Here is a 57,671-nt window from a genome sequence, read left to right on the forward strand (position 1 = left end):
CCGGGGCGCCAGATGCAGGCGGCGCTCGGCCAGACGACGCTCGCGCCGTCGGCCGTGCCGCTCGCGCTCGGTGCGCTGTCGAAGCAGTTCCCGGTGCCGAAGGAGATGACGCCGGCCGATATCGCCGACGTGCAGCAGCGCTTCGTGCGCGCCGCGCAACTCGCGGAGCAGAGCGGCTTCACCGGCGTGGAGATTCACGCGGCGCACGGCTATCTGCTGAGCCAGTTCCTGTCGCCGCTGACGAACCGCCGGCAGGACCCGTGGGGCGGCAGCATCGAGAATCGCGCACGCCTGCTGCTCGACATCGTGCGGGACGTGCGCGCGACGGTGTCGCCGCAATTCGCGGTCGCGGTCAAGCTGAACTCGGCGGATTTCCAGCGCGGCGGCTTCAGCGCGGACGACGCGAAGCGCGTGGTCGAACTGCTGAATCCGCTCGGCGTCGATCTCGTCGAACTGTCGGGCGGCAGCTATGAAGTGCCGGCGATGCAGGGTGAGGCACGCGACGGGCGCACGCTGGCCCGCGAAGCGTATTTCCTCGAGTTCGCGCGCGACATCACGGCGGTTGCGCGGATGCCGCTGATGGTGACGGGCGGCATCCGGCGCCGCGTGGTGGCCGAGCAGGTGGTCGACAGCGGCGTGGCGATGGTCGGCATCGCGACCGCGCTGTCGATCGAGCCGAACCTGCCGCGCGACTGGCGGGCCGGCAAGGACAGCGCGCCGGTGCTGGAACCGATCCGCTGGAAGAACAAGGCGCTGGGCGCGCTGGCCAACATGGCCGTCGTCAAGTTCCAGCTCACGCGGCTGAGCGTTGGCCGGCGCACGCACCCGCAGGTGTCGCCGCTGCGCGCGCTGGTCGGGCAGCAACTGGCCGCGCAGTGCCAGACGCGGCGCTACCGGAAGTGGATGGCGGGGCGCGCGGCGGGCACGCGTGCGTAACGTGCAGTCATGCGGCCCGGCGAGGGGTTCGTCGGGCCGCCGCTGCGCGCCGATCCAGGGCGTTCATGCGGTTGCGTGAGTGGCCGCGCCTTCGCGGTGAGGTCGCGATGCATGCCCCCGCCGCAGGGCATGCACACCGGCGGCGGGTGTGGCGCACCGCATCGCGCCGCATCAGAACCGGTAGCTCGCCACCACTTCGAGCCGCCGGTCGTTGCCGAGCAGGTACTGCGTCTCGTTGTAGTACGCGGACTGCACGAAGCGCCGGTTGAATACGTTGTACGCGCGCGCGGTGATCGTCGTGTCCTTGCGCGGCTTCCACGCGAGGCCGAGGTCGACGGTGGTGTACGACGGCATCACGAGCTGGTTCGCGGTGTCGGCGAAACGCTTGCCGACGTACTTGACGCCCGCGATGCCCGTCCAGTCCGGCGCGAAGCGCCAGCTCACCCACAGGTTCGCGAGCCGCTGCGGCACCGACACCGGCACGTTGCCCGCGCGCGACACCGTCGTGCCGCCGGACGTCTGCTGGAAGTCGTCGTATTTCGCGCGCAGGATCGACACGTTCGCGTCGACGCGCCAGTCCTTCGCGATCTCCGCGCCGACCGTCGCCTCGAGCCCGCGCGACGACTGCTGGCCGATCTGGATCGACTGGTTCGGGTTCAGCGGATCGGCCGTCAGCAGATTGCTCTTGACGATCCGGTACGCGGCCAGCGTCCATTCCGCCTTGCCGCCGAGGAACGACTGCTTCACGCCGATCTCGATCTGCCGGCCGGTCGCGAGCGTGAAGTTCGCCTTCGACGCATTCAGCGACAGCAGCGAGCTGATCGGATCGGCCGCGACCGAGTACTGGCCGTACACGGCGAGGCCGGGCTGCACGTCGTACACGGTGCCGATGCGCCAGCCCGTGTTCGCGAACACCTTCGTGAATGCGCCGCCGTTCACGAGATCGTCGCGGTTCACGCTCGCATGGTCGTAGCGCAGCCCGCCGATCACCGACCAGCGCGGCGTGATCTCCAGCCGGTTCTCGGCGAACAGCGCGTACTGGTTCGCCTGGCTGCGGTACTTCGGATAGGTGCCGGCCGTGTTGATGAAGCTGCCCGGATCGAAGTTGAACGGATCGACCGTCGACGTGCCCGAATACGGCGAGTTGTTGTCGTGCTGGAACGTCGTGTGATTGAACTCGAAGCCCGTCGAGAACGTGTTGCGCATCCCGAGCAGCGCGGTGGTGACGGTGGCCGCCGTCACGTTGCCGTACTGCTCCTGGTCGTGGAAGATTTCCGTGAAGCTGCTGCGCCGCACTTGCGCGGTCGACGGCAGGTACGTGTAGTACTCGGCGTCCTTCCAGTGACGGTTGCTCTTCATCCGGTAGAGCGTGCTGGTCACGTTCAGGCTGTCGCTCGGCTGCCAGTTCGCCGCTACCGTCGCCCAGCTGTCGCGGAACGCGATGTCGCTGTCGCCGACGTTGTAGTTCTTCTTGTCGAGCGCGCGATCGCGCGCGCCGTTCACGAGCGGCACGCCGAAATACTGCATCGGATGCTGGAAGCCTTGCGCATACGACGCCGTCACGTACAGGTCGGCGCTCACGTCGTAGCGCAGCGCGCCGGAGATCGACAGGTTGCGCGAATTGCCGCGGTCGACCCAGTTCGACGAACGGTTGCCGCTGATGTCGAAGCGATACGACAGCTTGTCGTTGATCGCGCCGCCGCTGCCGAACGCGACCCGCGCCGTGCCCTCGGTGCCGCCGCCGACCTGCAGCTCGTTCCGGATCGCGCCGCGCGTCGGCTTCTTCGGCACGATGTTGACGACCCCGCCGATCGCGCCTTCGCCGTAGATCACCGACGCCGGGCCGCGCAGCACGTCGATATGGTCGACCGACCACGTGTCGAACGGAAACGTGATGCCGATCGCGCCGTACGGGCGCACGCCGTCATAGAGCTGCGTGACCGACGACGCGCCGACGAAGCCGCGCGCGCCGAGCTCCGAGCCGCCGTTGCCGGGATGCGGCGATGCGCTGATGCCGGCGGCGCGGCTCACCGCGTCGACGATCGCGCTGTCGCCGCGCGTGTCGAGCGTCTTGCGATCGATCTGCTCGACGCTCGCGGGCGTTTCGAGCGAAGTCAGGCCGAGACGGCTGCCGGTGTCAAGCGGCTGCGTGAGCGGTGTCGCCTTCTGGGCGCTGACGCGAATCGGTGCGAGCGTGGCGCCGGCGCTCGCGGCATCGCTCTCCTGGGCTTGCCCGGCGGGCGAGAAGGCCGCGAGCAAGGCGGCGGGCAGCATCAATCTGAACTTCATGTTTCGAGATCCTTTGAATCTGTTCAATGCGGTGTTTCTTGTCAGGCCGGGCATCAGAACGCGTACCGCATGCCGGCGAACACGCTGCGACCTTCGCCCGGATAGAAGATCGCGGTGTTCGCGGTGCGCGCATCGGCGACCGTGCTGATGTCGCTCACATAGCGCTTGTTGGTCAGGTTGCGCGCGTCGACGAACAGCGAGAGGCCGTTGCGGAAGTCGTATCCGGCCTGCAGCCCGAGCAGCGTGTAGCTCGGCACGCGCAACGTGTTCGCATCGTCGGCCCACGCGCCCGACGGCACCCAGTCGAGCGTCGCCGCGATATGGAAGCCGCTCGGCCGCGCGTAGCCCAGCGTCGCGCGCAGCACGTTCAGCGGCACGCCGGCGATCCGGTTGTTGCCGTACTGCGGGTCGTTCTTGAAGCGGAAGTCGTTCAGGTTCCAGATGCCCGACAGCGTGACCTTGTCGCCCGCGCCGCGCCCGGTGACGTTGCGCAGCAGCTCGACCGACGCGCCGGCCTCGATCCCTTGCAGCACCGTCTTGTTCGCATTGAACGTCGACGCCGGCACATCCGGGTTCGTCGTGTACTGCAGCAGCTGGTCGCGCACGAGCGAGCGATAGGCGGTCACGTCCCAGCTCACGCGCTCGCGCGAGCCGCGCGTGCCGAACTCGATCGTCCACGCGTGCTGCGCCGCGAGCGGCGTGAAGCGCGTCGTGTTCGAGAAGGTCTGCGTGAGGTCGGTGAAGTCGGGCACGTCCTGGCTGCGCGTGATGTCGACGTAGGCCTGGGTGTGCGCATCCGGCTGCCACAGCAGCCCGAGCTTCGGATTGACACCGCTGTAGCTCGCGTTCGTCGACTTGTAGTTCGGGGCGCGCGGCAGCCCGCCGTTGTCGATGTACTCGCGCACCGAGTGCAGCACCTTCACGCCCGTCATCAGCGCGACGGTCGGCACGAAGAACAGCCGGTTCTCGACGTACGCCTCGTAGTTGAAGGCCGTCTGCGTCGAATCGAGCGTTTGCGCGCCCTTGTTGCCGTTGACGTTCACGTACTGGTTCGCCTGCGTGCGGCCGCCGAAGAAGCGCGCGCCGACGATCAGGTCGTTGCGCATCCCGCCGAGCGTCAGGTGGCCCGTGTAGCGCGGCGCGAAGCCGTAGGTCCAGCCGTCCTGGTCGAGCGCCTGGAAGATCGGGTGATAGAGGCTCTTGTGGATCGCCCACGTGTCGAACTGCAGCTCGCCCGAATCGAGCTTCACCGTCGTGCGGTTCGCGATCCGCTCGGTGCGCGTGTTGCGCGCCTGGTCGCCCGATATCGCGTTCGGCGCGGCCCTGGTCGGATTGTTCAGCGCGTCGGACAGCGACAGCGTGCCCGGCAGCAACTGGTCGACGACGTACACGCCGACGTAGAAGCGCGTCTCGACCGTCGGGCTGAACCGGTAGCCGACGTTCGCGTTGAACTGCTCGTATTGCCCCTTCGAATGATCGCGATAGCCGTCCGCGTGATTGACGCTGAAGTTCGCGAGGAAGTCGAGCGGGCCGAGCACGCGCGAGACCTGCGCGCTGGTGCGCACCGTGCCGTAGCTGCCGCCTTCCACGCGCAGGATGTTCGGCGCGTCGGCGGTATGGGCGGTCGGCGTGATGAAATCGATCGCGCCGCCGAGTGTCGACGCACCATACGCGAGGCCGTTGCCGCCCTTGTAGACCTGCACCGCCTGCAGCGCGAGCGGATCGATCTGGTAGTAGTCGCCGCTGCCGTCGGCGAGGTTGGTCGGGATGCCGTCCTGCAGGATCTCGAGGCCGCGCGTGTGGTACGAGCGGGCGATCCCCGAGCCGCGAATCGACAGCCGCAGCTCCTGGCCGTAGCGGTTCTCGACGAACACGCCGGGCACGTCCTTCAGCACGTCGCGCAGCGTGAACGCGTAGGTGTTCCGGTAGCTGTCGGCATCGACGAAGCCCACCGAGCCGACCGTCTGCTCGAGCGTGCGCTTCAGCTTGCCGGTCGATTGCGATGTCAGCGAGTCCATCTCGCGGGTTGCGTTGACGTTGATCGCGGGCAGCGTCGACGCGGCCGGTGCATCGGTGGGCGCGTCGGCGCCTTGCGCGCAGGCGGCCGACGCGAAGAGCACGGAGATCGCGCCGGACAGCGCGACGGCGATACGGGTCGAGGTAAACATGTCGTTGTACGTATGGTTAGGGTGACGATGATGAGTCGGACACGATGCGCGCCATGCACGGCGCCGGCCGCCGCGCGTGGTCATGCGCGCGGGTTCGGCATCGGACGCCGGCAGGGCGGGCAGGCGAAGCGGACGGCGCCGCGCGGTGTGCGGCGGCGCGGTCGCGAGGTGCGTCAGGCGCGGGCGGAAGGCGGCCCGCGCGCGGCGAGCGCGTAGCGCTTCGGCGGGTGGCAGGCAGAGGGGATCAGCGGCGCGGGCGGCGCATGCCGCACGGCCGGGGAGGCGGAGAGAAACACCGCGGACTGCAGCGGCGGATGGCCGGCGAGCAGGCCGCAATAGCCGCAGCGGTCGAAATGCCTGTCCGATGGAGAATCGGACGACGAATCGGGCGACGCCTGCGATTGCGCGTGCGCCACGAGCGTGTTGCCGGTTGCCGAGCAGATCGGCGCGGCCGGCAGGCCGTCATCGGGTGCGGCAGCGCGCAGTTGCGAGATCAGCGGCGCGACGAGCGCGAGCACGAGCGCGAACAGCCCGAGCCACGCGGTGGCCCGGGCGTGTCGCGTCGGCGCGCCGCGTATGCCGGCGCGCGATGAATCAGGCCGCTGCGCGTGCCGCACGGCCGAACAGCAGACGGTCGATCAACCAGACCGCGACGATCGTCGCGCCCATCAGCGGGAAGACGATGCCGAGCAGCACGAGCCCCGCGATCCAGCCGCGCATCGGCGGCGCGCCGCGTTCGCGCGACGGCGCCCCCAACTTGCGAGCCGGGCGGCGCTTCCACCACATCACGGTGCCCGTGACGGCCATCGCGGCCAGCCCGAGCGACAGCACCGCGCAGACGATCTGGTTCGCGAGCCCGAAGTAGCGGCCCATGTGCAGCGACGTGCCGTACGACACGGCGCGCGACACCGCGCCGTAGTCGTCATAGCCGATGTCTTTCAGCACGGCCCCGCTGTACTGGTCGAGGTAGATCGTCCGCTCGGCTTTCGGGTCGTCCGGGAAGTACGACGCGGTGAACACGCCGTCCGCGCCGGAGGGCAGCGCGAGCGTATAGCCGCTCGTCACGCCGAGGCCCGCGACGATCGCGATTGCGCGGGCCAGCGGCAGCGGGGCCGGCATCGGCGCCGACGGCGAATGCGGGACGGGCACGTTGCCGACCGCCCACGGCGTTTGCGGCAACGGCAGGTCGTCCATCACCATCCCCGGCATCGACTCGCCGGATTCGTGGTGATGGCCGGACGGTACATCTGCGTGGGCAGGTGCGGGCGCCGCGGCGGCACCCGGGCGCGTCGAGCGTACCGCTCCGCCGCCCCATGCGCCTTCCGGCGCGCCGAGGTTCACGGTCGCGGCCAGCGCCTTGAAGTTCTTGCCCCACGAGCCCGACCACGGCAGCCCCGTCAGGATGAATGCGACTGTGCCGGCCGCGAGCCAGATGCCGGCCGTCGCGTGAATGTTCTTCCACAGCGGCCGGCCGCGCAGCGACAGGTCGGGGCGCAGTGCCTGCCCGACACGCGCCGCGCCGCGCGGCCACCACAGCGCGATGCCGGTGCCGATCATCACGAAGGTCCAGCACGCGGCGAGCTCCATCAGCAACTCGCCCGTCTTGCCGAGCAGCAGCTTGCGATGCAGCATCCGGTCGATCTGCATGAAGCGGTTCTCGACGCTCAGCGTGCCGAGCACGCTGCCGTCGTACGGGTTCACGTACACGCTCTCGCGGCTGCCGTCGCGCAGCCGGAACACGTATTCGGCGCTGCGGTCCGGCGCGGTCGAGACCTGCACGGACACCGGCGTCGCGCCGGCCGGCATCGCGGTGCGCGCGCTCGCGAGCAACGTGTCGGCATCGAGCCGCGGCGTGGCGCGCGGCTCGACGACGAGCCGGTGCGGATACAGCAGCGGCTCGATCTGCGGCTGGAAGCAATAGAGCGTGCCGGTGATCGCGAGGACCACCAGGAACGGCATGACGAACAGGCCGGCATAGAAGTGCCAGCGCCAGAGCGTCCGGTAGCCGGCGTGGGTGGATTGGGCGGGCGAGATCGCCCGTTCGACGGTGGTCGACATGGTGTCAGCTCCTCGGGTTCGTTGAGCGGCCGCGCCGGCACGGGCCGGCGGACGTCAACGCGCGTTGCGCCCGCCTGCCGGCATCGACGGAACGGGCGGCGCGGCGCCATGCGCGGAAGCGGCGCAGGACGGCGTCGCCCGCGCGAGGCGGGCAGGCGAGTGAACGGTTGAATCAGGTCGTGTGAGACGAACGGCATGCAGGCGCGCGCACGTCGACGTGCACGAGCCGCGGGGCGGAACCGTCAGCAGGACAGCGGAGGGGCGCGGGAGGGTGGGCGATCGTCGAAGATCGATCGCACGATGGGAATACGGTCGACGTGAATCCGGAAGCGCCGTGGCGCGGCGGCGGGAAACAGCAGCACCAGCAGCACGAATGACGCCAGCGCGGTGAACAGCGCGGCGCCGAATGCGCACAGGCTGTCGCCGCTGCCGGACGAGGTCGCATTGTCGGCATGGCCGTCATGCTTGAGCGCATCGGCGAGCGCGAGCGCGTCGTTGGCCGGTGTGATCGGCGCGCCGGCATCGAAACGGGCCGCCAGCGCGGCTACGTTGACGATCAGCGGGCCGCGGCCCGAACACAGCACCACCGAGCCCGCATCCGGACCGTCCGGATCGAGCATCACGGCGCCCGACATCAGCGCGCGGGACAGCAGCGTCACGAGGAGGACCCCCCACAGAAGCTGTCGCGCGACGCCTTGCCGGAGCAGGAAGCGGCGAAGTGCGTTCATGGCGCGCGATTGTACCTCCGTTTGCGGGGCGGGGCCGTCCGCCACGCTGATGCACGGCATCAGCCCGGCGGGGTGCCGGAAGCGGATGGCGTGCCCACGGCGGCTATTCGGAGCCGAACGGGTTCCTGAAGATCATGCGGCGAGGTCGTCGGGCATGCGCGTGCCGCGAATCGGGAAGGGCCGCCGTGGCCGTGCGTGACGCCCGTGGCAGCCGATGCAGTGCGCCGGCTCAGGCCGGATACGCATCGTCGACTTTCAGGTTCGCGAGCCGGAACAGCGTGCGCAGCGTCTGCGGATGAATGTCGCGGTGCGCGGCGAGCGACGTCAGCATGAAGTCGAGCACCTTCGCGTAGCGGAGCAGCACGAGACAACGCGCGAGATCGGGCGTGCGGCCGCGCATGTCCTCGGCGAGGTGAACCATTTCGGTGGACAACGAGCGTGCCATCTCGAGTTCCATCTGCTGTTTTTCGGTCCAGTCGGGCAACGGCTGTTCGAGCAGCTTCGCGAGAAAGAGCTGGAATGACGTGTCGGACGAATTGGGCAGCGCATCCATGAAGGGCCTCGTTACTTGCTCGGATCGTTCGGGCGTGTCCGCTGGATGCGCCCGACGGTGGGTTCGTGTCCGCGCGGTGATCGGCGCGGTGGTTACCCGAACGGGATGCAGGTTTCGTACCAGCGGCGCGAGACGATTGTTGAGTATTGTTGAGCCGCGACGCGACGAGGGCGGCGAGTCCCGCCGGTACTGGGGGGCGGAGGGGACCGAGGAGGTGGTCTACCGGCGCGGCGCGATGCATATCGCGTACGCGGAGCGGCTCGCCGACGCGAAATGCTTCACGGATGTAACGTAACGCCGGGATAAATTGCGTGGCGCGTTCCCCGGCAGTCTGACGAAATGGGCCGGCCCGCGCGTGCTGCCTGCGCCTGTCAAGCGTTCGGGCCGGCGGAAGCGGGGGGACAGGATGTCCGCCATGCGCGGCAAAAGCCACCAGCGAATGTGACGGGTGTTTCAAATCCGAGACGGATTGACCCGTGGCGATCCGGTTGCGCGCCCCGTCCAACTGGCCCAGCGAATTGTCGGCCAATTGTCCATGGGCAGACGGTGCGCGTTTGCCAACAATGCCTCGATCATCCCTGCGAGGTTCGACATGAGCGTCCACGCCTTCTTCTCGACCAACCTGCTGCTGGCCTACACGGCTTATTTCATCGGGACGGCCAGCCCCGGGCCGAGCAATCTCGCGATCATGTCGGTCGCTGCGAACCAGGGCCGCAAGGCGGCGCTCGCGTTCGCGCTCGGCGTCATTTCCGGGTCGATGTGCTGGGCGACGGTGGCGGCGCTCGGCGTGTCGGCCGCGCTGCTCGCGTGGTCGAAGCTGCTGGTCGCGATCAAGCTGTTCGGCGGGCTGTACCTGCTGTGGCTCGCGTTCAAGTCGGGGCGCACGGCGTGGTCGGGCAAGGCGGCGGCGTCAACGAACGCAGCGGGCGAGCAGCGGCTGTCGCGCTTCTACGTACGCGGCGCGATGCTGCACCTGACCAATCCGAAAGCGATCCTCGTGTGGGTGTCGATCGTCGCGCTGTCGTCGAACGGCGCGGGTGCGTCGCATGGCGCCGTCGTGCCGGGCTGCATCGTGATCGGGTGCCTGGTGTTCGGCGGCTATGCGCTCGTGTTCTCGATGGACGGTGCGCGCCGGCTGTACGTGCGCGGCCGGCGCGCGATGGAAGCGTGTCTTGCCGTCGTGTTCGGCGTGGCGGGGATCAGGCTGTTGGTGTCGAACGTCTGACGCGGCAGGCCCGCGCGTCTAGCTCTGGCGGGTGGCGCGTCGCTTGGGCGAACGCACGGCGTCGCCCGGCTGCTCCGCCGGGCGTGTGAACAACGACACGATCGTCTGCCGGAGCCAGCGGTGCGCGGGATGGCTGTCCCAACGCTGATGCCAGATCACGCAGTAAGGCCGCGCGGGCATGCGCACCGGCGGTTGCCGCGACACCAGTTCCTTCTCGTGGATCGACAGATCGAGCAGCGTGGTCGGCAGCACGCCGATGAAATCCGATTCGCGGATGATCGCCAGCGCGGGCGAGTACGCATTCAGCGTGAGGACGAGATTGCGCTGCAGGCCGTGCGCGGAGAGCAGGCTGTCGTACACCGGCACCCGCATGCCGGAAAACCCGACGTCGAGATGCCGCGCCGCGAGAAAGCGCTTCAGCGTGAGCGGCCCCTTCGCGAGCGGGTGATCCTTGCGCATCAGGCAACTCCAGTGGATCGGCCACATCTCGTGCGTGCGCACGCCGCTGCTCGGGCTCGAGTCGTTCAGGTAGCCGCCGATCGCGAGGTCGACGCCGCCGCGGTCGAACATGCCCGGCAGGTCGGCGACGCTGAACGGCGTGAGCTCGATTCGCATCGATGGCGCATGCGTGCCCATGTACTGCGCGAGGCGCGGCATGATGCGCTCGACCGAGTAGTCCGACATCGCGATCGTGAAGGTGCCCCGATGTTCTTGCGGGTCGAACTGGTCCGGCGAGATCGCCTGCTTCAAGGCGTCGAAGTGCGGCTGGACCGCCGACCACAGCTCGCGCGCCCGCGCGGTCGGCCGCACACCGGAGACGGTTTTCTCGAACAGCACGTCGCCGAGCGACTCGCGCAGCCGGCGCAGCGCATTGCTGACCGCCGACTGTGAAAGCGCCAGCCGTTCGGCGGCGCGCGTGACGTTGCCTTCGGCCATCAATGCCGCGAACACGCGCAGCAGGTTGAGGTCGAGCTGGCGGAACACATCCTTCATCGCACATCTCCCATTCGGATGCCGGCATCCCGCGCGTGACGTCGCGAGCCGGAACGTCGTGGCGGCCAGTGTCCGGGCCACGGGCCGTTCGCGCAAGGTCGCGTTTGCCCTCGCAGAGCGCCGGCTGGCGCCGCGACGAAATCGCGCGCCGCGCTCGCACCGTTATTCACGTTGGTGATGATCATATTCCGGAAATCCGTTGGACGCGGTAACGGTGCGCATCGAACATGAGCACGAAACCACTGCAGCCAGCAGCGGGAGGAGACAGACGATGAAAGAGGATGCAGTGAATCCGGCGGGCGCCCTCGCGCTCGATCGCCTTTCGGCCGCGGCGCAGCCGTCGGAGCGGGCAGGCACGCTGCGCGACGTCGCGGCGGCCGCGGCAGGCAACGCGCTCGAATGGTTCGACTTCGTGATCTACGGCTATTTCGCCAGCGTGATCGCGAAGCTGTTTTTCCCGGTGGCCGGGCCGGTCGGATCGCTGTTGCTCGCGACGGCGACCTTCGGCGTGGGGTTCGTCGTGCGGCCGCTCGGCAGTGTCGTGCTCGGGCTGTACGGCGACCGGTACGGCCGCAAGGCGGCGATGTCCGTCACGATCTGGCTGATGCTGGCCGGCACGGCCGCGATCGCGGTGGCGCCGCCGTATGCGCAGGCGGGCTGGCTCGGCGCGACGATCCTCGTGCTGGCGCGGCTCGTGCAGGGCTTCGCGGCATCGGGCGAATTCGGCAGCACCGTCGCGTTCCTCGCGGAAAAGGCGCCGCCGCATCGGCGCAACTTCTTCGTGAGCCTGCAGATGGCGAGCACGATGCTGGCCATCGTGCTGGGCGGCACGATCGGCACGATCCTGACGACGTCGCTCAGCCCGCATCAGCTCGAAAGCTGGGGCTGGCGCGTGCCGTTCGTGGTCGGCCTGCTGATCGGCCCGGTCGGCTTCTACATCCGTCGCAGCGTGTCGGAAACCGATGCGTTCGTGCACGGCGAAGCGCTGCCGGTCGCGCAGGTTCTCAAGCGCCTGTTCGGCGAGCACCTCACGTCGTTCCTCGCGGCGATCGGCGTGACGATCGTCAGTACCGCCGCGTTCTACATGTACCTGATCTACATGCCGACGTTCGCGGTGAAGCAGCTCGGGTTGCCGATGTCCGCGCCGTTCATGAGCACGACGGTCGCCGGCATCGTGATGGTCGCGATCGCGCCGCTCGCGGGCCTGCTCGGCGACGTCTGGCGTCGGCCGGTCGCGATGGTCGCCGCCGCGATCGTCGTGCTGTCCGCGATCACGCTGCCGCTCTATATGTGGGTCATCGCGAGCCCGTCGCTGCGCAACTTGCTGATCATGCAGGCCGCTGCCGCCGCGCCGATGGGCGTGCTCGTCGGGCTGGTGCCCGCGCTGGCCGCGCGCGCGTTCCCGGCCGCGGTGCGCAGCACCGGGCTTGCGGTGTCGTACAACATCCCGACGACGGTCTTCGGCGGCTTTTCCCCGCTGATCGTCACGTGGCTGATCGCGACCACGCACAACAAGGCGTCGCCCGCGCTGTACATCGTCGCGATGTCGGTCGTGAGCCTGGTCGCGCTGCTCGGGTTTCGACACATGCCGAGCGAATAAGCGAGCCGGATTCGGTTTCAACCCGCATCGCTGAAATAGAGGATAACGAATGAAATGTCGCTCTATGGAGGCGTAGAAATGATCGGCCGCCCCGTCACCCTCAACAGGAGAAATCACGCATGAAATTCACCCCTACGTTTGCGCCGCCCAGCGAGGCGGAACTCAAAGGACGCCTCGAGCGCGTGCGCGCCCGCATGGCGGAAGCCGGCCTCGATCGCTATGTGGCGTTCTCGCCGGACAACATCTACTACCTGACGAACTTCGCGAACATCGTCCACGAGCGGCCGTTCGTGCTGGTCATTTCGCGCAGCGGCCCGCCGCAGTTCGTCGTGCCGCAGCTCGAGCAGCCGCATGTGCGGACGCGCTCGGTCGGCGAGCTCGAGCTGATTCCGTATTTCGAATTTCCGGCGCCGGCCGGGCGCGAATGGAGCGACCGGTTCAAGGCGCTGTTCGGGGCGGGCGAGCGTGTCGGCGTCGAGTCGGTGTGTCCGTTGCAGGTCTATGCGCAGACGCCGGGCGAGCGCGTATGCATCGACATCATCGACGACGTGCGGATGATCAAGTCCGACTACGAGATCGGCCGCCACGTGTATGCGTGCGGGATCGCGACCGATGCGCACAACCTGCTGCTGAACGAAGCGCGCCCGGGCCTCGGGATGGCGGAGATGTCGTCGCGCATTCGCGGCTTCATCATGCAGCGGCTGCTGGCCGACGATCCGACGCTGAACCCGTTGGCGACGCGCATCGTCGCGGTGTTCCAGCCGGGCAGCGTGTCGCACGATCCGCACAACTTCAGCAACATCGACATGCGGATGGAGGAGGGCGGCCCGCACGTGTCGATCGTCAATGCGGTGATGAACGGCTATGGCGCGGAAGTCGAACGGACCTTCTTCCTTGGCCACGTGCCCGACGCGGCGCGACGCGCGTTCGATGTGATGTCGGAAGGGCGGCGGCTCGCGTTCGACGCGGCGATGCCGGGCGCGCTGCTGAGCGACGTCGATCGCAAGGTCAACGACTATTTCCGCCGCGCGGGAATGGGCGACCGGATGCTGCACCGGACCGGGCACGGAATGGGCGTCACCGCGCACGAGGCGCCGTTCTTCGCCGAAGGCTACGACCGGCCGATCGAGAAGGGGATGTGCCTGACGATCGAGCCGGGCATCTATATCGAGGGTGTCGGCGGCTTCCGTCATTCCGATACGGTGCTGATCGGCGATGAAGGCCCGGTTCAGCTGACCGGCGGGCCGCTGGAACTCGATGCGTTGACGTTCCCGGTTCGGGCTTAGGTAGTGACGCGCTGGCGTAAAAAAGCCGCTGCACGGGTGGGTGCAGCGGCTTTTTTGCGAGCGGCGCGCTTCCCAACTTGAAGTGTCCATCGATGAACTTCACGATCTGCACCCCATGATTCCGGTGAATTTCATACCGGACGTCATGGGCTCGCCTATAGTCACGAAAGACATCGGTGTCGAGGCTTGCTTCACGCCGAACATGGACGCGCCGGGTGCTTCTCGGCAACAGGGTGCAGACACTGAAAGATATCAATGTGCGGGGGAGGATCGTGATGGCGCGTTTTGTTCGTTCGCTGCTCTTGCTGACGGGGCTGTGTGCCTGCTCGTTTGCGTATGCCGTGGAACCCGGGGTGAACAATCCGTTGTTATCGGAATTGCGTCCGTGGTGCATCGGTCGCCTGATGTTCGACCGGCCCGTCTCGAGCGAGATCTCGGACGAGCGTTACGAGTACCGCGGCGAAAAGTTGGTGACGACGCACGATGTGTCAGCGGAGGACTACGATGCCAAAGTCGCGGCGCGCGAGAAGGAACTGCGTACCAAGCAGCGGGTGAATCCCGTCGATCTGCAGGAGCAGACGGGACGCATGTCGCTGGAAAAGGCCTTCTCTCCGGTGCCGCACTCACGGGTTTTCGTCTTCAACGATGCGGTGGTGAAAGCTGTCGCCTTGCCGTTCGATACGGAAGGCTATCTGTTCGCGAACCGCACGCTCGTCCGGACGACGAGCTTGATCGGTGCGGATGTGCTGGACCGGGCCGAAAGCATCTATGACGATACCTACCGCCGTATCAAGGTGCGCGACAACTGGGCCGTGCCGACGGAATCCGGCTTTTGCTTCGATGGCGGGGTCGTCGCCGGCCCGTCAACTTACTCGGAAGAAGTGAGCCAGTCGTTCGCGTTGATGCCGGGCCGCCCGGCGCTGCTCGTGATCAAGCTGAGGGATGCGGTGGACGTCGATCTGGAGCAACCGCTCACCCGCAATCTGCGCGCGCTGCGCGCGACACTCAATCGCATGCCGGGACGCTACAGCATCCTGCGCCAAGGCAAACGGCAGGTCGCCGGCATGGACGCGGAGGAGGTGCTGTTTGCGCTCAGGGATGGCGCGGTCACCGTCTATCGCTTCTACTTGCTCGCGCCGGGGAATCCCGCGACGGTGGAGCAGCCGCATACATCGGTCGAACTGCTGCTGGGCGCGCCCGCGCGCGACGACTTGCCACCGGAAAAGGCCACCTCGCCGGTGGACGAAGCGGGCGCGTTGCAAGTATGGGACACACTGCTGAACAGTCTGCGCGCGAGGCCTGGTGCGATCTGACCGGAGGCGGACGAGGTGGGGCGCGCACTCAACCCGATGACTCCGCCGCACTGACGCGCGGCGGAGGGCACCCGAATCAGAGCGGCTTCAGAAAATAAAGCCCGTATTGATGAACTTCGAGTGGTGATCCGACACGATCGAATCGAGCAGTTGCTTGCTGCTGTCGGTCTGCTTCGCCGCGACCATCGAGCGGATCGAGAACGCGCGCAGCGCGTCGCTCACCGACAGCGTGCCTTCCGCCGAATCCTTGCGGCCCGCGAACGGGAACACGTCCGGCCCGCGCTGGCACTGGCAGTTGATGTTCACGCGGCACACCTGGTTCACGAGCGGATCGACCAGCGCGCCGATCTGTGCCGGATCGGACCCGAAGATGCTGACCTGCTGGCCGTGATCCGACGTCGTCACGTAGTCGAGCGCGGTGTCCACGTCGTCGAACGTCGCCACCGGAATGATCGGCCCGAACTGTTCCTCGCGGTACAGCTTCATCCCTTCCGACACCGGGTACACGACGGCCGGATAGAACAGCGTCTTGCTGAACTCGCCGCCCGAATGGTTGACGACTTGCGCGCCCTTGGCCTTCGCGTCGTCGATCGCGTCCGTCATGTAGGCCGTGCGATGCATGCCCGGCAGCGGCGTGATGCTGACGCCTTTCTCCCACGGCATGCCGATCTTCAGCTGTTCGAGCGCGGCGGTGAAGCGCTTCAGGAATTCGTCGACGATCGAGCGGTGCACGAGCAGCATCTTCAGCGCGGTGCAGCGCTGGCCGTTGAACGACAGCGCGCCGAGCAGGCATTCCTTCACGGTGAGGTCGAGATCGGCGTCGGGCAGCACGATCGCCGCGTTCTTCGCGTCGAGGCCGAGGATCGCGCGCAGCCGGTGCGACTTCGGGTGCTGCTTCTTCAGGTGGTCGGCCACCTTGCTCGACCCGATCAGCGCGAGCACGTTGATCTTGCCCGACGCGAGCATGTGCGGCACGACCACCGCGCCCGGCGCGTAGATCGTGTTGATCACGCCCTTCGGGAACGCGTCGCGGAACGCTTCGAGCAGCGGCTCGAACAGCAGCGTGCCGTACTGCGGCGGCTTGAACACCACGGTGTTGCCCATCAGCAGCGCGGGGATCAGCGTCGCGAACGTTTCGTTCAGCGGGTAGTTGTACGGGCCCATGCACAGCACGACGCCGAGCGGCGTGCGGCGGATCTGGCCGATCGTGCCTTCGGCGATCACGAAGCGCGAATTCGCGTTGTCGAGCTCCTTCAGCGCGTCGATCGTCTGCGTCATGTACGTGACGGTGCGGTCGAACTCCTTCTGCGAATCGGCGAGGCTCTTGCCGATCTCCCACATGATCAGGTTCACCACCAGCTCGCGCTGCGCGACCATCCGCTTGATGAAGTCCTGCATGCACGCGATGCGCTGCTCGACCTTCATCGTCGGCCACTCGCCGCGGCCGGCGTCGTACGCGCGCACTGCGGCGTCGAGCGCCGCGTCGCTTTCCGTTTCGCCCATCACCGGGTAGCTGCCGATCTCGACCTGCTCTACGCTGCCGTCCGCCTGTCGCACGCACACGGGCGACAGCACGGTCTTGGTCGCGCCGTCCCACGGCCGCAACGCGCCGTCGACGAGCGACACGCGCTGGTGAATCGGCGAAGCGAGCCGGTACTCGGCGGGGATGTCCTGAAAGGCGGGAAACAGCTGCTGCAGGGAGGCGGAATCGGGCATGACGGTCTCGTTTGACGGGGTGTCCGGGAAGGACGGGCGATGCGAATCCTGAGCGGGGAGATCCTCGATCCTGAATCGGCATCATGACGCGCGGACGACGACACGTCACGCGTGACCCTGGCCGATTCAACGACTGGAACCAGTTCCATTAAAAAGGAACGCCGGCGCGAATGCAAGAATTGCCGAATCGCGCCGCATGCATCGTAAGCATTCAGAAAGACTGTTGCCGAATGCTTGGTATAAGCCGCCAACAGTGCCCGCAAACGTTTCAAACGGGCCAGTTTCAGCGGATAATGGCCCGGCGCGGCGAAGAAAAAAATGAAGCGAGCCTGAGAGCATATGTAGTGAAGAACGGAAGAAGGTCCGCCGCGCTGCCGATGCGAGGTCGGCTGCCCGGAGCGCCGGGTCGGGGTTGCCCGGTCCGGCGCGCACCGGACTTCGAATGCGCGCCGTCCGCTTCGACGGATGCTTCGTGATCCTCTCCAGTCCTTTCGTCGTCGTCTCCCGAATCCCGCCTGTTGCCTGGCCCGTCATCGCCTGATGCGGCCGAAGTATTTCTTTCGTTTTTATTACGGTCGGGTCGCATAAAAGCGCGGAATAGAAAGGCATTCGTCAGGAATGCAGAGCGCGATGCGCACGCACGTTGCGGGCAGGCGACACGTTAAAAATTAACTAAAAACACGAATCATTCTCGTTTAATATTTCGCTCCGTTACGGGCCGTGACGGAGCGTCACGGCCTCTTTCGTGCCGGCTCTGCCGGCCGGCTGCCACCCGCCGCCGGCCGTTCACCGGCCCGTGGGCGCGACGAGGCGATCCCTGCGCGCCGCTGCTTGTTCACGGAAAGGATGTCGCCAGCCCGATTCACAGCGTGGTTCGCGCGTTGGCCGGATGCGTTTCCGTTCGCCGTTTTCCCTCAGCCTCTACTTCAACGATGAAACTCAACAAGAGCGCTTGCCATGCGCTGCTGATCGCCACGTCGCTGGCCGGCGCACGCACCTCCTTCGCACAGGCGAGCGACGCCGCGGCGACCTTGCCCGCGATCTCGGTCAAGGCGACCGCCGAGCATGCGTCGTACGACGGCGGCCGCTCGCGTGCCGCAACCAAGACCGACATGTCGCTGATGGACGTACCGCAGACGGTGAACGTCGTGCCGCACGCGGTGATCGAGGACCAGAACGCGACGTCGATGCAGGATGCGCTGCGCAACGTGCCGGGCGTCGGCTTCTCGGTCGGCGACGGCCAGCGCGACCAGATCACGATCCGCGGTTTCAACAGCATCACGGACCAGTACGTCGACGGCATCCGCGACGATGCGCTCTACTATCGCGATCTGTCGAACGTCGATCACGTCGAAGTGCTGAAGGGGCCGGCGGCCGTGCTGTACGGGCGCGGCTCGGCGGGCGGCATCGTGAATCGCGTGTTGAAGCGGCCGGACGCGAATCCGGTGCGCGATGTGGGCGTGACGCTCGGCACGCGCGGCGAGCGGCGCGGCGAATTCGACCTCGGCTGGAATGCGAACGACGCGGCGCGTTTCCGGATCACCGGCGCGGCCGAGAACTCGAACAGCTTCCGCGACCAGTTCCAGCTCAACCGCCAGGCGATCGCGCCGTCCGCGCAGTTCAAGCTCGACCGCGACACGGTGCTGAACGTCGAATTCGACTACCTGCACGATCGCCGCACGTCCGACCAGGGGCTGCCCGCGTATCTCGGCCGGCCGGTCGACGTGCCGATCAACACGTTCTACGGCTCGGCCGACGCGGCGAACAGCTCGTACAACGATGTCTCCGCGAAGAGCGCGACGGTGTCGCTCGATCATCGCTTCAACGATTCGCTGTCGTTCCATGGCGCGATCCGCGCGTACGACTTCTCGCTCGAACGCAAGAACTACGTGACGTACGAGCCGATCAAGACGGCCGCGCATCCGGTCGTGACGCTCGACCAGTCGACGCGCCAGCGCACCGACCACGGCATCGACGGCCTGTTCGAGCTCACGCAGAAGACGTCGCTGTTCGGCATGCGTCACGAGCTGCTGTACGGGCTCGAACTGTCGCAGCAGCAGAAGTTCGACACGATCTACAGCGTGTCGAAGGTCGCGACCTACGATCTGTTCAATCCGCAGCAGGTGGTGCTGCCCGGCGTGCCGACCGGCACGCGGGCGAAGACGAACGCGTCGACCGTCGTCGGGCTCGCGGGGGTGTACGCGCAGGATTTGATTTCGCTCACCGAGCACTGGAAGGTGCTCGCGGGGCTGCGCTTCGACTACCTGAACCAGATCCGCCACGACTACACGTCGTCGAACGTCAACCTCGATCGCACCGATCACGCGTGGAGCCCGCGCGTCGGCCTGATCTACGAACCGCTCGACTGGCTGACGCTGTACGGATCGTTCAGCCAGTCGTTCTCGCCGCTGGCCGATACGCTGATCAGCTCGGGCGCATTCTCGAACGGCGCCGCGCTCGCGCCGCAGAAGACCACCGCGTATGAGGTCGGCTCGCGCTTCGACCTCGGCGGCAAGGCGACGGCCAGCGTCGCGCTGTTCGACATGCGCCAGACCAACCAGCAGATCGGCGACCCGGCGAATCCCGGCTATGCGCTGCCGATCGGCACGCAGCACGTACACGGGATGGAGCTGGGCTTTACCGGCGAGATCGCGCCGAAGTGGTCGGTGTATGCGGGCTACGCGTACCTGAACGGGACGGTCGACGGCTCGGCGCAATCGACGGCGGCCGGCGTCGCGGTGTCGAGCAATACACCGGGGCTGATGCCGCGCCACAGCGCGAACCTGTGGGTGAAGCGCGAGCTGCCGTACGGTTTCTACGCGGCGGCCGGCATGCAGTTCCAGTCGGCGCGCTACACGTCGGCGAGCGATCTCGTCACGCTGCCGTCGTTTACCGTGTTCAACCTGGGCGCCGGCTATCGCAGCAAGAAGGTCGACGTGACGCTCACGCTCGACAACCTGTTCAATCGTCGCTACTTCATCGCCGCGCACGGCAATGCGGACCTGTACAACATGCCCGGCGATCCGCGCACGCTGACCGCCACGGTGAAGTGGCACATGTAATGCACGTGATGCAGGCGCCGGGTGACGATGCGGGTCGTCGTCACGATGACCCGCACCTCATTGCCCATGATTCGCCAATCGATTGATGTGTCGAACCTGACCGGCCGCGCCCGCGTGCTGTGCGCCGTGTTGTGGCTGGCTTGCGGCGCGGCCGCGGCGCACGCGCAGACGATCCCGGCCGACGCCGAACCCGAATGCCATTCGGTGTACGTCGGCCGTGCGATTACGTTGTCGGGCCGTTTCATAGTGGATTACGGCGACGAAGAGAGCGGGGAAGACGTGTGGTTCGAGGAGGACGACGCATCGGCGCGGCGCCTGCCGGACCGTTCGCAACGCGCGGGTGTGATCCGGTTCACGAACCAGCGCGATGCACGGCGCAGTCTGCGGCTGCCCGCCGCGCAACCCGAACGCGTGTGCCGCTTCGACGGGCGCGCGACGCTCGTGATTCGCGATCTGGAAACCGTGTGCCCGGGGCTGGAAGAGCCCGATCACGCGCGGTTGGTGAAGGTGGTGAAGGCCAGCCTGCCGACGCAACATGCGTGTGAGGCCGCCGCGCCATGAGGCGGCCGCGACCGCGCCGTTACTCGACGTCCTCGTCGTCCACGATATCGCCGCCATCCGCGTCGACATCCGGCGCCGCATACGCGCTCGCCTGCTCGAGCAGCCAGCCGCGAAACAGCTCCAGCGGCTTGCTGTGGCTGAACTCCGTCGGATAGACGAGGTAGTACGCGGAATCGCCGACCGACGCCGCATCGCACGGCACCACCAGCCCGAGCTGCTGCAACTGTTCCTCGACGAAGAACTTCGGCACGAGCGCGATGCCGAGCCCGGCCGCGGCCGCGCTGATCAGCATCGTGTGCAGCTCGTAGCGCACGCCCTGCATCGTGCGGATGTCCTCGACGCCGTGCGTCTCGAACCACTGCGCCCACGCGCCGGGGCGCGTCGTCGAGTGCAGCAGCGGGTAGGCGAGCAGATCCTCGACGCTGTGCACGGGCCCGTCGAGCAGCGCCGGCGAGCAGATCGGCACGACTTCCTCGCCGAACAGGTAGTCGGACGACGTGCCGGGCCAGGTCGGCTTGCCGTAGTGGATCGCGGCCTCGAAGTGGGTGTCCTCGAACGAGAACAGGTCGGTGCGGCTGCCCATGTTCACGCGCACGTCGGGCGTGCGGTCGTAGAAGCTCTTGATGCGCGGGATCAGCCAGTGCGACGCAAAGGTCGGCAGCACCGCGAGCTCCAGGTAGCCGCCGCCGCTGCCGTGCGCGATGATCGACAGCGTGTCGCGGTCGAGCGCTTCCAGTGCGCGGCGCACCTGCGTGCCGTACAGCTTGCCGGCGCGCGTCAGCACGACGCGCTGCTTCACGCGGGCGAACAGCCGCACGCCGAGGCTCGCTTCGAGCGTCGCGATCTGGCGCGATACCGCGCTTTCGGTCAGGAACAGCTCCTTGGCCGCGTGCGTGAAGCTTTCGTGGCGCGCGGCGGCTTCGAAAGCCACGAGCGCGCCCATGTTGGGGATCTTGAATTTACGCATGATGTCAGGCTCTGTTTAGATATGGAACGCGCATGCGTTGCCACGAGAACGGCCGCTCGCGAGGCGCGCGACGCCGCGAATACTGACGTATTCGCAAGGAGCGCAACGCGGCGAGCGGCCGTTCTCGTGGCAACCCCAAATTAAAAAATCATGCCACGGGAATGCCCGAAATCGCCCGTATGGCGGCGTCGCTCGTCGCTTGTTTGGCTCGGCCAAACGGCGCTCCTCACTCCTTGCCCGACGAGCGATTTCGGGCATTCGCATGTGCGTTCCATATCTAAACAGGCCCTGAATTCGTCTGACGAACGCACCTGCCCGGTGCGGGCCGGCGGGCGAAGCCGGGAGCGGCTGATAATTCCAAAAACTCATCACATATCAATTTAATCTCGCTTTACGCCCCGCTGCAACCCTTTGAATAATGCTCTCCACGCAAGGTCAGGCGCCCGTGGGGCGGCCGGCCGACGAGTTGCCGGCACGTTTGCCGGCGGTCCCCCGAGACGAGAATCCTGATGCGCAATCCGAATATCGAGAGCTTGCTGACGAAGCTGCTGGGACAGGCGAAGACCGACGCCCTGTTCTCGACCCTGAACATGCCGGCCATCCTCGAAGAATGGGAAGACGGCGTCGTGACGCGCGCGGAAATCGCGCAGGCGATGAACATGGCGCTGTTCGAAGGGCTGCTCGAACGTTCGGCGAACGGCCGCGCGTACACGGCCGAAGCAGTCGAAAGCGGCGGCTCGGTCTATTTCGACCACGGCGCGCTGCGCACGGTGCGCTGGCCGCACACCGGCGCGCTGCCGCCGGGCGAGGCTGCGTTCACGCGCATCCTGCGTCCGCTCGGCTTCCGCCTGAACGGCCGTTACCCGCTCGACAAGCTCGGCATGACCGGCCGCGCGTATGCGCATGAAGACGCACCGGACGAAATCGCGCAGTTCTTCGTCAGCGAGCTGCATCCGGAACGTTTCTCGAAGGAATTCCAGCAGGCCGTGACGAACGTCGTGAGCACGTCGCGCGATCCGCTGTCGCCGGCGGCCGTCGCGCTGCTGTGGGAAGTGGAGCGCGAAGGCTGGCTGTCGCTAGAGGCCGCGCACGCGCTGCTGCCGGAGATCGTCGGCGCGTTCGCGCGCCAGCACGACCTGCCGAACGAACTCGACTACGAAACGCTGCTGCTCGAATCGGCGGAAATGGCGTGGATCGCGACCGAAGGCAACGCGTTCAACCACGCGACCGACCGCGTCGCCGACGTGTTCAAGCTGTCCGACGACGAGAAGGCGAAGGGCCGGCCGATGAAGCCGGAAGTCGAGCGCTCGCGCTCGGGCCGCGTGTTCCAGACCGCGTATCGCGCGGATACCGTCGAACGCGAATTCCGCACGCGCGACGGCGGCACGGTGAAGCGCAACGTGCCGGGCTCGTTCTACGAGTTCATCACGCGCAAGCGCACGTTCGACCAGGCGGCGCGCCGCTGGGTGACCGACCTGCGTTTCGATGCGGGCAACGCGCAGGGCATCTTCAAGATGACGGCGAACGCGGCGAAGTAACGAAAGGAAAGCGGGGGGCTGTGCCGGCCGCGACCGATTGGCCGGCGCACGCACGACCCGCGGCCTGAAGCGCCCTGCGAATGCAGGGCGTTTGCCATTTCGGGGATGGGCGGTCATGGATGCCACCGCCGGGCGCGCGGGATGACGCGACCCCGAAAATCTCATCGAGCCGTGTCATATCCGCCGGTTCGGGACGACAAACGTCTCGCCAGTCGACCCCTCATTCATCAGCCGATTCGTCGTAGCACGTGTCAGGGAGACACCTTTCGATCATCGGGTCGATTGATTGGACGAGGTCTCGAGGTCCGCTGGCAGTTCATGACACACGCTCAGGAAACCCGTGCATGCGACACGGGCGCTTCCCGACGTCCTTTCTTGACAGGAGAACCCGGATGAACCCGATTCGCAAGCTCATGCTGTGTGGCGCCATTCCGTTCCTGCTCGTCGCCGGTGCGGCACAGGCAGACGGCGGCGGCATTGGTCGCAGCGGCACCTACATGTCGCATACCAGCGACTGGACCATGATGATGATGGACAAGCTCACGCCCGAGCAGCGTACCCAGGCCATCGGCATCCAGCAAAAGATGATGGCGATGGAAATGCAGCACAACGAAGCGATGGCGAAACTGCAGATGCAGCATGACAAGGACATGATGGCCTTGCATAGCCAGTTGCTCGATCTCTACAAGGGGCACTAAGTGTCGCGAGCCCGGTGTCGAACGCCGGGCTCGTCCCTCATGGCGTTGAACCTGTCATGCCGGGGTGTTCTGATGCGGCGCTTCGCCGGCGCGCTCGATGACCCGTCACGTTGCGCGACGGAACAGGCGAATCACGAGCAAGAGGATCACCGCACCGATGAGGGCGATGACGATCGAGCCGAGAATCCCGCTGAAGCCGATACCGAGCAATCCGGCGAGCCAGCCGCCGATCACCGCGCCCAGAATCCCGACAACGATGTCGATGAGCAGGCCGAAACCGCCGCCCTTGACGAGTACGCCCGCAAGCCAGCCGGCGATGGCGCCGATGACCAGCCATATGATCAAGCCATGCATGTCCATGAACGATTTTCCCCTTGGATTGGTGAAATTGTTGTAAATCGGGTGGTCATGTTCTTACCGGTGGCATCGCGCACGCGGCGCAACGCCGGCCGTTTCGAAGAACGTCGGGCGGCCCCGTCATGACGCGTTCATTGCGACGCGGCCGTTGCCGCGCTTGCCGCCTTGGCTTTCTTTGCCGCGTGGTGGTGGCCGATCGCGCAACCCGCGGCGGCGCCCACTGCCCCGTGGTGCCCCGCGACGTGGCCGGCGACCCCGCCCACGGCCGCGCCCTTCAGGCACCCTGCCGCAAATCCTGGGATCGAAGCGGTCATCAAGGCGATGCAGGCGACCGAGATCGAAAGCAATTTCATTGTTCATCTCCCTTGAAAACGAGTTGTTTTGATCGGCTTTGATCGAGCCGGCACGCTCAGAAGACGTGCGTGATCAGAAAGAACAGAACCAGCAGCCCGACTGGCACGCCGAGCAGCCAGGCGATCAGGTATTTGCCCATGTCGTTGTCCTGGTGGCCGCGACGCCGTTGGCGCCGCGGCGGTTGCATTGAAGCGCGATGGAAGCGCTATCGCGTTACAGTTCGCGGTCGAATTCCTTCAACTGCTTCTCGGCTTCATCGCGTGCGATGCCGTAGCGCTCCTGGATCTTGCCGGCCAGATACTCGCGATTGCCGTCGGCCACCTTCAGGTCGTCGTCGGTCAACTTGCCCCACTTGGCCTTCAGCTTGCCCGAGAGTTGCTTCCACTGACCCTTGATCTTGTCCTCGTTCATCATGTGCTCCTTGTCATGCAGGGATAAAAGGCGCGGCGGCATGCCGCGCCGGGAGGTCAGGCCTTCGCCTTCAGGCCGGATGCGTCGACGTGCTTCACGCCCTTGATCGCGCGCGTGACGGCGATAGCCTTCTTCACGGCGACCTTCGACGGCAGCACGCCGGTGAGCGTGACGACACCGTCGACCGTCTTCACGCTGATGTCAGTGCTCTTCACGCCGTCGGTGGTCGCGAGTTCCCCTTTCACCTTGGTGGTGATCCACGTGTCGGTGACGGGCTGGTTCGATTCGGCCGTCATGCCGCTGTCGGTGGACGAGGCTTGCGCCTGCGCACTCGTGAGCGGTGCGGCGCAAAGCAGGAAGGCCGCGCTGGCGGCGAGCAGCGTCGAAAGGTGCGAGGTCTTGTTCATTGATGTTCTCCTTCGATGGGCGTGGTGAATGGATTGACTGCCGAGCATGGCGCGTGCCCGGATCAACGGGCGATCGGCGTGTCGTAGCCGGGCTCGCGCGGCGGCATGTCCGGGCGCGGCACGTCGGGCGGCAGCGGAACCGGCGGATCGGTGCCGGGCGGTGGTTCGGGCGGATTGTCCGGGGCCGGTTCGGGCCGCGTCGGATCGGGTGTCTGATGCAGCTTCATCGTGCTTCTCCTCTGCGGATCGGAAGGCAGCGCATGAGCGCCGATGCAGTACCAGCGTACCGATGCAAACGGGCGTGGACATCGCGCAAATTCACCTGATCGGCTAGTGCGTTTGCACGGGGCGTCGAGAAGGGGGCGGTGGTGCGCCTGTCGGCTGGGACGTGCGGAAAGCAGGCGCAGTGGATGCTTCGGGGATCGGCGGGACACCGCACGGTGGGGCAGGCCGTGCGCATGTACTATGACGAATAGTGCATCTGCGTCTGTCGTGCACCGGTGCGGCACGCGATCATCGCCACACGCGCCGGCCGGCGCGTGTCGACGAAGCGGCAACCGGGCCGGCAGTCATGCTGACGACAGGGACAACCATTCGATGAACGAACAGGTAAACGAACAGGCGCTGAAGTCGCATACCGATCGGCGCCAGCTGCACCAGATCATCGCGGGGCTCACCGAGGGCGTGATCCTGGTCGAGCCCGACCAGCGGATCGTCTGGGCGAACGAAGCTGCGCTCGCGATGCACGGCGTGACCGAGCTGAAGGCGCTCGGTGCGACCGTCACCGATTACCGCGAGCGTTTCCGGCTGCGCTACCGGAACAACCATCCGGTGCGCGACGGCCACTATCCGATGGATCGTGTGATCGCGGGCGAGGAGTTCAGCGACGTGACGGTCGAAGTCGAATCGGCCGCCGACGAAACCGTGAGCTGGGTCCACCGCATCCGCAGCCTCGTGCTGACGAATGCGGCCGGCGAGCCCGACTGTCTCGCGCTCGTGCTGCACGACGCGACCGAATGGGCGAGCGCCGAGGAACGCTTCGAGCGCACCTTCAACGCGAATCCGGCGCCGGCCGTGATCTGCCGGCTCGACGACCTGCGCTACGTGAAGGTCAACCAGGGCTTTCTGGACCTGACCGGCCACGCGCGTGACGACGTGCTCGGCCGCTCGGTGTACGAGATCGACGTGCTCGACCAGGCCGACCGGCGCGACCTCGCGATCGAGCGGCTCGGCGAAGGCGCGACGATCCCGCAGATGGAGGCCGTGCTGAAGCTCGCGGACGGTAGCACGAAGGCCGTGGTGGTCGCCGGGCAGCCGATCGACATGAACGACGAGGCGTGCATGCTGTTCACGTTCATGGATCTCGAGCCGCGCAAGCAGGCCGAGCGCGCGTTGCGGCAGAGCGAGGAACGCTTTGCGACGGCGTTCAGGATGGCGCCGGTCGCCACCGCGATCGTCACCGCCGACCGCTTCGAATTGCTCGACGTGAACGACGCGTTCGCCGCGCTGACGGGCCATGCGCAGGACGACCTGCTCGGCAAATCCGCGGACGAGATCGGGCTATGGGCCGAACGCGGCGCGTGGCAGCGCATCGAAGGCCGGCTCGCACGCGACGGCAACGTGCGCAACGCCGACGTGCAGATCCGCACGCGCGAAGGCGACGTGCGCGATTGCGTCGTGTCGGCCGACCCCGTCGCGATTCACGGGCGCGACTGCCTGCTCGTCGCGCTGCTCGACATCAGCGACCGCAAGCGCACGGAGATGGAGCTCGTCTACGCGATTGAAACGGCGATGCAGGATGCATCCTGGTTCAGCCGTACGCTGATCGAGAAGCTCGCGAACGTGCGGCGCGCGAATGCGCCGGATGCGGGCGCCCAGCTGTCGGACCTGACTGCACGCGAGCGCGACGTGTTCGACCTGCTGTGTCACGGTCTTGCCGACAAGGAGATCGCCGGCCGCCTCGGGCTTGCGCCGAACACCGTGCGCAATCACGTCGCGACGATCTACGCGAAACTCGACGTGCACAGCCGCGGCGAGGCGATCGTGTGGGCGCGCGAACGCGGGATCGTCGGCGCGGCCGATGCGAACGGCGCGCGTGGCGAGAAGGGCGGCGCGAAGGACAAGGACTGAGGGCGCCGGTACGAATGCACCAGGCGCGCTGGTGCATCCGCATCTGCCGCGCGCGGCCTCCGCTTGCGATCCTGTCCACTCGGCGGTGCGACGCGGGCCGTCACGCCGCCGGCTCTCCCCCAACCATCGCAGGAGACGACCATGGACAGGAATCGCATCGAAGGCAAGCTCAAACAAGTCAAGGGTTCGGTCAAGGAAGCGCTCGGCAAGGTCACGGGCGACCGCGAGACGGAAGCGGAAGGCGTCGCTGAACAAGAGGCCGGCAAGATGCAGGAGCAGGCCGGCGAGGCGGCCGATGCGGTGCGCAAGCAGACGGGCACCGATCGGCACTGACCGATGACGCAGCGCCGCGGGCGTCGCGATGGCCGGCCGGGCCGTCATCGCCACGATGATGCGCCGTCGGCATGACCACGGCCGGCCTTGATGGCCGGGCGCCGGCGCGGCATTCCACGGTAATGATTTACCCGCGGCCCACCGTGGCGTGGGCCGCGGGCCGCCCGCGTACGCGGCACTTGATGACAAATCCTCACAACATAGTTCCGATATTTCGTTTGCTGCACGGGTATTGGCTATCCACAATCCATTCACCTCTTTCGCGATGAAAGGCTCTTCGGAGACGGAGCCGCGGCGATCGACCGGCCGGTAGCGGCGTTGCAAGACGCCCCGCAGGCGGACGACATGACCGGCACGCGGGAGGTTGCCGACGCGCGGCAGTCGCGCGTTGCATCCCGGCCCCCAGAACAAGGATTGTCATGACGTTCCGCATTCGTTCGCTTTCCGGCGTCGCATTGACCGCCGCGATCCTCGCGCTCCAGACCGGCGCGGTTCACGCGCAGGAGACGGTCGTCAAGGTCGGGGTGGCCGGCCCGCTGACGGGCGGCGGCGCCGCCTACGGCAAGGACATCGAGAACGGCGTGCGCATGGCCGTCGACGAAGCGAATGCCGCACGTACGACGGTGGGCGGCAAGCCCGTGAAGTTCGTCGTCGCGTCGCAGGACGACCAGAGCGATCCGCGCACCGGCGTGCAGGCCGCGCAGCAGCTCGCCGACGCGCAGGTGGCCGTCGTGATCGGCCACTTCAACTCGGGCACGACGCTGCCCGCGTCGAAGATCTACGCGAAGGCCGGCATTCCGATGATCACGCCGTCGGCGACCAATCCCGACATCACGCGCGCCGGGCTCGGCACCGTGTACCGCGTGATCGCGACCGACACGCAGAACGCCGGCAACGCAGGCGCGTATGCGGCGAGCGTGACCAAGGCGAAACGCATCGCAATCATCGACGACCGCACCGCGTTCGGCCAGGGCGAAGCCGACGAATTCGAGAAGTCGGTGAAGGCGAACGGCGGCACGATCGTCGCGCGCGAATTCACGAACGACAAGGCGGTTGATTTCAGCGCGCAGCTCACGAAGATCAAGAGCACCAACGCCGATCTCGTGTTCTTCGGCGGCCTCGACACACAGGCCGCGATGCTCGTGAAGCGCATGCGCCAGCTCGGCATCCGCGCGCAGTTCCTCGCGGGCGGCGGCGTGATGAACGCGAACTTCATCAAGCTGGCCGGCAATGCGGCGGAAGGTGCGTCCGTGTGGGAATACGGGCAGCCGCTCGCGCGTCTCGCGAAGGGCAAGGAATTCGAAACGAAATTCAAGCAGAAGTACGGCATCGACATGCTTGCGTACGCACCGTTCGCGTACGACGCGACCTGGATCGCGATCAACGCGATGCAGAGGGCGAACTCGACGAAGCCGGCCGATTTCAACGGCGCGCTGAAGGGCACGCGCTACGACGGCATCACGGGCACGATCGCGTTCACGAACACGGGCGACCTGAAGAACCCGAGCTCGACGCTGTATGAGGTGAAGAACGCCGCGTGGCAGCCCGTCACGACGAAATCGGCGGATTGAACGCCACCCGCGCGCGGGCTTTCGCGGCGACGCCGGACGTGCTGAAATGCCATCAGCGATCGGTGGCGATCGCGACGCACGCCGGTGTGGCAGCCGCACCGGTCTGCCCGCGCGACGCCGCGCGTGACGCGGCACGAACAACCCACGGGCGCGGCCGGCTGGCCGCGCCCAATCTGTGCAACTGGAGTCAGTCGTGAGTTCTCAAGTCGTCATCGTCGGCGGTGGTGTGATCGGCAGCTCGATCGCCTATTTCCTGCGCGCCACCGATCCCACGGTTTCCGTGACCGTGATCGAGCGCGACCCCACCTATGCGCGATCGTCGTCGGCGTTGTCGGCCGCGTCGATTCGCCAGCAGTTCTCGACGCCGCTGTCGATCGAGATGTCGCTGTTCGGCATCGACTTCCTGCGCACGATCGGCGAACGCCTCGAAGTGGATGGCCATCAGCCGTCGATCGACCTGCACGAAGGCGGCTACCTGTTCCTCGCGACGCCGGCCGGTGATGCGACGCTGCGCGAGAACCACGCGCTGCAGACGAGCCTCGGCGCGGACATCCGGCTGATGGATCGCGATGCGCTGCGCGCGAAGTTCCCGTGGCTGAACGTCGACGATCTCGTGTCGGGCGCGTATGGCGCGAGCGGCGAAGGCTGGTTCGACGGCTACGGGCTCGTGCAGGCGCTGCGCAAGAAGGCGCAGGCGCTCGGTGCGCGCTATGTGCCGTCCGACGTGAAGGACGTGGTGCGCGACGGCCGCAAGGTGACGCACGTGGTCACGGCCGACGGCGAACGCTACGCGTGCGACACGCTCGTGAACGCGGCAGGCGCGTGGACGCGCACGCTGTCGTCGATGATGGGCATCGACATCCCCGTGTATGCGCGGCGCCGCAGCATCTTCAACGTGTCGTCGCCGGCGAAGCTCACGGATTGCCCGCTGCTGATCGACCCGACCGGCGTGTATTTCCGGCCGGAAGGGCGCACGTATATCTGCGGGACGTCGCCGAGCCCGGACCGCGACCCGGACGACCTGCCGCTCGACGAAGTCGACCACGACCTGTTCGACGAAGTGATCTGGCCGACGCTCGCGAACCGCGTGCCTGAGTTCGAAGCGCTGCGCGTGGAGAACTGCTGGTCGGGGTACTACGAGTACAACGTGTTCGACCACAACGCGATCATCGGGTATCACCCGGACCTCGACAACGTCGTGTTCGCGAACGGCTACAGCGGCCACGGGCTGCAGCAGGGGCCGGCGACGGGGCGCGGCGTCAGTGAACTCATTCTGGGCGGGCGTTACGACACGCTCGACCTGTCGACGCTCGGCTGGGCGCGCGTGCTGGAGAACCGGCCGATCGTCGAAAAGAACGTCGTGTAGCGCGGCGTGACCCGCCCGGTGTGGTGGGCGGGATTCTCCTTGTGTCTCACCTCATTGGCCCGACCGTGTCGGGCCTTTTTTGTTGCGCGCGCAATGACATGGCGCGGGTCTGCGCGTGTCAGCCGACGCCGTAGACCGCGTCGCGCAGATCGAGCGTGTACGGGCCGTTCATCCCTTCGTAAAGCGTGTTCGACAGCGACACGACGGTGAGCCCTCGTGCGCGGTCGACGAACCACGAATGACCGTAGACGCCGCCCCAGCGCCACGTGCCCGGTGACTCCGGCGACAGCGCCGCGCGCGGGTCGCGCAACACGGAGAACCCGATCCCGTAGCCCGCGCCGGGCAGGTCGGGCAACGCGAGGTTGCCGGTGTGGATGCGGCCCATCTCGTCGACCAGCTCGGCCGGCAGAATGGCGCCGCCACCGGCCCGCAGCGTGTCCAGTACGTCCAGCACGTCACCGGCGGTGCCGACCATCCCGGCGCCGCCCGATGCGAACGCCTCCTTGTCGAGCGCGCGCGACGGCGAGTACGTCACGCCGACGGAGCCTTCGTAGATGGGTACGGCTTCGTTCTCGGCGAGCCGGTGCGGCTGCGGCGTGTCGTTGACGTAAGGCGTCGCGAGCCGCGCGGCATCGCGTGCGACGAATCCCGTGTCGCGGGTGCCGAGCGGGCGGAGCACCAGCGCATCGACCGCATCGGCGAGCGGCTGTCCGGTGACGGCCTCGATCACCGCGCCGACCACGTCGATGGAGAGCGAATAGTTCCAGCCGGTGCCGGGTGCGTACTGCAACGGCACGCTCGCGATCCTGCGCATGTTCTCGGCGAGCGTGATCGATGCGCCATCGAGCCCGTCGGAGACGCCCGCGCGTGCATACGGGCCGGCCGCGTCGGCTTCCGCGTAGCGATAGCCGAGGCCGGCCGAATGCGTGAGCAGGTGGCGCACCTTGATCACCGGCACGCTGCCGTCACGCAGCGCCGGGCGGAACTCGGGCAGCCACTTCGTGACGTCGTCGTCGAGCGACAGCTTGTGCCGGGCAACGAGCGCCATGGCTGCTGCCGAGACGATCGGCTTCGTCACCGACGCGAGCCTGAACAGCGTGTCCTCCTGCATCGGCGTGCGTGCTTCGCGGTCGGCGAACCCGGCCGCGCGGCGATAGACGAGTTCGCCGTCGCGTGCGACCAGGACGACCACGCCGACGAGGCGTTGCGTGTCGAGTTGGCGGGACAGTACCGCATCGACGCGCTCGGCGAGCGCGGGATCGGCCGACGGCTGCTGTGATGATGCTCGGTGGGGGATCATCGAAGACTCTGTCGTGAAGGGAGAGCCGACATGGTAGGCGGCACGCGGCGGACGTGCCATTTATCCGTACATGGAACAGGGCTTCGGGGGCGTCGTGCGCTGCAACGGTCGGCGTGGACGGCCACGGGGCGGGCGATTCAGCCGGGGCCCGTGGCGGCTCCGTTGCAGCGCGGCGCGTCGGCCGGCGGCGGCGCGCCGTCACGCCTGCGCCGGACAGCCGACAAAATATGCCCCAAGCGGCGCGCGGCCTTCGTTAGAATCTGCTTTCGTCGAGAAAATAACGCAATTGCATGGGTGCAGCGCGGTATCGCATCACGGACACTGCTCGCCCAGATTCCATCGTTCATCTTTCACCGGAGGCGAGCATGCCAGGATTACTTCCCGATGTTGACCGCGAGGGTCTCCTCGAATATTCGGTGGTGTACACCGATCGCTCGGTCAACCATATGTCGCAGCGCTTTCAGGGTGTCATGCGCGACATCTCCGGCACGCTGAAGAAGGTCTACAACGCGAAGTCCGTCGTGATCGTCCCCGGCAGCGGGACGTTCGGCATGGAAGCCGTCGCGCGGCAGTTCGCCACCAACAAGAAGTGCCTCGTCATCCGCAACGGCTGGTTCAGCTTCCGCTGGTCGCAGATTTTCGACATGGGCAGCATTCCGTCCGAGACGACGGTGCTGAAGGCGCGCCCGGTCGAAGCGGGACGGCAGGCCGCCTATGCGCCGGCCCCGATCGACGAAGTGGTCGCCGCGATCAAGGAACACAAGCCGGATCTGGTGTTTGCGCCGCACGTCGAAACCGCGTCCGGGATGATGTTGCCCGATGGGTATCTGCGCGCGGTGTCGGATGCCGTGCATGCGGTCGGCGGCATGTTCGTGCTCGATTGCATCGCGTCCGGCACGGTGTGGGTCGACATGCAGGCGAGCGGCGTCGATATCCTGATCAGCGCGCCGCAGAAAGGCTGGAGCGCGTCGCCGTGCTGCGCGATGGTGATGCTCGGCGAACTGGCCCGCGAACGTATCGACGGCACGACCAGCACCAGCTTCGCATGCGATCTGCGCAAGTGGCTGCAGATCATGGAAGCGTATGAAGGTGGCGGGTTCGCGTACCACGCGACGATGCCGACGGATAGCCTCACGACGCTGCGCGACGTGATGAAGGAAACCGAGGCGTACGGCTTCGACAAGGTGAAAGAGGAGCAGTTGGAGCTGGGCAAGCGGATTCGTGCGTTGCTGGCCGAGAAGGGTTTCCGGAGCGTGGCGGCGGAAGGGTTCGAGGCGCCGGGTGTCGTGGTCAGTTATACGGACGACGACGGGATTCGAACCGGGAAGAAGTTTGCCGACGTCGGGTTGCAGATCGCGGCGGGTGTACCGCTGATGTGCGACGAGCCGGAGGATTTCAAAACCTTCCGGCTGGGGCTGTTCGGCCTCGACAAGCTGCATGATGTCGATGGGGCGGTTGGGCGGTTTGCGGATGCGCTGAACCGGATTCTTTAAGGCGCTTTGCGGATTGGGCGAGGCAGTGGGCAGTGGGCGTGCGCGCCTGCGGCCCACTGCCTTGCTGGATTGATGGTCTTGTCTGACGTGCGCGTTCGGGTCGAGTCGCAGTTGGTTGGAAACAGATGGAGCGCGGTCAACGCTTCCGGTTCGGGGGCGTCCGATGTGACCGCAAAGATGGATCGATTTCGGTCCGGAAAATATCGACACGTGGGGCATCGTGTTTCCTGTCGCGGTGCGCCCGCGCTAATTCACGCATTCCGGCACCACAGGGTCGTTGCTGCCCGTGTAGACGAATCCGTCGGAGATCCATTGATTCGAGGCGAGTCGATACCAAAGCCGTGTGGCGCCCCAGTTGCCATTCACGGAATCGCCGTACTGGTGGCAAGCGAGCTGCACGGTGCGCCCATTCTCGAGCGAACCGACGACCGGCGCCGACAATGAAGGCGCGCTGCGCAGATTCGCCGGACCCGGTGCCTGTACACGCGCGCTGACGGGCGTGGACCGATCGCCGGAATTCGCGCTCCCGTAGTTGACCAGCCATGCTTGCGGAGAGACGCGTCGCTGATTGCGAACCGCGTATCCGGAATACGGCGAAGTGCCCTCGAAGAATTGCCAGCCGCCGATCGTCATGCCATTGACGGACACGTCATTGCCATCCTTGCTCAATGAAAAGTGGACATGCGGCCCCGTCGTTTGTCCGCCGCAAGGCAGGCCGTTTCCGACGCTGCCGAGATATTCCCCCTGACGGACCCGCGTACCGCTGTTCAGCGACGTCAGCTGGACCATGTGGTAATAAGTCGTCGCATAGCCGTTGTCGTGAACCACCTTCACGATGGCGCTGCCGTCGCGCTCGCAGCTCTTGTAAAGATAGCCGTCTCGCGCCGCCAGCACGCGGCCGTTGCCACCCGAGAAATCGAGGGAGTTATACGGCCTGCTTTGTCCGGACCAGCCGTGTGCACCGCCCGTCCAATACCACCCGGCATTCGGTTCCCACGGCAACGCAAGGCCCGGTTGCGGCAAGGCAGCCGACCGTGGTGCAAGCGATGCGCGTCTCGACGCCAGATTTTTCCGCTCGTCGGTCGCGAGCAGCGTGGGGGGTGCCGCATCGAGCAATTCTCCAAACTTGCTGCTGCCCTCCACACCCGCGATCCATCGGCCATTCACGTTGCGCGCAATGAACAGCTTCGTGACGGGATCGCCGGATTCGTCTTCGCGCAGGATTTGCGTCGCAGTGCCAAATACCCATCCGGAAATTTCGTCGGCCTTGATTGCCTCGACCAGGCTGTCGTCCGACCGGGCCGGCAGCTTCAACGTCCCACCCGATCGGGATTCAAGCGCCTGCCCGATCGAGCGCTGCAACGACGTCTCAATTGGCGCCGCATGCGCGATTTCGGCAAGGCTGGCTGCAATCAGCAGGATTCCAATGGAGTATTGAATCGAATTCGACGCAGAACGATCTAATAAATTGCGCATGGTCAAATGCACCGCGGAGAGGGTTTTCAAGAAGTTCATGACGGCGCCAGCAAGCCTACATCATTTGCTAGTCATTGCAAGTAAAATGAAATATATCGGGATGCGTTTTTAAATTGGCCGATTCAGATGAAATTGTGGATGCGATCGTTTCAAAGCGATTTGATCACTCCGGAAAGCCGAGTTGATTGATCTGGAATCACCGCGTGGGGGCGGCCTCCAATCCGAAGTGCAACACTTTCGCCATCCGTTGATGTTCGCGACCCGGACGATCCGGCCAGCATATGTCTCGCGAATCGATTTGCAACGCCACCCATGCCCGGCCTCGTGGCGAACTGCGTCCGGGTTACAGGGGATTTAACAGTCGTTGAATCGGATCGGATTGTTTAAAAAAGAGAAACGATCGTGATATGGCCTTTGTTAATATTGCATTCATCTTCCTGGCAAATATACGGCGCGGTCACTGGCCCGTGCACGTTCACCGGCGATCCGGACGAAACGTCGACCGATTGTAATTGCGATTCCGACGAGTATCCGTTTGCCTCGACAGAGGAGGGCGCATCAAGGGATCCGGAAGTATCGGTCAAGCGTATCGATGCCAGCGATAATCGACGTGCGGGCGCTTTCCTCGGCAATTTCTATCTGAATCAGCGCGTGCTCGACCAGGAGCGGTTCTACGTCGATGTCGGTTCTCCGCAGCCTGCGGCAAAACGTTAAGCCACGGGCGACGATAACCGTACCTGTGCCGTGGTCCGCAGGCCTCCTTCGAACCAGGGCATGACAACACCCATCACCATGAACGATTACGAGAACTTCCCCTTCTGGCTCGACCAGCCCTACAAGCTCTGCCGACGGGCCGTGCCGGGCGCGATGCAATCCGAGACGATTCCGGTCGAGGATGCGTTGACGCGCGTGACGGCGGCGGACGTTTTCGCCCCCGAGAATGTTCCGCCCGTTCCGCTTGCTGCGGTCGAAGGCTATGCGTTGCGTGCATCCGATACCGCGCATGCGACGCGTGGCGCACCGGCCGAGCTCGACTTCCAGTTCAGCCGGCGCGCGCTGGCCTCGCCGGCCGGAAGTCCGGCGGCTCGCGCAATCGGCGCGCAGTGTGCGGTCGACGTCCCACCTCATTTCCCGTTGCCGGAAAACGCCGACACCGTCGTGCCGAAAAGCGACCTCGAGGTTTCGTACCGTGGCGCTCGATCGCTTCTGCTGCTGCACGCGCCGCTATCCGCCGGCCGGCATGTGATCGCACCGGGCAGCGAATTTCGGCAAGGCAGCCTGCTCCTGCCCAGGGGCAGCCGGATAACGGCCGAACGGCAGATCGCGCTGACGGCCGCAGGCGTACGCGACATCGAGGTGACGAAACGGCCGCGCATCGGCGTGGTGATCGTCGGGTATGAGCAGTGCGTACCCCGGACCGCGCGCGAGCGCTGGCAGCGGCCCGACACGAGCGGACCGTACATCCGGGCGGTCCTGCAGCGCTGGGGATACGAGGTGCGTTCGGTCGAGTACATCGAGCCGCCGGACATGGCACGGCCGCCGCTTGAGGTGCAGCAGAACGAATACGCGTTCAAGAAGAAACTGGCCGAGCTCGCGCAGCGTTACGACCTCATCGTCGGTGCCGGGCTGCCTGCCGTGCCGCCCTTTCGGAATCTGGGGCTGAATAGGCAGTTGGTGTACGCCTACGACGAAACGACTGTCGACATCAAGCAAACGCCGGTCAATTGCTTCAACTTCGGACGCAGTGACAATCGCTCGCCGCCGAAGAAAACCATTCTGCCGTTCACGCGCCCGGACGGTACGCAAAGCGGGATGACGGTCCTGACCAGCTACGATCAGGCCACGCTGATCAACCTGCCGGGCCACACGAGCGCAGTGGCGATGCTGATGCACGCGATCATGCCGCGCGTACTCGATTTGCTCGAGCATGCTGCAACGCCGGGGCCTCATTGGGAGTCCGGCATCGTCGACCACGGCGTCGAGCGCGATGCCCGACTGAACGCGATGCGATGGGGCAATCTGCATCGTGGCGTCGACGGAAACCTGGTCGTTCGCCTGTTGCCGTCCGAAGGCGACGGGTTGATCGGCGGCGTCGTTCGTGCCGATGTGCTCGTCGCGATCCCCGCCGCGGAAGGTCCCATGGCGGCAGGTTCGTCGGTGCTGTTCCTGCGTCTCGACCGCGACCTCGCCAGTGAACCGCCGTGCCCCGTGGCGGAAACATCCGTCGAGGCAGCCTCACCACCGTCACCAGTGGTCGACGCCCGCGCGACGCCCCGTAATATCGACGACGCACGCGGCATCGATCTTCGCGAAACATGGCAACGACTCGAAGCAGCCTTCGCCGCCGATGCGTCACGTCTGCCGGGTGGCCTCAACGGGCCGGCGTCCGACGACGCGATCGCAGCCTTGCAGACTGCGCTGGGAACGCGGTTGCCTGACGCATTCGTCGACAGCCTGCGCATTCACGATGGCCAGGCCGATTCGGGGGATGAATTTTACGGAAGTGATGCGCTGCTGAGCGCGCACGAGATCCTCGCGCAATGGCGTATCTGGAAAGGTCTCGTCGACGGAGGCGATTTCGACGGTGTGGAATCGGAGCCGGATCCAGGCATCGGGGACGACTGGTACAACCTGAAGTGGATTCCATTCACGCATGACGGCAGCGGCAATCATTTGTGTATCGACCTCGATCCCGCGGAAGGCGGTTGCTCCGGACAAGTGATTCGGGTCTGGCATGATGATGCGCGGCGCGAGCGTGTAGCGGGGAGCTTTTCGGCGTGGCTTGCCCGCGTCGCCGACGAGGGGCAATCAAGCTGAGCACTCGCCGAGCGTGAGGGTGGCGGGGTGTGGGCCGCTACGTTGATGCGCATGCTCCAATGGCTGTGCCGGTGGACCCTTGGGGAAGCGCTTGTCTGCGCAGGACAGGCGGGCGTTTCGCGTGCTACCGGATCAAGCAGTACAAGACGTCAGGGCAGCCCTCCTCATTCCTGCTCCCATCGCTGTATTCAACCGCAATGAACCCATGCCGCTCGTAAAACGCAGCGGCATCGAGATTCATCTGGAACGTATGGAGCTGGAGCTTGCCAACCGTCTGCGACTTCACCGATTCCAGGAGGGAAGTGCCAATCCCTTGTCGTTTGCATTCGGGGCACACATACAACTGGTCAAGCCACGCCACGCCGTCAGCAACAACGTGCGCGGCCATGCCGACAATGCGGTTATCGTTCACGGCGACGGTAACGTTGCCCGACGGAACCAGCACGTTGGCAACCCAATCGCGGACGGCGGCTTCCGAGTGCGCGAGCGGCGCATAGGATGCCAGCGTGTCGCGCGACCGTAGATAGACTTCAGCCACCTCTGCAGCATCAGCGGCAATTGCTCGACGCAAGATCAAGGGCATGTATATCCCGCTCCGAAATCGTCAAAAGGTGCACAACGATAGCAGCACGGAATCGACCTTCCAAGATCGCGGACGCATGCCGCTGAAACCGGCGAGACTGGAAGTTCCGTGCGACGTATCGAGCGTGCGGTACAGCGACCGGCTGCGAGATCCCGTCACCGGTTCGCTGCTTCATTCCGGGATTCCCGGGCGCCGACATTCCCGTATCGTCTGTCCGATTTGTCGGGATCGCATGACCTGGCCATTCCGCACCCCTGAGAGCGCGAGCGATGAAGGTCGATTGACCCGGCCATTCTCTTGCCGACCCTGCCGGCGGGCAGGTCATCCGATGCGCGTGTTTCGCAGTGGTCGTTTCTTTCGGAATCCTTCCAGACATGCCTGTCGCTCGACGATCAGTCACAGCTTCGTGCGCGATCGCCGGGTGTCGCCAGCATCACAATGACGTTGTGTCGCACGCCGCGACTGCTCGATGAGGAGTGAGCGTCCCGCTCGTTGGCCCGACTGTGTCGGACTTTTCTTGTTCGGTCGCGCAGGGGATGCTAGCGACGGCTGCGTGTGGCAACATCGCGGTGATTTCGACGTTCCATCCGGGTGCCGGCAGACCCATCTATCCGAGGGGGAGTCATGTTTGACCATGTCAAATTCGGCGTGACCGACTTTGCAGCGAGCAAGGCGTTTTTCCTGAGCGCACTCGAGCCGCTTGGCGTCGTGGTGCAGGGCGAGGGCGAGCCGTCGTACGGCATCGAGATCTCTCCGCCGGGCAAGCCGTCGTTGTGCCTGTTCCAGACGACGGAGAAACCGGCGCACCTTCACATCGCGTTCGTGGCCGACAACCGGCAGCAAGTCGACGCGTTCTATCGCGCGGCGCTGGCGGCAGGCGGGAAGGACCATGGCGCGCCGGGGCTGCGGCCGCACTATCACGCGAATTACTACGCGGCGTTCGTCATCGGGCCGGATGGGCACAATATCGAGGTGGTGTGCCATCAGGCGCAGGGGTGATCTGCGCAAGCGCGTGGAACGCGGCGATCAATGGAGCGTCCATCTCACGTACTGAAGAACCCCGCGCTATCTCGTGAACCGCCCCGATGGGCGCCCTATCGGCGGATCGCCGGCCGCAATCGCTCATTCGACAGAACCGGCCGGATCATCGACAATTCGCGCCTATCAAAACATGAGAGAAGAGGGCAGGTGCATGCGCGGGTTCCGTAAAACGCTTGGGGTGATCCTGGGCCTTTCCGTCGTTGGTGTCACAGGCGTTCAAGCCGCATCCGGCGAACTCGCCTTCCCGCGTTTCACCCAGGCGGAGGGCCGAACGGACACCGACGGCCTCCCGCTGTCCGGCGTGAAACTCTGCGTGCTTCCGGACCGTGCGCCGTGCTTCGAGATGCCGCCCGCGCCGCTGCCCAATTCGCCGAAGGAGCTTTACCAGTTCGGACTGACGCCAAGGTCCGAGCGGCTGCCGATTGCGTCGGGCGGCTCGTGGGTGTTCTTCTCGGGAATGTTTTCGGGCGGCGGCAGCGGGATGCTGGAGCGCGTGGCGATCCTGCGTTATGGCGCGAACGGCAAGATCGAGAACCTGATGCCGGAAGTCACCCAGACCGAACTGGCCGATCGCGCGATGTGGAAGGTGCCGGACGTGTCGTCCTATCCGGTGTTCGTTCGGGCCGATTATGTGTGGGGCAAGGGCGAAAGTCATTTCGAAGCGCACCTCTTCGACGTCGATGCGTGGGTGTTCGATCCCGCTACCAATCAGTACAAGAAGCGGTTGTCCTACCGGACGACCAAACGCTATGACCGCGGCGAGGGCTCGGACCATGTGCTGACTTCCGAGCGTGCAGAGATTCTGCGGCGCCTCGCGGCCAGCAAGTAGCCCGGGGCCGGTGGCGCACCGGGAAGCCGTCGAGATGCACGACGGGTTTCGGCGGATCCGGCGGGCCGTTCAACGCAGGCGTGGCACGTGAAACCTTACCGCTGCGCGTCCCCGTAAGTCTCCTTGCACACCCCACGCAACGCCTCGACGAGCAGATCCCGCGCCGGCGAGCGCGAATCGGCGGCGCGGGTGAACAGCGCGATGGGCGGAAGCGTCCACACCAGCGAGTACGGCACGATGGCCACGCCGGCGATCCGCACCAGTTCTTCCGCGATATCGGCCGGCACGATCGACACGGCCTCGTCGCTCGACGCGATCATCTCGCCGATCAGCTTGGATGAATAACTCTCGACGATCGGAACGGGCGGCGCGATGCCGGCCGACAGGAACAGGTCGGTGACCTGTTCCCGCATCGGCGTATGCGGCGCGCCGAGAATCCAGTCGAGCGCGTGCAGCTTGTGCCAGTCGAGCGCGGTGCGGGCCAGTTTCGCGGCAAGGCGCCGGCTCGCGATCATGCGCGGCTGCTGCTGGTACAAGACCTCGAAGGAGACCTGCCCCAGGTCGATCGCCGACGAGGCCCGCCCGATCACGATGTCGACGCCGTGGTCCCTGAGCTGCAGCAGCAGCTGATCGCTGGTGCCCTCATGAATCGTCACGGTCAGGCGCCGCTCCATGCGCGCTTGCAGCCGCTTGAGCGCGGCCGACAGCATCTGCCCGGAAATGAACGGAATCACGCCGATGTGCAGATGGGCCGCATGGCCGGCGGCGACGGCCTCCATCTCGCGGGCGAGGTGGTCGAGATCCTTGATCATCGCCTTCGCCCGCTCGAGCACGACCGCGCCGAGCGCGGTGGGCCGCATGCCGCGCGACGAGCGCTCGAACAGCGGCGTGCCGAACATGCTCTCCAGCTCGGACAGCGCATTGGTCACGGCGGGCTGGCTGCTGGCCATGTGCTCCGCGACGCGCGTCAGCGACCCGTGCTGCTGGATTTGCAGCAACAGCACCAGGTGCCGCATCTTCAAGCGGGCGCCCAGCCGCCTGACCACGTCGTTTGCGTCAAAAGTCATTGACTGGTCACGTATCCATCATGAAAAAGTGATGGACCGATATTAAAACAGAATCAACACGTTATGGCGGATCCCTAGAATCCCCTTCATGGATCGCGCCGGGACTGGCCTGGCGCCCGTGCCCGGATCGAAAAACATGAAACAGACTGAGACACAGCAGCAGGCAGCGTTCGACTATCACGAATTTCCGACGCCGGGAAAGATCTCGGTCGTCGCCAGCAAGCCGCTCGTGACCCAGCGCGATCTCGCGCTGGCGTACACGCCGGGCGTGGCGGGCGTGTGCGAGGCCATCGCCGCCGATCCGCTGCAGGCGCACCGGTTCACGAGCCGCGGCAACCTGGTGGGCGTGATCACGAACGGCACGGCCGTGCTCGGCCTGGGCAACATCGGCCCGCTCGCGTCGAAGCCGGTCATGGAAGGCAAGGCGGTGCTGTTCAAGAAGTTCGCGGGGATCGACGTCTTCGACATCGAGATCAACGAAACCGATCCGGACAAGCTGGTCGACATCATCGCCGGCCTCGAGCCGACCTTCGGCGGCATCAACCTCGAGGACATCAAGGCGCCCGAGTGCTTCACGGTCGAGCAGAAGCTGCGTGATCGCATGAAGATCCCCGTCTTCCACGACGACCAGCACGGCACCGCCATCACCGTCTCCGCCGCGTTCATCAACGGGTTGAAGGTCGTCGGGAAGTCGATTTCGGAAGTGAAGGTCGTGACGTCGGGGGCCGGCGCCGCGGCGCTGGCCTGTCTGGACCTGCTGGTCGACCTCGGGCTGCCGGTTGAAAACGTCTGGGTGACCGACATCGAGGGCGTCGTCTATCGCGGCCGCACCACGCTGATGGATCCGGCGAAGTCGCGCTTCGCGCAGGACACCGACGCGCGCAAGCTGGCCGACGTGATCGGCGGCGCGGACGTGTTCCTGGGCCTGTCGGTCGGCGGCATCCTGACCGCCGAGATGCTGAAGGCGATGGCGCCGCGCCCGCTGATTCTCGCGCTGGCCAACCCCACGCCGGAAATTTTCCCGGAACTGGCGCATGCGACGCGCGACGACGTCGTGATCGCGACGGGCCGCTCGGACTACCCGAACCAGGTCAACAACGTCCTCTGCTTCCCGTACATCTTCCGGGGCGCGCTGGACGTCGGCGCGACGACGATCACCCGCGAAATGGAGATCGCCGCCGTTCACGCGATCGCGGGGCTGGCCGAGGAAGAGCAGAACGAAGTGGTCGCGGCGGCCTACGGGGCGTACGACGTGGCGTTCGGCGCGCAATACCTGATTCCGAAGCCGTTCGACCCGCGCCTGATCGTCCGTATCGCGCCGGCCGTGGCCAAGGCGGCGATGGACGGCGGCGTGGCGAAGCGCCCGCTGACCGATCTCGACGCGTACGTCGAGCAACTGCAGCAATTCGTCTACCACTCCGGTGCATTCATGAAGCCGCTGTTCGCGACGGCGCGCCGGCTGGTGCGCGACGGCGGCAAGGCGCGGATCGTCTTTACCGAAGGCGAGGACGAGCGCGTGCTGCGCGCGGTGCAGGTGATCGTCGACGAGAAGCTGGCGCGGCCGATCCTGGTCGGGCGCCCGGAGGTACTGCTGGCGCGCATCGAGCGATTCGGCCTGCGGATCCGGCTCGGCCAGGATGTCGAGGTGACGAATCCCGAGTATGACGAGCGCTTCCCGCAGTACTGGACGAAGTACTGGGAGCTGCGCTGCCGGGATGGCATCTCGAAGGAGATGGCGCGGGTCGAGATGCGGCGCCGCCTGACGCTGATCGGCGCGATGATGGTGCGGCTTGGCGACGCGGACGGGATGATCTGCGGGACGGTGGGTGAGTATCACAACCACCTGCGGTTCGTGGACGAGGTGATCGGGAAGAAGCCGGGGGCGTCGACCTATGCGGCGATGAACATCCTGTTGCTCGACCAGCGGACGGTCGCGCTGGTGGATACGCACGTCAACGACAATCCCGACGCGGAGCAGATCGCGGAATTCACGATCGCCGCGGCGCGTCAGATGGAATGGCTGAACCTGACGCCGAAAGCGGCGCTGCTGTCGCGGTCGAACTTCGGGTCGGGGAGCGCGGCGTCGGGCGTGAAGATGCGCCGGGCGCTGGAGATCGTCCGGGAGCAGGCGCCGGATATCGAGGCGGACGGCGAGATGCATGGCGACTGCGCGCTCGACGAGGGCTTGCGGTCGAAGCTGCTGCCGATGTCGCCGCTGAAGGGCGCTGCCAACCTGCTGGTTTGCCCGAACGTGGATGCGGGGAATATCGCGTACAACCTGCTCAAGACCGAGGCGGGCAGCAACGTGGCGGTGGGGCCGTTCCTGCTGGGCGTCAACGCGCCGGTGAACATCCTGACGTCGAGCGCGACGGTGCGCCGGATCGTGAACATGGCGGCGTTGACGGTGATCGAGGCGAATCGCAACGCGTCTGCCTGAGCAGGCAACGAAGGCGCCGCGTAGCGGAATCCGGGTGGTAGCGGGTTCCGCTATCCGGTCGCCTGAATGAACAGGGGGCGTGGGTGGTTCGTGTCGCTGAGCTGCGTGTGTCAAGGGCGATTGGCTGCGGCTAGCTTCGGGCGTCGGCAATCGTTTGCACGCAGCCACCCGCACCTCGGCTTTACCCTGAGACGCACCCGCCGCCGCCTCTCCCGGCACCAGCTTCTCGCGCCGATGCTGCAGTGCATTTAATAAGTATCACGTAACAACTTACCTGGCGCGGCATCCTGCCGCATCCACTTTTGATACCGATCCTAATGATCTTTTTAGGGCTCGCCACTTTCAATATCATCCGATAATTACCTTTTATTTTCGTCTAAAATCGCGCTTCTTCTTACTTTAGGACGGAAAGCGTTTTGAAAAGACTGACGAAAAATATCTCGCGCACGGCCATCGCCGCATGCGTCGCTTATGCCGGGCTCCTGCCTTTATCCCGGCCCGCTGAAGCCCAGGTCGAACCTCTGAAGAATCCCGTCTACGGCGTGACCCTCGACGACCTGACCAAGCTGGACGCGATCGTCGCGTCGCTGCAGAACCTGCCGTACAAGCCCACCGTGCGTGTCGTGTTCGATCCGGGTACGTCGGCCGCCGACTACTACGCTCCGCTGCTGCGACTGCACGCCGTCGCGTACGTGATGGGCGAAGTCTACGATTCTTACTATTTCCCGACGGATCTCGCCACGTACAAGGCCAGGACGCAGGAACTGGTGTCGCAGTTGAAGAACACGGTCGACGTCTGGGAGATCGCGAACGAAATCAACGGCGAATGGCTGCGTAACGACCCGAGCGGGACGAACAGCGTGGTCAACGCGCAAGAGCAGCAGATCGGCCAGATGGTCGCGGCGGCCAACCAGATCGTGAAATCGAACGGCGGCAAGACGGCCATCACGCTGTACTACAACGACGACAGCAAGGGCACCAACTGCTGGGAGAAGCCGCAGGATTACTGGAAGACGTGGCCGACCACCTTCCTGTCGTCGACGGTCCGCCAGCAAGCCGACTACGCGCTGTTCAGCTACTACCCGTACCAGGATTGCCCGGGGCTGAATCCGACGTGGAAGAACGATTTCGCGGCGCTGGAAAGCATCTTCCCGAACGCGAAGGTCGGCTTCGGCGAAATCGGCACCTCGAATACCTCCGCGCCGGCGTCGGTGCAGCAGAACCTGATCAAGACGTACTACCCGATGGTCAACAGCATGACCGATCCGCGTTTCATCGGCGGATTCTTCTGGTGGAACTACGCCGAGCAGATGGTTCCGTATTCGACGAGCTCGTACTTCCAGCTGTTGCGTCAAACGATCATCACGCTCAAGGCGCCCAACTAAGCGCAAAGCGCCATCCATGAGCAAGCGTCAGCGTCGCTGTTAGAACCACAATGTCGCGCGTACCACGAGACCACGTGCGCGTGCCGCTGACGTCAACCCGAACCGGTATTGCACCGTGACATCCAGATAGCTTGCCGGCGCGCTATATCGGCCTTCGCGAAACCAGTACCGAAACTGGATGCCGGGCCCGGCGCCGATCGCCGTCTTGTCCGGCTGCCGATTGTCGTGATCGCCTGCCACCGCGGCGTGCGGGTAGATGGTCAGCCGATCGCTGATCATCGGCAAACGCCAGGTGTGCCCGTAACGCAACTCCGAATAAATGATGTATCGCCCCGCGCTGATGAAGTAAGCGCCTTCAACGTAGGCCTGCCAGCTGCGCCAGCTCGGCTCTGTGACCCTCAGGTCGGTCCCGCCTTCCGACGAATAACCCAGGCGCATCAGCCAGTCCGTCATCGACTGGCTGCCGACGTGGAACAGCCGCTCGGCGGTCAGCACGACGTTCTGGTCGGGCAGCGGCTTGTAGCGCGCGCCCACCGAACCCTGCACGGTCGGCAGCCCGGTCGTGTTGCCCGATCCGTCGTAGGCCGTGCCGTATCCGCGCACGAAGAACTGGAAGATGCGGCCGTTCTGATAGCCGATCTTCGGCGGCTGCCAATACACTTCCACACCCGGCTGCAGCACGCTGATGGTGCCTTGTGGGCCGAACGCGGCCGACTGGTACGGCGCGCTCAGGACGAACCCCCAGCTGCGCTGAAGCTGCTCGACCTCCCGCCGATAGCCGAACTTGTGTTGCGCATCGAAGGTGTGTTCGTTTTCGTCGGCGTCGAGGCTGTGCTCGAACAGGTCGATGGACTCCTGGTTCAGCCCGATCCGCTTGGCGGCGTAGCCCGCGTCCGCGTAGTTCATCGCATTGCCGGCACCGCCGGAAAATCCCGCCTGGAATGCGTCGAGCGCCTCGCGATCCTTGTGGTCGCGCAGGAGGTCATAGGCATCCTGCAACTTCTGCTGCGCGGTATTGTCGACCGGCGCCTCGGCGGCCTGATCGTCCAGCCGCGCCTGCGCCGCGATCGACGCGGCCATGTTGCGCTCGCCTTCGGTCGTCGCGTCGCTGGCCGCCAGGTCGGCCATGCGGATGGCGGTGTCGCGGTCGCCTGCCTGCAGGCTCATCTGCGCGATGCGCACCTGGACCACGGCCGATTTTTCATCGGCCAGCGGCGCCAGCGCGATGCCGGCTTCATGCGGAAGCTTCGCCGCGAGCGCGCTGTCCGACCAGGCGAGACGCAGGTTGCGCTGCTGTTCCTTGCTCCATTTCCCGGTCGCGACGGCGGCCGCGAAATCGCTGCAGGCAACGTCGTAGCGCATCTGCCGCTGCGCCAGGTAGCCATGCTGCGCGCGTACCGCCGCACTCTTCGGAAAACGAACGATCAGCGATTCCACCATCGAATCCGCTTCGTCGACCTTTCCTTCCCGTCGGTAAACGTCGACGAGCAGCAGCCCGAGCTGTTCGCTTCCGGGCTGAAGCTTGATGGCGCGCGACGCATACACTTCCGCGAGGGGCAGGTCGCCGGCATTGATTGCCTTGTAGGCGCTGTCGGCGAGCTTGTAGGCCTTGGGCGTCAGTTGCTGCGCGGCGGACGCCGGCGCCTGCCAGGCCAGCGACACGGCGATTGCCAGTGCGCTCAACCGTGCGCAGCGCTTGAGGCTGGCCGCGATCGGGCGTGTCGAATGCTTCATGCCTGTTCTCCCGACGGTTTCTGCGCGGGAGCGCCTTGCTGCGCGGCCGGGTCGCCGTCGCGCAGGCGCGTGAGTTCGACGAAGCGCGAGTGCCGGGCGAGCTCGGCGGTAATCTCCGTGTCGCAGGCAATGAAATAGGCCACCTTCGCCCGGGCGCCGCGCCGCACGACGTCCTGTTCGTCCGGCGTGAGCGGCCGCCCGACCGCGATGTTCAGCGTGCCGTCGTCCGCCGTTGAAAACGGGACGGCCCGATACGCGTACTGCAGCTCGAAGGCGAGCGAATCCGCGAAGTGGCCCACCGCGACGTTGCCCAGGCTCACCCGGGGCAGCTCGGCTTGCTCGGCGATCGCGTCCGCGAGCGATTCGGTCGAGATCTCGCTGCCTTCGATCAGCAATTCGCCCAGCCGCTTGCCGCAGGTCAGTTGCTTCTCGAGGCTCGCCTGCAATTGCTCCAGCGTGACCACGCCCCAGCCGACGAGGATCTCGCCGATCTTGAGGCGCACCTTCCCGAGCTCCTGGTTCGACAGGTAGGTATGACTGGTCTTGTCCCACGCGATGGGCTTGCCGCTCACGAGATGGCCGAGATAGATGCGCCACGCACGGCAGACCGCGTAGAAGTTGATCAGGTTGTTGACGAACATCCGCGGGATCGAGAGCAGCCCCTGGAGCGGGCCGTTCAGCTTGCTGACGAAGTGATAGCGTTGCCCGGCGCGCGCGAACAGCATCGCGGTGTTCACCCACAGCAGCGGCGTGACCCACGAGTTCGCCATGACGGCAGAGGCGCCGGCGGGGATGGCAACGCCGGCGTGCTGGAGCGCCGCAAGCAGCAGGAAATTGAGCAGCACGGCATAGGCAATCACCGAAAACAGTGACGTCACGATGCCTTTGCGATCATGGAAGAACATGTAGCGGGTGAGCAGGTTGCCCTTCCAGCCGAGCTGCTCCCAGCCCTGGAAGGCGATGCCGAGAATCCAGCGCGCGCGCTGACGGTACGCGGTGCGAAATGTCTTGGGAAAGTACTCGCGCGTGGCCAGCAGGTTCCGATTGACGACGTTGCCGTTGGCACGCTGGCCGCCGGTGTCGCGTGCGATATCCGAAAGCGGGAAGCGGGCAAAGGTTTCCTTCATGCCGAGGTCGCGCAGCCGGAAGCTGAAGTCATAGTCCTCGGTCAGCGAACAGGTGTTGAACGGACAACCGTTGCGCTCCTTCATCGCCGCTTCGATCGAGCGCCGGCTGTAGCATGACGCGACGCCCGCGCCCGGGACGATGCCGGTCAGCCGGGCGCGCACCGGCACGTCCTTCTGGTGCGTTTCGCTGAAGTCGTCGAGGTAGCAGCCGGCGACGAACTCGTTCCATTTCCGCGGCAACGACAGCACGGGAAGCTGGACCAGGTCGCTGTCCGCCACCGCGTGGTTGAGGTACTTGAGTTCGACCGGATGAATGACGTCCTCGCAGTCGTGCATGACGACGCCCGCGAACTGGATGTGATGGACCGATTCGTAACGCAGGATGGCTTCGACGATCCAGTTCAGGCAGTCCGCCTTGCAGGTCGGCCCGTCGTTCATCACGGTCGCGCGCGTGACCCGGCCCGGATACCGGCGGACCATGCGTTCGACCTCGGCCGTGGTTTCCGCATCGTTGTGATAGGTGCCGACGAATATCACGTAGCGCTCGTACTCGAGCGTCGCCAACGTGTTCTCGATCATCTTGGCGATCACGTCATATTCTTTCCACGCCGGCACCATCAGCGCCAGATGCCGCTCTTCCAGCGCGCGCAGCATGCCGATATCGATCGTTTGCGATTTTTCGCGGCGCAGGATGCGCCCGATTTCAAAGGACCAATAGCAGGCATCCAGCGTGAGGTCATCCAGTGTGCTGACCAGGATGACGATTGCGGTCACAATGGTGACGATGTTAAGCGCATATAAATACGCACTCCAAACCATGTTGTCCATCATCTTTCCCGCGCTGTTATCTTTTATTTGATTATTTCCCCTCGTACCGACGCAAGACGAAACGTTCATTCGTCCTCGTCGCCCCGTCACGTCCACTGCGTGGTGTGCGCCACGCGAATGCCTGCCGCTCGAAAAAGCGCGCGCCGCGCGCGCTTCGTCGATGCAGCCACGTCACATCGCGAGCGATGCAACGTGTTCAGTGGATGACTTTTGGACAGCCCATTTCCGCCTGCCTGCCTCCGTCACTGCATCCTTCAACGCTCGCAGCCGCTCTCCGCCCGGCGCGCGCGCATGGCTCCCCGCGCATCGACTTCGCAACACAGTGCTCATGTAGCAAGTCGTGCGCCATCGCCGCGCGACCCTTGACGTTGCGGGCGCCGCGAACCGCCGCACAGGATCGGCCCGCCGAATCCGAGCCAAATGTTTCAGTGCTGAAACACGCTGTAGATCGACCGGATGACACATCGTTTTCGGACCCTCGGCACGTGCGCGGCTGGCGCCCTCCGAAAATCGTCATGCGATTCCAGCGGTGACCGGCCGGACGAATGGGCGTTGAACCGGAAATCGAGCGCGCCAGGCGTCGTTGCGCGTGCGGGCGTGCCATCCACGGCGATCGTCGCATCGCGATCCGCGAAGCGTGGGGCACGACAGGTTTCGCCCGGGGCGCATGAACGGGTTTCGCGTGTTTGTCCGATTAAATTCGTGACACCGCCGCGTTGCACGCCTGAAACGTTTTATCGACGCATTTTCGAGCGGCCTCGATGCGCCAATTTCGTCGCCTTGGCGCTATGCCCATTTGCGACGGATGGTACGGTTCTAGCTTGAAAGTAAAACCATCTCCTACCGGATTTATTTGTCTGGTTTCAATTGCGCATCAAAATATTCACGACATGGCGCCCCGATTCCGGATGGTGATTCGACGTGCTCGTTTCGCTAACGAGATGAACTTATTTCGCATATCAAAGGATGAAAATCATGCCTTCGCATCGCAATCAATCTTTTCGAAACGGGTTGAGCGCCGCCGGATCAATCGTCGCATTGATCACGACGCTCGTCTTCGCCGTCGGCGTTCAGGATGTGGGTGCGCAGCAGACGAGTAATTCCTCTGCCCAGAAGATCAAGCCGCCTCCGCTGCCGAACGGCTCGGCGCACGTCAACGTGAAAGCCGGCATGTCCGACGAGGATTGGGAAAAGGCGTACAAGGAAACGGGCCGCCCGAAGTTCAGCAAGAAGTCCGTCAGTAAATCCAACGGCAATGTGGAACGTGAATAGGGAGAAACGGCCATGAAAAAGATCTTGCTCGTCATCGCCCTGCTTGCGGGACTCGCGCAAATGACATTGCCGGGCACCGCGCATGCGCAGGCCACCACTGCCCATACGCTCATCCTGTACGACAATCCGGCCAACGATCCGTTTTCGAAGCTGGGCCTGATGTACAGCATCATGCTGAGGAACCTGCTGGGTCACTTCAATACGACGGTCGATCTGGTTCCGATCCAGAACTACACGGCCGGCATGGTCGGGAATCACGACGCGACGTTCTATATCGGCAACTACTACAACAACCCGATTCCGACCGCGTTCATGAGCGACGTGATGACTACCAAGAAGACGGTGGTCTGGTTCAAGTACAACCTGTGGCAGCTGGCATGGAACACGGCCTACACGTTCAACCAGACCTACGGGTTCAGCTTCCTGGGCCTCGCCGGGATGAACGCGACGCCATCGTCGAGCAATCCGAATCCCGGGTTCTACGACACGGTCACGTACAAGAACCTGCCGATGGTCAAGTACTACGCCTATGACGCGTCGTCCGGCACCATCAATGCGGATCCGGACGTCGGACTGACCCAGGTCGTCGATGCCACCAAGGCGCAGGCGCTCGTCACCATCAAGAACAGCAAGAGCGGCGCAACCGCACCGTACGTCATGCGCGCGGGCAACTTCTGGTACTTCGCGGACATGCCGTTCTCCTATATCGGCCCGACGGATCGCTACCTGGTGATCTGCGACATCCTGCACGACATCCTGCAGACCAATGCACCGGTGAATCATCGTGCGCTCGTCCGCCTGGAGGACCTCGACGCGTATACCACGACGAGTTCGATGCAGCTGCTGACGAACTACATGTACTCGAAGCGGATTCCGTTCACGATGGCCACCATCCCGTTGTATACCGACCCGAACGGCTACTACAACGGCGGTGTGCCGGAGACGATCCATCTGGCGCAGGCAACGGGCCTCAAGCGGGCGCTGAATTATGCGCTGTTGCGCGGCGGCTCGATCGTGATGCACGGCTATACGCACCAGTACGATTCGACACCGAACCTGCTGAATGCCGTCAGCGGCAGCGACTACGAGTTCTGGTACGCGGTGCAGAACCGGCCGGTTGATGAGGATTCCGTGCAATGGGCGGAGGGCAGAATGGCCGATGGCCTGCTCGAGTTCACGCTCAACGGCTACAAGATCGTCGGCTGGGCCGCACCGCAGTACCAGATGTCCCCGGCCGCGTCGTCGGCGACGGCCCTCACGTTCCCGACCACGTTCCAGCGGGCCGTGTACTACACGTCGACCAAACCGCAACTCGGCACGGGTGCCGCCAACCAGGACTTTTCGGCCGGGCAGTTTTTCCCGTACATCATCAACGCTGATTACTACGGGCAGCGGATCATTCCGGAGAACCTGGGCAGCGTGCAGTACAACATCTGCAACGTCGACCCGTTCTCGTGCATCACCTACACGTGGCAGCAAATCGTGACCAATGCGCAGTATGGCCTGGCGGTGCGGGACGGTTTCGCGTCCTTCTTCTTCCATCCGTACTGGCTCGAACCGGATCTCGGATTGCCGGCGTATCAGGACTTCCAGAGCATGATTACCGGCATTACGAATCTCGGCTACACGTGGGTGGACGGCACGACGGCCAAGTGACGCAGGCGTAGCGACAGCAACGTGCGACCCGCATTGGCAACGCGGGTCGCACGTTTGCATTTGATCGGCTACGATGACGCGCAGGCATGCTTCCGGAGAGCCAGCGATGACCATGTATGCGACGCCGGCCTGGCGCAGGATTCAACAACGCATGGGCGGGCTTCGACTCGCAGCGCAACCAGGCTCGCTCGCCGCCGCGCCGCGTTCGCCTCGCGCGGCGACGCTCGCGGCGATCGGCGCATCGCTCGTCGTGGCCGCCTGCAGCTGGACCGCGCACGACGTGCACGCCGACGGCATCGCCTGGCAGGTGGACAACACGACGACCAATCCGGCCGGCAACTGGCAGATCCTCGGCATCCACGATCTGCTGATTCAATGGACCGTCGTCGACGATACCGCGTTCATCGCCAACACCCGCATCCAGCCTGCCGCGCACCTTCCCGACTGGGAGCGTATCGGTCGTGAGCCCTGGGCGAGGAACGTGATCCTGGGCCTCGCCGGCTACCAGGACGAAAAACGGGCGCGCACCCATCTGTCGACGCTCGCCGATCAATCCCTCGAAGTAGCGCACGCAACGATCCCGCTGCATGTCACCGGTTATTACTTTCCGGTGGAGATCGATCCGACCTGGCAGGACGCGCCCAAGCTCGCCGCGATCCTGCAACGGCTGCCGCGTCCGCTTTGGGTGAGCGTGTACGACCAGACCAACATCGGCGGAAAGACGCTCGCGGACTGGCTCGCGGCGTGGCTGCCCGCGGACGTCGGCGTGTTCTTCCAGGACGGCTGCGGCGTCTATGCCCGCGAGCCGTATGTCGCGCGCAGCTACCTCGACGAACTCGTTTCAAAACTGGGCAAGCAACGCGTGCGGGTGATCGCCGAGGCATTCCGGCCCGCCGAGCGGGGCGGGTTTCGCGCCGCCAGCGCCGACGAGTTGAGCAAGCAACTGGTGGCCTATCGCGGCTACTCGGTCTATCTGTTCGACGGTCCGCACTACGTGTCGGACGACCTCACGCGCGCGCTGTCGACGTGGAAGCCCAAGCCGCCGCCGCCCGCGCCTGCGGGGCCGGCGCACTGATTCGGCCGGGTCCCGGCCACAAGCTGGGCGGGCAGGGTGAGCGCGTGGCGAAACGAAACAGTCGGGCGGATTGGCTTTCCGCCGGCAACACGTGCGTAAAACCCTGGGTCGAAACGCTGGCGGACCGCGCGTTTTGCTGCTCCCGCCCGCGCCCCATGTGATGACCAAACCGCAAGACCTAGTGCATAGATATCGTTTGCCGCGGCCTTAATGACTATCGACAATCGTGGCTCGATTTCACCGCCGTGGCGCCAGAAGCGCCGCGGTGGCCGGTATCGGGCGGCTATCCCGGCCGTCCGCGCCATCCAGCTCACGACGACATGTACGCGTTCACTCCCTCATTCCAGAATCCCGCCGGCTCGCCGATCCGCGAACTGTTCAAGTACCTGTCCGAACCGGGCATGATTTCCTTCGCGGGCGGTTATCCGGCCAGCGACCTGTTCGACGTCGACGGCCTGAACGCAGCCGCCGGGCGCGCGTACGCGCAGCCCGTGCGCTGCCTGCAATACGGCCCGACCGACGGCCTCGCCGAACTGAAGCAGCAATTGATCGCGCTGATGGGGCGGCGCGGCGTAACGTGCACGGCGGCCGAACTGCTCGTCACGACCGGTTCGCAGCAGGGTCTCGACCTGCTGCTGCGCGTGATGGTGTCGCCCGGCGACGTCGTGCTGACCGAGCAACCGGCTTACCCGGCGACGCTGCAGGCGATGCGTCTGCAGCAGGCGCGCATCGTGACGATTCCGGTCGACGGCGCGGGCCTCGACGTCGATCGTCTCGGCGAACAGCTCGCGTCCGGCGCGATCGCGCAGCCGAAACTGCTGTACACGGTCCCGACCTTCGCGAACCCGACGGGCGCGACGCTCACGCGCGAGCGCCGGCTGAAGCTGCTGCGTCTCGCGGTGCAATACCGTTTCCTGATCGTCGAGGACGATCCGTACGGCGACCTGCGTTTCGCGGGCGAAGCCGTGCCGTCGATGCTGGCGCTTGCCGATGAAGTGGACGGCGCGCGCGACTGGATCGTGCATTTCGCGAGCCTGTCGAAGATCGTCGCGCCCGGGCTGCGCGTGGGCTGGACGATCGCGCCGGCCGAGATCGCGCGGCGCTGCGTGATCGCGAAGCAGACGGTCGATCTGTGCAGCACGCCGTGGACCCAGGCGGCCGCCGCCGAGTATCTGGCCGACGGTGCGCTCGAACGCCATCTACCGCGCATCACGGCCGCGTACCAGCGCAAATGCGACGCGATGTGCGACGCGTTGCGCGGCGGCCTCGGCGATGCGATCGAATTCCATCGTCCCGAAGGCGGGATGTTCGTGTGGGCGCGGATCGGCGCGGTGTCGTCGGACGTGCTGCTGCAACAGGCGATCGCGAACAAGGTCGTGTTCGTGCCGGGCAAGGCGTTCTTCGCGGACAACGTCGACGCGGCCTCGCTGCGCCTGTCGTTCGCCGCGCCGGACGTCGACGCGATCCGGGAAGGCGTGGCGCGCCTCGTGCGCGCGTATGGTGCGGCGCTGGCCGCGTGAGGAGACATCAACGTGAACATCACCGTCAACGACACCGTATCGATGAGCATCGCGCCGGGCACGGGCGATAACCGGCCGGTTGCGCACCGGTCGTCGCAGATCAGCGCCGGGCCGCAGTATGTGGCCGACGTGCTCGGCCGCTTCGGCGCGGAGCCGGCGGCCGACCTCGGCGACGCGGCACCGGTCGTACTCGGCTACAACTGAGCCGCGCGGCGACGGCCGGCGCGCCGCGCGCGTGCCGTCGCCGCAGCAAACGGTTAAGCTGGCGCGATCGCAACCTGCACGATCGCCGCTTCGTCATGCCTGACTCCCCTTCCGAATCACTCGCGCAAACCTACGAGCGCCTGTGGTCCTGCCTCGAATCCGGCGTGAGCGCGCAACGCTCGCCGTTCACGATGCTGCAGGCCGCGACGCTCGGCGTCGACGGCGCGCCGAAGGTCCGCACGATCGTGTTGCGTCAGGTGAACCGCGCCGATCGCGTGCTGTCGTTTCATACCGATGCGCGTTCGGAGAAGGTCGCGGAGCTGCGCCGCGATCCGCGTATCGCGCTCGTCGCCAACGATCTCGATGCGCTCGTGCAGATTCGCGTGGAAGGTGCGGCGTCGATCTGCGACGACGAAGCGCAACGGCGCGCGGTCTGGCAAGCGAGCCGTCCGCATACGCTGCTGCTGTATCGCGCACCGTTGCCGCCGGGTACGCCGGTCGCGTCGCCGGAAGCCGCGCAGGTCCCGGCGAGCCAGGGGGCAGCATCAACCGATGACGGCTACGGCAACTTCTGCCTGCTTCACGTGACCGTGACGCGTATCGACTGGCTCGAACTTGCGCGCACCGGCCATCGCCGCGCGGTGTTCGACCTGCACGAACGCGGCTACGAAGGCCGCTGGGTCGCGCCCTGACGCTGCCGACGCCCGCTCAAGGGCGCCTGTCCGACACCACCTGCGCGGCCATCCACTCGCGCATCACGACGATCGCATCGTCGTCGCGGCGCTCGGCCGGATACACGAGATAGAACCCCACCGACAGCGGAAACGCGAAATCGAACGGCTTGCACAGCCTGCCCGCGGCGATGTCGCGCTCGACCAGCGGATCGGTCGCAAGCGCGATGCCCTGGCCGGCGACGGCCGCATCGATCGCGAGCGACGTCTGGTTGAAGCGCAACCCCTTGTGCGGATCGATGTCGACGGGTTCCGGCATCGCGGCGAGGAACTCGGGCCACAGGTCGTGCGCGTCGTGCAGCAGCACGTGGCCCGCGAGCGCGCGCGGCGACGCGGGCGCGGCCAGCAGCGCGGGGCTGCACACGGCGCACACGTCGAGCGGAAACAGCGCATGCGTGGCGAGATGCTTGCCGAACGGCGGCTTGCCGTAGCGGATCGCGAGATCGACGCCGTCATGCCGGAACGTTGCGATCTGCGGGTCGGCGATCACGCGCACGTCGTAGTCGGGATGCGCATCGGTGAACTGCGCGAGCCGCGGGATCAGCCATTTCGACGCGAACGACGGCGTCGTGCTGATCGTCAGCGCGGCACGGCGCTTGACGAGCTTGTCGGTCGCGTCGGCGATCGCATGCAGCGCGCGCTGCACGTCGGAGAAATACGCGGCGCCGTCATGCGTCAGCGCGAGGCCGCGCGGCAGGCGTTCGAACAGCTTCAGGCCGAGCACGTCCTCGAGGTGGCGCACCTGCTGCGCGACGGCGCCCTGCGTGACGCCGATCTCGTCGGCGGCGGCGCGGAAATTGAGGTGCCGCGCGGACACTTCGAATGCACGAAGCGCATTCAGCGGCGGCAGGCGGGAGGGGCGAGGTGGCATCGTCAGGCTATAGAAAAACTATCGGCTGGAGGCAGAAATACTGGTTCGACAGTCGTGATGGATGCGCCTACATTACCACCATGGCGGGCCGAACGGCGGCTGCGCGGCGGCAGGATTCGAACGAGGAGCACATCGTGACTGTAGAAAAAGTAGCGTTGATCACGGCGGCGGGCAAGGGCATGGGCGCGGCGATCGCGCGTGAGCTGGCGGCGACGGGCTATCGCGTCGCGCTGATGTCGCCGTCGGGCAGCGCGGTGGCGCTCGGGGACGAACTGGGCGGGTTCGGCATCCAGGGCTCGGTGACGGAAGAAGCCGACATCAACCGGCTCGTGCAGGAAACGGTGGCGCGCTACGGTCGCATCGATGCGGTCGTGAACAACACCGGACACCCGCCGAAGGGCGAGCTGCTGGCGATCACCGACGACAACTGGCACGCGGGGCTCGACCTGATCCTGCTGAACGTGGTGCGCGTGATGCGCCGCGTGACGCCGATCTTCCAGCAGCAGGGCGGCGGCGCGGTGGTCAACATCTCGAGTTTCGCGGCGGATGCGCCCGAGCAGCCGATGCCCGTTTCGTCGGCGCTGCGCGCGGCGCTGAGCGCGTGGACGCGGCTTTACGCGGAACGCTACGCGGCCGAGAACATCCGGATGAACGCGGTGCTGCCGGGCTTCATCGACAGCTGGCCGGAAACGCCGGAGATCGTCGCGCGCATTCCGGCCGGCCGCTTCGGCAAGACCGGCGAGATCGCGAAGACGGTCGCGTTCCTGCTGTCGGACGGGGCGGGCTACATCACCGGCCAGAACATTCGCGTCGACGGCGCGATCGTCAAGGCGCTCTGAGCGGCGCGCGCGCGGGCGGCTGCAGGGGCCGGGCCGCTCGCCGCGCAGCCGCTACAAACGCGTACAAATCAGACAAATACCGGATACATCAGACCTTTCAAATGGGCGACGCCGCGTGACGCGGGCGCGCCGGATTGAAAGCGTGGGCGCGTTTCCCGCGCGCGGCATGTTCACTTTCCACTTCACGAAAGGAGATGCCGAACGATGTCTTCCACACCGTTTTCCCCGATGCGTCGCCACCTGCTGGCCACCTCCGTGGCCGCCGGGGTCTCGGCGATGCTGCCCACCGCGCTGCATGCGGCGACCGGCGCGAGCGGCGCGACCGGCATACGCCCGTTCACCGCGCACATTCCCGATGACGCCGTGGCCGACCTGCGCCGCCGCATTGCCGCGACGCGCTGGCCGGGGCGCGAGACCGTCGCCGACGAATCGCAAGGCGTGCGGCTCGCGCGCATGCAGGCGCTGCTGCGTTACTGGGGCACCGACTACGACTGGCGCAAGGGCGAGGCGCGCCTGAACGGCTTCCCGATGTTCATCACGGAAATCGACGGGCTCGACATTCATTTCATTCACGTGCGCTCGCGGCACGAGAACGCGATGCCGATGATCATGACGCACGGCTGGCCGGGCTCGATCTTCGAGTTGCTGAAGACGATCGGCCCGCTGACCGATCCGACCGCGCACGGCGCGAGCGCGGACGATGCGTTTCACGTCGTCGTGCCGTCGTTGCCGGGTTTCGGCTTCTCGGGCCGCCCGACACGGACCG

52 protein-coding genes (2 of these 52 only partly in view) are annotated in these 57,671 nt (G+C 65.7%); 29 read left to right on the forward strand and 23 right to left on the reverse strand.

Features of this window, described 5'->3' with window-relative positions; all coding sequences use genetic code 11:
* A protein-coding gene (locus tag CFB40_RS19595) for an NADH:flavin oxidoreductase/NADH oxidase family protein (RefSeq protein WP_089432117.1) crosses the window boundary here: on the forward strand, positions 1–936 show its 3' portion. 309 nt of this gene lie to the left of the window's left edge; 936 of the gene's 1,245 nt are visible here — the last part of the coding sequence; its start codon lies beyond the left edge, outside the window; its stop codon occupies positions 934–936.
* 171 nt (positions 937–1,107) lie between these two features.
* Here CFB40_RS19595 and CFB40_RS19600 read toward each other — a convergent pair whose 3' ends face one another.
* The 6 genes from CFB40_RS19600 to CFB40_RS19630 form a co-directional block, all read right to left on the reverse strand.
* A complete protein-coding gene (locus tag CFB40_RS19600) occupies positions 1,108–3,225 on the reverse strand; it encodes a TonB-dependent receptor (RefSeq protein WP_089432118.1) in 2,118 nt (705 codons plus the stop codon).
* Between the two features lie 53 nt (positions 3,226–3,278).
* Positions 3,279–5,393 (reverse strand): TonB-dependent receptor family protein, encoded by a 2,115-nt coding sequence (locus CFB40_RS19605; protein WP_089432119.1) that lies wholly within the window; start codon positions 5,391–5,393, stop codon positions 3,279–3,281.
* Positions 5,394–5,566: 173 nt separating this feature from the next.
* Positions 5,567–6,010, reverse strand: coding sequence for a DUF2946 domain-containing protein (locus tag CFB40_RS19610; protein WP_143329863.1), 444 nt, complete (start codon positions 6,008–6,010; stop codon positions 5,567–5,569).
* Positions 5,988–7,451, reverse strand: coding sequence for a PepSY-associated TM helix domain-containing protein (locus tag CFB40_RS19615; RefSeq protein WP_089432120.1), 1,464 nt, complete (start codon positions 7,449–7,451; stop codon positions 5,988–5,990). Before CFB40_RS19615 ends, CFB40_RS19610 begins: the two co-directional genes overlap by 23 nt.
* 242 nt (positions 7,452–7,693) lie before the next feature.
* Positions 7,694–8,179: a hypothetical protein gene (locus CFB40_RS19625; RefSeq protein ID WP_089432121.1), complete on the reverse strand. Its 486-nt coding sequence runs from the start codon at positions 8,177–8,179 to the stop codon at positions 7,694–7,696.
* Between the two features lie 229 nt (positions 8,180–8,408).
* Positions 8,409–8,732 (reverse strand): hypothetical protein, encoded by a 324-nt coding sequence (locus tag CFB40_RS19630; protein ID WP_021162626.1) that lies wholly within the window; start codon positions 8,730–8,732, stop codon positions 8,409–8,411.
* Between the two features lie 592 nt (positions 8,733–9,324).
* On the opposite strand from CFB40_RS19630, the gene CFB40_RS19635 reads away from it, so the two are divergent.
* Positions 9,325–9,957: a LysE family translocator gene (locus CFB40_RS19635; protein ID WP_089432122.1), complete on the forward strand. Its 633-nt coding sequence runs from the start codon at positions 9,325–9,327 to the stop codon at positions 9,955–9,957.
* Positions 9,958–9,975: 18 nt separating this feature from the next.
* Here CFB40_RS19635 and CFB40_RS19640 read toward each other — a convergent pair whose 3' ends face one another.
* Positions 9,976–10,950, reverse strand: a complete 975-nt coding sequence (locus CFB40_RS19640) for a LysR family transcriptional regulator (RefSeq protein WP_089432123.1) — start codon at positions 10,948–10,950, stop codon at positions 9,976–9,978.
* 271 nt (positions 10,951–11,221) lie between these two features.
* Between CFB40_RS19640 and CFB40_RS19645 the strand changes: the two genes are divergently transcribed.
* The 3 genes from CFB40_RS19645 to CFB40_RS19655 all read left to right on the forward strand — a co-directional run bounded on the left by CFB40_RS19645 (position 11,222) and on the right by CFB40_RS19655 (position 15,149).
* Positions 11,222–12,550: an MFS transporter gene (locus CFB40_RS19645; protein ID WP_089432124.1), complete on the forward strand. Its 1,329-nt coding sequence runs from the start codon at positions 11,222–11,224 to the stop codon at positions 12,548–12,550.
* Positions 12,551–12,669: 119 nt separating this feature from the next.
* Positions 12,670–13,836 carry a M24 family metallopeptidase gene (locus CFB40_RS19650; RefSeq protein WP_089428355.1) on the forward strand — a complete coding sequence of 389 codons (1,167 nt, stop codon included), beginning with the start codon at positions 12,670–12,672 and terminating at the stop codon, positions 13,834–13,836.
* A 233-nt stretch (positions 13,837–14,069) separates the two neighbouring features.
* Positions 14,070–15,149, forward strand: a complete 1,080-nt coding sequence (locus tag CFB40_RS19655) for a T6SS immunity protein Tli4 family protein (RefSeq protein WP_306427343.1) — start codon at positions 14,070–14,072, stop codon at positions 15,147–15,149.
* A gap of 87 nt (positions 15,150–15,236) precedes the next feature.
* Here CFB40_RS19655 and CFB40_RS19660 read toward each other — a convergent pair whose 3' ends face one another.
* Both CFB40_RS19660 and CFB40_RS38720 read right to left on the reverse strand, forming a co-directional pair.
* Positions 15,237–16,865 carry an NADP-dependent glyceraldehyde-3-phosphate dehydrogenase gene (locus CFB40_RS19660; protein WP_089432126.1) on the reverse strand — a complete coding sequence of 543 codons (1,629 nt, stop codon included), beginning with the start codon at positions 16,863–16,865 and terminating at the stop codon, positions 15,237–15,239.
* A 126-nt stretch (positions 16,866–16,991) separates the two neighbouring features.
* Positions 16,992–17,474, reverse strand: coding sequence for a hypothetical protein (locus CFB40_RS38720; RefSeq protein WP_179255293.1), 483 nt, complete (start codon positions 17,472–17,474; stop codon positions 16,992–16,994).
* Positions 17,475–17,797: 323 nt separating this feature from the next.
* On the opposite strand from CFB40_RS38720, the gene CFB40_RS19665 reads away from it, so the two are divergent.
* Positions 17,798–19,927, forward strand: coding sequence for a TonB-dependent receptor (locus tag CFB40_RS19665; RefSeq protein WP_089432127.1), 2,130 nt, complete (start codon positions 17,798–17,800; stop codon positions 19,925–19,927).
* Positions 19,928–19,954: 27 nt separating this feature from the next.
* Positions 19,955–20,488 carry a hypothetical protein gene (locus CFB40_RS19670; protein ID WP_256976850.1) on the forward strand — a complete coding sequence of 178 codons (534 nt, stop codon included), beginning with the start codon at positions 19,955–19,957 and terminating at the stop codon, positions 20,486–20,488.
* A gap of 19 nt (positions 20,489–20,507) precedes the next feature.
* On the opposite strand, the gene CFB40_RS19675 is transcribed toward CFB40_RS19670, so the two are convergent.
* Positions 20,508–21,455: a LysR family transcriptional regulator gene (locus CFB40_RS19675; protein WP_089428352.1), complete on the reverse strand. Its 948-nt coding sequence runs from the start codon at positions 21,453–21,455 to the stop codon at positions 20,508–20,510.
* A gap of 509 nt (positions 21,456–21,964) precedes the next feature.
* Between CFB40_RS19675 and CFB40_RS19680 the strand changes: the two genes are divergently transcribed.
* Together CFB40_RS19680 and CFB40_RS19685 are read left to right on the forward strand one after the other, a co-directional pair.
* Entirely contained in the window at positions 21,965–22,993 is a 1,029-nt protein-coding gene (locus CFB40_RS19680; RefSeq protein WP_089432128.1) for a DUF1338 domain-containing protein, read from the forward strand.
* 392 nt (positions 22,994–23,385) lie between these two features.
* Entirely contained in the window at positions 23,386–23,691 is a 306-nt protein-coding gene (locus CFB40_RS19685) for a hypothetical protein (protein WP_089428350.1), read from the forward strand.
* A 105-nt stretch (positions 23,692–23,796) separates the two neighbouring features.
* Here CFB40_RS19685 and CFB40_RS19690 read toward each other — a convergent pair whose 3' ends face one another.
* From CFB40_RS19690 to CFB40_RS38725, 6 genes are all read right to left on the reverse strand, one after another.
* On the reverse strand, positions 23,797–24,051 hold the full coding sequence (locus tag CFB40_RS19690) for a GlsB/YeaQ/YmgE family stress response membrane protein (RefSeq protein ID WP_089428349.1): 255 nt from the start codon (positions 24,049–24,051) through the stop codon (positions 23,797–23,799).
* 128 nt (positions 24,052–24,179) lie between these two features.
* Positions 24,180–24,401, reverse strand: a complete 222-nt coding sequence (locus CFB40_RS19695) for a hypothetical protein (protein WP_089428348.1) — start codon at positions 24,399–24,401, stop codon at positions 24,180–24,182.
* A 56-nt stretch (positions 24,402–24,457) separates the two neighbouring features.
* Entirely contained in the window at positions 24,458–24,589 is a 132-nt protein-coding gene (locus CFB40_RS39160; RefSeq protein ID WP_256976851.1) for a hypothetical protein, read from the reverse strand.
* 26 nt (positions 24,590–24,615) lie between these two features.
* Positions 24,616–24,813 (reverse strand): CsbD family protein, encoded by a 198-nt coding sequence (locus tag CFB40_RS19700; RefSeq protein ID WP_009694074.1) that lies wholly within the window; start codon positions 24,811–24,813, stop codon positions 24,616–24,618.
* A 56-nt stretch (positions 24,814–24,869) separates the two neighbouring features.
* On the reverse strand, positions 24,870–25,220 hold the full coding sequence (locus CFB40_RS19705; RefSeq protein ID WP_089428347.1) for a BON domain-containing protein: 351 nt from the start codon (positions 25,218–25,220) through the stop codon (positions 24,870–24,872).
* Between the two features lie 62 nt (positions 25,221–25,282).
* The gene (locus CFB40_RS38725) at positions 25,283–25,447 is read right to left on the reverse strand and encodes a hypothetical protein (protein ID WP_174975033.1); all 165 of its coding nucleotides are present in this window, start codon (positions 25,445–25,447) and stop codon (positions 25,283–25,285) included.
* A gap of 370 nt (positions 25,448–25,817) precedes the next feature.
* Here CFB40_RS38725 and CFB40_RS19710 point away from each other — a divergent pair, with 370 nt between their 5' ends.
* The 5 genes from CFB40_RS19710 (at position 25,818) to CFB40_RS19725 (ending at position 30,620) form a co-directional block, all read left to right on the forward strand.
* A complete protein-coding gene (locus tag CFB40_RS19710) occupies positions 25,818–27,350 on the forward strand; it encodes a helix-turn-helix transcriptional regulator (protein ID WP_089432129.1) in 1,533 nt (510 codons plus the stop codon).
* Between the two features lie 141 nt (positions 27,351–27,491).
* Positions 27,492–27,683, forward strand: coding sequence for a CsbD family protein (locus CFB40_RS19715; RefSeq protein ID WP_089428345.1), 192 nt, complete (start codon positions 27,492–27,494; stop codon positions 27,681–27,683).
* A gap of 419 nt (positions 27,684–28,102) precedes the next feature.
* Positions 28,103–29,254, forward strand: coding sequence for a branched-chain amino acid ABC transporter substrate-binding protein (locus tag CFB40_RS19720; protein ID WP_089432130.1), 1,152 nt, complete (start codon positions 28,103–28,105; stop codon positions 29,252–29,254).
* Positions 29,251–29,451: a hypothetical protein gene (locus CFB40_RS38105; RefSeq protein ID WP_256976852.1), complete on the forward strand. Its 201-nt coding sequence runs from the start codon at positions 29,251–29,253 to the stop codon at positions 29,449–29,451. The genes CFB40_RS19720 and CFB40_RS38105 overlap by 4 nt, the downstream gene beginning before the upstream one ends.
* The gene (locus CFB40_RS19725) at positions 29,448–30,620 is read left to right on the forward strand and encodes an NAD(P)/FAD-dependent oxidoreductase (RefSeq protein WP_089432131.1); all 1,173 of its coding nucleotides are present in this window, start codon (positions 29,448–29,450) and stop codon (positions 30,618–30,620) included. The genes CFB40_RS38105 and CFB40_RS19725 overlap by 4 nt, the downstream gene beginning before the upstream one ends.
* A 118-nt stretch (positions 30,621–30,738) precedes the next feature.
* Here the strand turns inward: CFB40_RS19725 and CFB40_RS19730 are convergent, their stop codons facing one another.
* On the reverse strand, positions 30,739–31,920 hold the full coding sequence (locus tag CFB40_RS19730) for a serine hydrolase domain-containing protein (RefSeq protein ID WP_089428342.1): 1,182 nt from the start codon (positions 31,918–31,920) through the stop codon (positions 30,739–30,741).
* A 365-nt stretch (positions 31,921–32,285) separates the two neighbouring features.
* On the opposite strand from CFB40_RS19730, the gene CFB40_RS19735 reads away from it, so the two are divergent.
* Positions 32,286–33,413, forward strand: a complete 1,128-nt coding sequence (locus CFB40_RS19735) for an aminotransferase class V-fold PLP-dependent enzyme (protein ID WP_089432132.1) — start codon at positions 32,286–32,288, stop codon at positions 33,411–33,413.
* Positions 33,414–33,659: 246 nt separating this feature from the next.
* Here the strand turns inward: CFB40_RS19735 and CFB40_RS19740 are convergent, their stop codons facing one another.
* Positions 33,660–34,889, reverse strand: a complete 1,230-nt coding sequence (locus CFB40_RS19740; RefSeq protein ID WP_089432133.1) for a peptidoglycan DD-metalloendopeptidase family protein — start codon at positions 34,887–34,889, stop codon at positions 33,660–33,662.
* 402 nt (positions 34,890–35,291) lie between these two features.
* Between CFB40_RS19740 and CFB40_RS19745 the strand changes: the two genes are divergently transcribed.
* Positions 35,292–35,603 (forward strand): NucA/NucB deoxyribonuclease domain-containing protein, encoded by a 312-nt coding sequence (locus CFB40_RS19745; protein ID WP_256976853.1) that lies wholly within the window; start codon positions 35,292–35,294, stop codon positions 35,601–35,603.
* 60 nt (positions 35,604–35,663) lie between these two features.
* Positions 35,664–37,706, forward strand: a complete 2,043-nt coding sequence (locus tag CFB40_RS19750; protein WP_256976854.1) for an SMI1/KNR4 family protein — start codon at positions 35,664–35,666, stop codon at positions 37,704–37,706.
* 124 nt (positions 37,707–37,830) lie between these two features.
* On the opposite strand, the gene CFB40_RS19755 is transcribed toward CFB40_RS19750, so the two are convergent.
* Positions 37,831–38,289 (reverse strand): GNAT family N-acetyltransferase, encoded by a 459-nt coding sequence (locus CFB40_RS19755; protein WP_089428339.1) that lies wholly within the window; start codon positions 38,287–38,289, stop codon positions 37,831–37,833.
* Between the two features lie 624 nt (positions 38,290–38,913).
* Between CFB40_RS19755 and CFB40_RS19760 the strand changes: the two genes are divergently transcribed.
* Both CFB40_RS19760 and CFB40_RS19765 read left to right on the forward strand, forming a co-directional pair.
* Positions 38,914–39,288 (forward strand): VOC family protein, encoded by a 375-nt coding sequence (locus CFB40_RS19760; RefSeq protein ID WP_089428338.1) that lies wholly within the window; start codon positions 38,914–38,916, stop codon positions 39,286–39,288.
* Between the two features lie 193 nt (positions 39,289–39,481).
* On the forward strand, positions 39,482–40,159 hold the full coding sequence (locus CFB40_RS19765) for a hypothetical protein (RefSeq protein WP_089428336.1): 678 nt from the start codon (positions 39,482–39,484) through the stop codon (positions 40,157–40,159).
* A gap of 95 nt (positions 40,160–40,254) precedes the next feature.
* Here CFB40_RS19765 and CFB40_RS19770 read toward each other — a convergent pair whose 3' ends face one another.
* Positions 40,255–41,226, reverse strand: a complete 972-nt coding sequence (locus CFB40_RS19770; protein WP_089432135.1) for a LysR substrate-binding domain-containing protein — start codon at positions 41,224–41,226, stop codon at positions 40,255–40,257.
* Between the two features lie 136 nt (positions 41,227–41,362).
* On the opposite strand from CFB40_RS19770, the gene CFB40_RS19775 reads away from it, so the two are divergent.
* Entirely contained in the window at positions 41,363–43,663 is a 2,301-nt protein-coding gene (locus CFB40_RS19775) for an NADP-dependent malic enzyme (protein WP_089428334.1), read from the forward strand.
* A 452-nt stretch (positions 43,664–44,115) separates the two neighbouring features.
* Entirely contained in the window at positions 44,116–45,048 is a 933-nt protein-coding gene (locus tag CFB40_RS19780) for a hypothetical protein (RefSeq protein WP_373452695.1), read from the forward strand.
* Between the two features lie 39 nt (positions 45,049–45,087).
* Here the strand turns inward: CFB40_RS19780 and CFB40_RS19785 are convergent, their stop codons facing one another.
* Both CFB40_RS19785 and CFB40_RS19790 read right to left on the reverse strand, forming a co-directional pair.
* Positions 45,088–46,782, reverse strand: a complete 1,695-nt coding sequence (locus CFB40_RS19785) for a bacteriophage N4 adsorption protein A (RefSeq protein ID WP_089432136.1) — start codon at positions 46,780–46,782, stop codon at positions 45,088–45,090.
* Positions 46,779–48,737, reverse strand: coding sequence for a glycosyl transferase family protein (locus CFB40_RS19790; protein WP_256976856.1), 1,959 nt, complete (start codon positions 48,735–48,737; stop codon positions 46,779–46,781). Before CFB40_RS19790 ends, CFB40_RS19785 begins: the two co-directional genes overlap by 4 nt.
* A gap of 975 nt (positions 48,738–49,712) precedes the next feature.
* On the opposite strand from CFB40_RS19790, the gene CFB40_RS19795 reads away from it, so the two are divergent.
* From CFB40_RS19795 to CFB40_RS19820, 6 genes are all read left to right on the forward strand, one after another.
* On the forward strand, positions 49,713–50,009 hold the full coding sequence (locus CFB40_RS19795) for a hypothetical protein (RefSeq protein ID WP_175238053.1): 297 nt from the start codon (positions 49,713–49,715) through the stop codon (positions 50,007–50,009).
* Positions 50,010–50,021: 12 nt separating this feature from the next.
* Positions 50,022–51,665 carry a DUF2334 domain-containing protein gene (locus CFB40_RS19800; RefSeq protein ID WP_089432137.1) on the forward strand — a complete coding sequence of 548 codons (1,644 nt, stop codon included), beginning with the start codon at positions 50,022–50,024 and terminating at the stop codon, positions 51,663–51,665.
* A gap of 106 nt (positions 51,666–51,771) precedes the next feature.
* Entirely contained in the window at positions 51,772–52,740 is a 969-nt protein-coding gene (locus CFB40_RS19805; protein WP_089432138.1) for a hypothetical protein, read from the forward strand.
* Between the two features lie 320 nt (positions 52,741–53,060).
* Positions 53,061–54,260 (forward strand): aminotransferase-like domain-containing protein, encoded by a 1,200-nt coding sequence (locus CFB40_RS19810; protein WP_089432139.1) that lies wholly within the window; start codon positions 53,061–53,063, stop codon positions 54,258–54,260.
* Positions 54,261–54,272: 12 nt separating this feature from the next.
* Complete coding sequence (locus CFB40_RS19815; RefSeq protein ID WP_089428326.1) at positions 54,273–54,464, forward strand: hypothetical protein; 192 nt, start codon at positions 54,273–54,275, stop codon at positions 54,462–54,464.
* A gap of 95 nt (positions 54,465–54,559) precedes the next feature.
* Positions 54,560–55,156 carry a pyridoxamine 5'-phosphate oxidase family protein gene (locus CFB40_RS19820; RefSeq protein WP_089428325.1) on the forward strand — a complete coding sequence of 199 codons (597 nt, stop codon included), beginning with the start codon at positions 54,560–54,562 and terminating at the stop codon, positions 55,154–55,156.
* Between the two features lie 16 nt (positions 55,157–55,172).
* Here the strand turns inward: CFB40_RS19820 and gcvA are convergent, their stop codons facing one another.
* Entirely contained in the window at positions 55,173–56,066 is an 894-nt protein-coding gene (gene gcvA / locus CFB40_RS19825) for a transcriptional regulator GcvA (protein WP_089428324.1), read from the reverse strand.
* A gap of 134 nt (positions 56,067–56,200) precedes the next feature.
* Here gcvA and CFB40_RS19830 point away from each other — a divergent pair, with 134 nt between their 5' ends.
* Together CFB40_RS19830 and CFB40_RS19835 are read left to right on the forward strand one after the other, a co-directional pair.
* The gene (locus tag CFB40_RS19830) at positions 56,201–56,905 is read left to right on the forward strand and encodes an SDR family oxidoreductase (RefSeq protein WP_089433251.1); all 705 of its coding nucleotides are present in this window, start codon (positions 56,201–56,203) and stop codon (positions 56,903–56,905) included.
* Between the two features lie 204 nt (positions 56,906–57,109).
* Positions 57,110–57,671 carry the 5' portion of an epoxide hydrolase family protein gene (locus CFB40_RS19835; protein WP_089432140.1) on the forward strand. It continues 725 nt past the right edge of the window, so the window shows 562 of its 1,287 coding nt (coding positions 1–562); its start codon is at positions 57,110–57,112; its stop codon lies off the right edge, out of view.

Origin of the sequence: Burkholderia sp. AU31652 (assembly GCF_002223155.1) — a bacterium.
Taxonomy (GTDB): domain Bacteria; phylum Pseudomonadota; class Gammaproteobacteria; order Burkholderiales; family Burkholderiaceae; genus Burkholderia.

Coding starts and splice junctions, on each gene's coding strand:
- CFB40_RS19805 (WP_089432138.1), top strand. CDS start 51,772: ATGACCATGTATGCGACGCCGGCCTGGCGCAGGATTCAACAACGCATG.
- CFB40_RS19785 (WP_089432136.1), bottom strand. CDS start 46,782: ATGAAGCATTCGACACGCCCGATCGCGGCCAGCCTCAAGCGCTGCGCA.
- CFB40_RS19675 (WP_089428352.1), bottom strand. CDS start 21,455: ATGCGTAAATTCAAGATCCCCAACATGGGCGCGCTCGTGGCTTTCGAA.
- CFB40_RS19790 (WP_256976856.1), bottom strand. CDS start 48,737: ATGGACAACATGGTTTGGAGTGCGTATTTATATGCGCTTAACATCGTC.
- CFB40_RS19755 (WP_089428339.1), bottom strand. CDS start 38,289: ATGCCCTTGATCTTGCGTCGAGCAATTGCCGCTGATGCTGCAGAGGTG.
- CFB40_RS19630 (WP_021162626.1), bottom strand. CDS start 8,732: ATGGATGCGCTGCCCAATTCGTCCGACACGTCATTCCAGCTCTTTCTC.
- CFB40_RS19720 (WP_089432130.1), top strand. CDS start 28,103: ATGACGTTCCGCATTCGTTCGCTTTCCGGCGTCGCATTGACCGCCGCG.
- CFB40_RS19605 (WP_089432119.1), bottom strand. CDS start 5,393: ATGTTTACCTCGACCCGTATCGCCGTCGCGCTGTCCGGCGCGATCTCC.
- CFB40_RS19690 (WP_089428349.1), bottom strand. CDS start 24,051: ATGGACATGCATGGCTTGATCATATGGCTGGTCATCGGCGCCATCGCC.
- CFB40_RS19660 (WP_089432126.1), bottom strand. CDS start 16,865: ATGCCCGATTCCGCCTCCCTGCAGCAGCTGTTTCCCGCCTTTCAGGAC.
- CFB40_RS19700 (WP_009694074.1), bottom strand. CDS start 24,813: ATGAACGAGGACAAGATCAAGGGTCAGTGGAAGCAACTCTCGGGCAAG.
- CFB40_RS38725 (WP_174975033.1), bottom strand. CDS start 25,447: ATGAAGCTGCATCAGACACCCGATCCGACGCGGCCCGAACCGGCCCCG.
- CFB40_RS19810 (WP_089432139.1), top strand. CDS start 53,061: ATGTACGCGTTCACTCCCTCATTCCAGAATCCCGCCGGCTCGCCGATC.
- CFB40_RS19740 (WP_089432133.1), bottom strand. CDS start 34,889: ATGCGCAATTTATTAGATCGTTCTGCGTCGAATTCGATTCAATACTCC.
- CFB40_RS19615 (WP_089432120.1), bottom strand. CDS start 7,451: ATGTCGACCACCGTCGAACGGGCGATCTCGCCCGCCCAATCCACCCAC.
- CFB40_RS19765 (WP_089428336.1), top strand. CDS start 39,482: ATGCGCGGGTTCCGTAAAACGCTTGGGGTGATCCTGGGCCTTTCCGTC.
- CFB40_RS19795 (WP_175238053.1), top strand. CDS start 49,713: ATGCCTTCGCATCGCAATCAATCTTTTCGAAACGGGTTGAGCGCCGCC.
- CFB40_RS19715 (WP_089428345.1), top strand. CDS start 27,492: ATGGACAGGAATCGCATCGAAGGCAAGCTCAAACAAGTCAAGGGTTCG.
- CFB40_RS19750 (WP_256976854.1), top strand. CDS start 35,664: ATGACAACACCCATCACCATGAACGATTACGAGAACTTCCCCTTCTGG.
- CFB40_RS19685 (WP_089428350.1), top strand. CDS start 23,386: ATGAACCCGATTCGCAAGCTCATGCTGTGTGGCGCCATTCCGTTCCTG.
- CFB40_RS19635 (WP_089432122.1), top strand. CDS start 9,325: ATGAGCGTCCACGCCTTCTTCTCGACCAACCTGCTGCTGGCCTACACG.
- CFB40_RS19680 (WP_089432128.1), top strand. CDS start 21,965: ATGCGCAATCCGAATATCGAGAGCTTGCTGACGAAGCTGCTGGGACAG.
- CFB40_RS19670 (WP_256976850.1), top strand. CDS start 19,955: ATGCGGGTCGTCGTCACGATGACCCGCACCTCATTGCCCATGATTCGC.
- CFB40_RS19640 (WP_089432123.1), bottom strand. CDS start 10,950: ATGAAGGATGTGTTCCGCCAGCTCGACCTCAACCTGCTGCGCGTGTTC.
- CFB40_RS19820 (WP_089428325.1), top strand. CDS start 54,560: ATGCCTGACTCCCCTTCCGAATCACTCGCGCAAACCTACGAGCGCCTG.
- CFB40_RS39160 (WP_256976851.1), bottom strand. CDS start 24,589: ATGCAACCGCCGCGGCGCCAACGGCGTCGCGGCCACCAGGACAACGAC.
- gcvA (WP_089428324.1), bottom strand. CDS start 56,066: ATGCCACCTCGCCCCTCCCGCCTGCCGCCGCTGAATGCGCTTCGTGCA.
- CFB40_RS19705 (WP_089428347.1), bottom strand. CDS start 25,220: ATGAACAAGACCTCGCACCTTTCGACGCTGCTCGCCGCCAGCGCGGCC.
- CFB40_RS19645 (WP_089432124.1), top strand. CDS start 11,222: ATGAAAGAGGATGCAGTGAATCCGGCGGGCGCCCTCGCGCTCGATCGC.
- CFB40_RS19730 (WP_089428342.1), bottom strand. CDS start 31,920: ATGATCCCCCACCGAGCATCATCACAGCAGCCGTCGGCCGATCCCGCG.
- CFB40_RS38720 (WP_179255293.1), bottom strand. CDS start 17,474: ATGCCTTTCTATTCCGCGCTTTTATGCGACCCGACCGTAATAAAAACG.
- CFB40_RS19625 (WP_089432121.1), bottom strand. CDS start 8,179: ATGAACGCACTTCGCCGCTTCCTGCTCCGGCAAGGCGTCGCGCGACAG.
- CFB40_RS19665 (WP_089432127.1), top strand. CDS start 17,798: ATGAAACTCAACAAGAGCGCTTGCCATGCGCTGCTGATCGCCACGTCG.
- CFB40_RS19695 (WP_089428348.1), bottom strand. CDS start 24,401: ATGAAATTGCTTTCGATCTCGGTCGCCTGCATCGCCTTGATGACCGCT.
- CFB40_RS19650 (WP_089428355.1), top strand. CDS start 12,670: ATGAAATTCACCCCTACGTTTGCGCCGCCCAGCGAGGCGGAACTCAAA.
- CFB40_RS19775 (WP_089428334.1), top strand. CDS start 41,363: ATGAAACAGACTGAGACACAGCAGCAGGCAGCGTTCGACTATCACGAA.
- CFB40_RS19710 (WP_089432129.1), top strand. CDS start 25,818: ATGAACGAACAGGTAAACGAACAGGCGCTGAAGTCGCATACCGATCGG.
- CFB40_RS19600 (WP_089432118.1), bottom strand. CDS start 3,225: ATGAAGTTCAGATTGATGCTGCCCGCCGCCTTGCTCGCGGCCTTCTCG.
- CFB40_RS19770 (WP_089432135.1), bottom strand. CDS start 41,226: ATGACTTTTGACGCAAACGACGTGGTCAGGCGGCTGGGCGCCCGCTTG.
- CFB40_RS19735 (WP_089432132.1), top strand. CDS start 32,286: ATGCCAGGATTACTTCCCGATGTTGACCGCGAGGGTCTCCTCGAATAT.
- CFB40_RS19800 (WP_089432137.1), top strand. CDS start 50,022: ATGAAAAAGATCTTGCTCGTCATCGCCCTGCTTGCGGGACTCGCGCAA.
- CFB40_RS19760 (WP_089428338.1), top strand. CDS start 38,914: ATGTTTGACCATGTCAAATTCGGCGTGACCGACTTTGCAGCGAGCAAG.